Raw genomic sequence first — 57,671 nt, 5'->3', positions numbered from 1 at the left:
TTTCCGATTAACCAGGTGATTCAGTAACGTTGACTTCCCAACGTTGGGCACACCCACCGTCATGGCACGCATTGGTCGTTCTTTGAGGCCCTTTTCTTGTTCGGCCACCAGCTTATCGGACAAGATGCCCATGGCGATCTTGGTGATTTGCTTAGGGGTCACGTTAGCCCGTGAGTCGATGGCAATGGCTGGTTGTCCCTGTGCCCGGTAGTAATTTAACCAAGCCGCCGTCTGTTGGGGGTCGGCCAGGTCCTTTTTCGTTAAAATAATTAAATGCGGCTTGTTCTTCGCAATTCGAGTCACTTCGGGATTACGTGAAGAAGCTGGAATCCGGGCGTCAACAAGCTCAAAGACGATGTCGACTAGGTGGACGTTTTCTTCCATCTGCCGAATCGCTTTCGCCATATGACCTGGAAACCATTGAATGATACTCATAGTGCTCTCTCCTTTGTTATATCAACGTTTGTAGCGTATCGAAATCTCAAAATTTTTATTTTGTGCCCATTTTGTGCCCAAAATTTGCCATATGTTGATTCCATATTGGGCACATTTACGCATTACTTTTACTGACTTCTGTCGAGAACGAGTCCAGTTGGGTGTACAACCAACCGTAGTTTGTGGCTTAACATGAAGGTTGGTTTTTGGCAATTAAGAATTTCTTTGCTCTGCAATAGCTAAACTACCTTGTCCGTTATTTTTCGTTTTGGACTTGCTCGATATACCTAACTTATCCCTCTTCATTTGCAAATAAGTCAAAAGGGACAAGAGAAACTGAGTAACCAGCCTAGTTTACCATTTTTTTGTCATTTCAGATAGTGGTGATATTTTGTCGTAATACTGCCAGTGAGCCCATTTTCTACCGATGGGCCAATAAGCTTCCAGCCAATCCCAGTCTACGAATGATGGCACAAATGACACATTCATCGATTGGATGAATCAAAAAAAGCCCCACAATTATTAGACCTACATGTTTAATAATTGTAGAGCACTTCAAATTAGGTTAAGGTGACTTTGTACACAAGCGTGAAACTGGCTTGTATTAGGGGTTACTTAGTACCGAGAATTGTGGCATTATTGACGATTTGATCATTAGATACGAAATCACCACCAATACCGATAACGTTATATGACGCGTTAAACAAGTTGTCACGGTGCCCCCAGTTGCTGTCAGCATCATCATAGATGTAGCTCAATGCTTCAGCCTTAGCCGCGTTGTATGCAGAGTCAACAACTGTGTTGAGTTTAGTACTGCCGTCAATGCTATCATCAGCGTCATCACCGTGAGAAATCATGTTAATAACCATAGGTCCAATATTTTCAGCATGAGCATAATTGATGCCGGCAGCCTTAGAATCAACAACGAAAGCTAATTTGCCATCATCGGTATAGTGAGAACCATTGGTCCTTAATTCGATGGCACGTTGTTGAGCCACACCATTTAATCCTGAGTCTTCTTTCAAAGCAGAGATCCCACGTTTGGCTCGTTCAGCATTAACAGTGTTCAAGAAGCCTTGACGGTATTCACTGATGTTCATCTTGAAACGCTGACCCTTGGATAAACGGTCGAAGTCTGATTGACTACCCCAGTTGCTGCCCTTATAAGGCTTGTAAGTCATTATGATCTTGTTGGACTGGTTAGACACCTTCTTCAAGTAGCCACTCCAGACCCAGCCGGTATGATTAGAACCAGTCTTGAATTTGTAGTAGACCCGTTTGTGGCCGTTGACGGTAACGTGAGAAGCGTAGTAGCCGGTGACATACTTACCATATTCACCGAGCTTGGCACCAGTCTTGTGTTTGATTTTGCCATTGCTGTAGATGACGGCCCTCTTATTAGTGACTTTGTACGTGCGATTCTTAATGTTCTTGTAGTAGCGGAACTTGGTGCTGGCTGAGGCATTAACTGGGTTACCGGTCGTGGCCATAACCCCAGCAACGCCAGCTGTAGCTGCAACAATCGCGATTAATTTAGTGATTTTTGTCATGATAAATTTCTCCTAACAGTAAAATTAAGCCATCTGTTCCAAATTTAGAATCATATAAATAGCATCTATTCTTCTTCGCTAACGTGTTTTGTGCCTAACTTGTCGAAATCAGAAGACGTCTCTTTATTTGTTGTTTTAGTCATCAAAAAAGTCGTATTCGAATCATTTGTAGGATTTGTATACCCGGTATACATGTCGTTCAAAATCTTGACAGGTTTGTCGTAAATTAACTGGAAACCATTAGTCATTGTGTAGTGATAATAAACAGGTACACCTATATCTTCAGTATCATCAGTTTTTAGCGGTTTTAATTTTGCTGAATCTGTTTCTAAATCCCAACGTCGGTGTGTAATATTTTCAAAATTAACGTTATTACCAGAATTATCGGTTTTTACTTTAGCATTTATCAATTTTGCTGTGGGTTTTGCATACTTGGGGGTACGTCCTAAGACTGTATCTTCATTAGTTTTCAAATAATTCAAATCATCTCGGTACTTCTGCAGAGTTTGTAATGCCACTTTATGTGTATCACCAAAGTAGTCTGGATGTTTTTTATAATATTTATACTCGCTCTCTGTTTTTTTAATAATATTACGTATGTATTCGGTATTGCTTGTGTCAGTTATATATTCTTTGTAATACTCCTTATCCTTTTTTTGCGCGATGGTAATGACCTGCTTATCACTTTTGCCATTAATATCACGCATACTGAAATCATAACTTGGCATGTTATAGACCGTTGCTTTCCCATTCTTGGTCACTAAGATCTGTTCGATGTGTGTGTCCTTACTCAACTCGTAATCACTGTCAGCATCCGATTCGGCCATGTACCAAATCCGCTGATTGGATGACTGTGCGTCCTTGATAAAGGAAACCTTCTTCTCATTAACTTGATTAGCCCCTGATTGCCCACAAGCTGACAATGATAAAATTGCTGTACCTAATAACGCTACGCCCATCAAGCGCTTTATATAAAGTTTCATATCCGAACTCTCCTCAAACATTTTATTTAACTAGATCAAGCGGCAGAAGCGTAAGCTAAGCGACACCGGTCGGTACCGGCAACAATGCAAAGTACCTACCGTTCCGTATTGATCTAAGCCACAAGGTAAAACACCCTAAAATAAGGGATTATAAAATTAATTATACAGCAATAGAGTAATATTTTCCCTGAATATTTAAAAATAAGGTATTTTAATCCGCTATAACGACAAAAAAATATCTTGCCACAGTGTTAATGTTAGAAAAGAGAAGATCAATCGTACAAACTGTCATAAGCCAAATAAAAAAGCCCGTTATACGGACTTTTTCGTTAAATAGACTTCGTAAATCGCTTAATAGTTACGGAGAAATCATCTGTAATTACGCCACTAGATTAAGCCAATGCCGCCAAATACATCTGCCAAGCGTCGTCAAAGATCGTCATTGATGGCAGATAAGGTGCGTTCTCCTCAAGATACTTGGACAAGGAATCAAATTCCGTATCCTGCTTCGGAAACGAGCTGTCGAGAAAGGCATTGTTGGCAAAAGTTGCGACGGGATCGTAGCTTTCGGGATTACGTTGGGTCATTAAATATTGGTAAAACGTCTTAGGCATGAAGTGCCTCCTTAGTTAGTCTGGAATCCGAGCTTGGAAAACAAACTTACCGGCACCAGACATATCGATCTTTTTAGCGGCATACGAGAGCTTCTTCCCGTTACCGATGGCCGTCAAGTGAAGCGTGGCGGTCTGTTTTCTACTGTTCATCGCGACCCATTTAGGTAGCGGATAGTTCTTCGCAATATAGCTCATCACGAAGCTCACAGGTACGGGTAGCGACCCAATGGAGAGCTTCTCGGCCTTCAATTGCACGTCTCCTGAGGATAACACGGTCGGCTTCAGGAGTAAAACAAAATTAACATTGGCGCCTAAGACCTTCGTCGATCCCGTCAGGATGGCGTGGTCAGTCACTTGAAAGGTATACTTCACGTCTTGCCCCTTCAGAGACTTATTCACGTAGTAGTCGGCGAGCGCATTAACCTGTTTCTTGTTCAGAGTGACATCGATGTTCGTGGTTTTGGTCGCTGGTGACGCCGTTGAGGCAACCTTGGTCGTCCCCATGGCCTTGACGCCAACCGTGATCATCGCAATGACCAGCACGGCGACCAAGGCCAGGAACCCCCACTTCCACCAATTTTGTTGGGATTTAACTTTCGGAGCTGAATGACGCTGCATAATAGATAATTCCTCCTTGTTTCAAGCGCGTTAAGACTGCTGTAGGTATCGGTTCACACTACTTTAGCAACCACTGTTCATGAGCCTGCATTTCCTTGAAGACGTAGCGCGTCATCAGACGGTAGCCCTTGGCGTTCGGATGGAAATGGTCCGCTGGTGACAGGTAATTATTCAATTCATCACTCGCGTCACTCGCCAGAATGGTTTCCTGGAAGGTCTTCGTCGAAATCTTGCCGTTATTGACGTCTTGTGATGTCCGCTTCAGCTTGGCCTGCTGGGTGGCAGACTTGAATTGGCCCACTGATAATGCCCGACTGATGTCGACCATATAGAGGTTCTTGTAGGACTTGGCCGTCTTAGTCGTTGTCGCGTTCCAGTCGTCAACGGCATTCGTGACCTGGTCAATATTGGCAAAGTACACGTAGACTGGATTGTAAATGGTATACAGGAAGATTGGCGCAGTCGGATTATACTTGCGGACGGTATTCAGCAGACTCTTGAGCTTCTGCTGATACGTGGCCTGCGCGCCGTCTAGTTGTGTGTTGAGCTTTGATTGTTGATTGATCGTAACGTTCTTGGTCAGCGTCTGCAGAAGGTCGTTACCCCCAACTGTCATGACAATGGCCTGTGATTTTTCAACCTGTCGTTGCATCGTTTTACTATCGACCAAGCGTTTTTCAATCTGATCACTGCGGTCGCCGGACTTGCCGTAGTTGTGCATGATGACCTTAACCTTATCGTGGTGGTGAATCTTGGTCTTGAGACGTTGCGTGTAACCGCCCTTGTCCTGTTGATCACCAACCCCTTGTGTCAGCGAATCACCGAGTGCCACGACCCGGACAACCTTCCGGCGGTTAACGGCATTGGGATGTGTGCCGTTGAGCGTGGTCCGTGCGCCTGGATGCCAGTAAGTTAAGACAGCCAGCGTGACAAGCACAATCAGTAGGGCAATTCCCACAATTTTACTGAGTCCTTTTGCATTTTTCACTAAGAATCCCCCCTCGGGATAAAGAAAAAGCGGTGGCCGTGCCACCCCTTTTCTCGATTAACACTTATTTATTTAGTAGGATCGGTGTAATACATCAATGCGAAGGCGCCAGGGCCCCCATGGGTGGCAATGATGGGTACCGTTTCCCGCACAAGGACGTTCTTATCGGGTAAAATCTCGTGCAGGTGACCCTGAATCTTATCAATTGATTCGAAGGCTTCCACGTGCGAAATGCCGATAGACACGATGTCCGGCGTCTGCTTGATTTGTTCGTAAACTTTGTCAAAGTACCGGTCGATGGTCTTCATACCGCGACCCTTGGCCCGAATCTTCAGCTCACCGCCAGTTACCTGTAAAACAATCTTGATGTTTAACAGTGACGTCAGCATGCCGGCAGCCCGACTGAGGCGACCACCCTTTAAAATGTTTTCCAGGGTAACCACGCCCATGAACAGCTTGGTATGGTCACGAACGGCAACGGCACGGTCTAAAATGGCCTGCTTGTCAGCACCTTCAGCGGCCAACTTAGCTGCTTCAATCACTTGAAAGGCCATTGCTTGGTCGGTATACTGCGTGTCTACGACCGTGACATCGGTCTTAGACAGTTGCGCAGCCTGTTCGGCGGTGTGCACCGTGCCACTGATGGCCGCCAACATATTGAAGCAGATGACGGAGCTACCGTCCTCGCCCAACTTATCGAAGGTCTCCACGAACTTACCTAATGGTGGTTGACTCGTCTTTGGCAACGTCTTGGACGTCTTCATCTTTTCAATAAATTCTTGATTGGTGATTGATTCCCGTTCAACGTAAATGGTGTCATCGATCATGACCGTCAACGGGATAATGGTAATATTGTAATCCTGGATTTGCTGGTCGGTTAGACCGGCAGAAGAATCCGCAACAATTTTAATTTTAGCCATGGGTATCCCACTCTTTCTGACCAGAGATTTTGGTTTATGCTACAATATGCGTAATGGAACATACGGTAATAGTATAGCAGAATTGTTGAATTTTTTCAGTAATTCTACTAACTCGCCGTCTGATTATCAGAATTTTCTGATAACAGTCAACGAAGGAGGAATTTGTTTGGAAAAGGAACGGAGTCGCACGTATCAGATTGTCAATGAAGTTCTTAATGCGGTGACCCACGGAATCGGTGCCGCGTTGAGCATTGCCGGTCTGGTCATTCTGATCCTACGAGCACACAGCGAAGGCGGCAGTCTCCGAATGACCACATTTCTGGTTTACGGCATCATTTTGGTCTTATTCTACCTGGCCTCAACGCTGTTTCATAGTTTGTACTTTACCCGTGCTAGCCACGTCTTTCAAATATTCGATCATTGTGCGATTTACCTGTTGATCGCGGGAACCTATACGCCCTTTAGTTTGTTAGTCGTTGGCGGTAAACTCGGCTGGTGGATGTTCGGCATTATCTGGGCCATGGCCGTCGCCGGCATCGTCTATAAGGCCATCTGGCTGGGAAAGTTTCAAGTCCTTTCCACCGTCATCTACGTGGTGATGGGCTGGATGTGTCTGATGGGCATCGGACCGCTGTACCGTGGTCTGGGACCCGTTGGCTTCATGTTACTGCTCCTCGGTGGGGTTGCCTTCACTGCGGGTGCCGTGCTTTATAGCTTCAAGGGCGTCCCGTTCGGTCACGTTATCTGGCACCTCTTTGTCATGCTGGGCACAGGCCTGATGTATTTCTCAATTTTGTTCTACGCCTAGATCAACATAAAAAACGATTAAAAAAGACGTTGTCCACACCCTCAATCGTAACTGAGGCGCTGGCACAACGTCTTTTTGTTTGTAATTTTTAATTAAAGTCAGGGTCTGAATGTTAGTCACACCTATAGCACAAGCACCTCAATCGCTGTTGCAGTCAGATCTATGGCGTAGCTAATGACACTACCTAAGTACTAACGCCGTTGATACTGTTCAAAGCGGTAGTCGTAAGGATTTTTATCGTTGCGAATACCCGGTTGGGTCGCAATCAACTGGAATTTTTCATAGTTTATGACTGGCATCCAGGTGTCACCGGTGAAGTTGGCATCAATCACGGTGCGATACAGGAAGTCCACGTCGTCTTGCAAGCCCACAAACAGCTGAGCGCCACCGACGACGAATATTTTATCGTCGGGATGGGCCGCTGCATAGGTCCGTACGGCATCCAGCGAATCTAGTACGATGACCGTATCAGGAAAATTACTAGCCGGTTGATGGGTCACCACAATATTTTGTCGGTTCGGTAACGGTCGGCCAAAGGACTTGTACGTCCGTGCCCCCGCCACGATGGTGTTTCCTGTCGTGACCGTTTTGAAAAAGTGCATGTCGGCTGGTAGGTGCCACGGTAATTGCCCGTTTTGGCCAATCACACCGTTGTGTCCTTCCGCCCAGAGAAAGATTAACATCACTGTGCCTCCAATCTAGCTAGACGGCGACCGGCGCCTTGATGGCCGGTGCCGGATCGTAGCCCGTGACCTTAATGTCCGCCATTTCATAATCAAAGATGCTTGATTTTCCCGGATTTAGCCATAACTGTGGCGCTGCCTTCGGTGTCCGAGCCAGCTGCGTTGTGATCTGCTCAATATGGTTACGATAAATGTGCGCGTCACCCAGGGTATGCACGAAGTCGCCCACCTCCAGGCCAACTTCCTTAGCAATCAGGGAGGTCAACAAGGCATAGCTCGCAATGTTAAACGGCACGCCCAGGAAGATATCTCCACTCCGTTGGTAGAGCTGACAGCTCAGCTTGCCATCGTTCACGTAGAATTGGAATAACGTGTGGCACGGTGGCAATGCCATGGATGGCACGTCGGCCGGGTTCCACGCTGAGACGATCATTCGCCGAGAATCAGGGTGCGTCCGTAGCGTTTCGATAACGTTCGCAATTTGATCGATCGTTTCGCCATTCTTACCCTGCCAGGCCCGCCACTGACTGCCGTAAACCAGGCCTAGATCACCGTAGTGGTCACCGAAGGCCTGATCGTTGAGAATCCGGTCGTCAAAGGCCTTCTTCTCCGCCTGATATCGCTGATTAAAGTCCGCATCAACCAACGAACGGCGACCAAAGTCGGTCATGTCTGGACCGTGATAGTCGGCGCTCTCAATGAAGCGCTGGAAGGCCCATTCGTCCCAAATGTGGTTGTGGTGTTGTAGAAGAAACCGAATGTTCGTATCGCCCTTCAGGAACCACAGTAATTCCGACTTAATTAAACCGAAGGGAACCTTCTTTGTGGTTAACAGTGGAAAGCCTTCCTGCAAATTGAAGCGCATCTGGTAACCAAATAGACTTAGCGTCCCGGTTCCTGTACGGTCAGACTTACGATGGCCCTCTTTTAAAACTTTCTTGGCCAAATCTAAATAAGCATCTTCTAGCATTTTGGTCGTCTCCTATTCCGCGTACTCGCTAAGATATTCCCAACGTTCCATCTTTTCATCAAGTTGTTTGTCGAGATCGTCGAGTTGGGCCTGTAAGTCGGCTAGCTTGTCGTAGTTCGCCCCGTTAGCGTTCATCGCCGTTTGAACCTCGGATTTCTGACTTTCAAGACCATCGATCACGGCTTCAATACCTTCCCACTCCTTCTGTTCGGCGTAGGTCAATTTAACCTTCTTCTTTGGTTTAGCGGGTGCGTCATCAGCAGGCTTGTCTGCCTTTTCCTTGGCCGGCTTGCTCTTCGCCTTGCTGGCCTTCTGAGCGTCGTCCAAGTAGGCACTGAACTGCCCAGAGTACCGATCGATTTGACCGTTGCCGTCAAAAATCAACAGCCGATCAGCCACCTTATCCAGGAAGTACCGGTCATGGGAAACCGTAATGACGGTCCCAGCAAACTGGGAAATATAATCTTCCAAGACGGTCAAGGTGCTGATATCCAGATCGTTGGTCGGTTCGTCCAAGAGCAAGACGTTCGGTTGTTCCATCAGGAGCTTCAGCAGGTACAGCCGACGTTTTTCCCCACCAGAGAGCTTACGGATCAACGTTCCATGCATAAACCGTGGAAATAGGAATTGTTCCAAAAGTTCGGTTACACTGACGGAGTTCCCCGCCTTGTCGGTCACGTTTTGACCCACTTCGGAGAGGTAATTGATCATCCGTTTGTCGTCCGGGATAGGTTCAATCTGCTGGGTATAGTAGGCCATCTTGACCGTTTCCCCAATCGTAACGATCCCAGAATCTAACGGCAACCGCTGAGCAATCACGTTGAGCAGACTGGATTTACCAGCGCCATTCTCCCCACTGATCCCGATACGTTCGCCACCCTGAATCAGGTCGCTAAAGTCTTTGAGAATCGTGTGGCCGCCCAAGGATAGGTTAGCCTCCTTGAGTTCAATAACCTTCTTACCCAAGCGTTGTTGGCCTAACGAGATAGACACGTTACTCTGAACCTGCCGTGTGCCCACGTTGCTGGCAATATCGTTGAACCGGTTGATGCGGGCCTGTTGCTTGGTCGAGCGGGCCTTGGCGCCGGCTTTCATCCAAGCTAATTCTTTTTTGTACAGTTGTTGCTGTTTCTGGTCGGCTTCGGCTTCCTGGCTGACACGTTCCGCCTTTTCCTGTACGTAGGCCTGGTAGTTGCCAGGATATTGGTAAAGTTTCCCGAAATCAAGCTCCCAAATCTGATTGGCAATCTGATCCAAGAAGTACCGGTCATGGGTGACGACCAGTAAGGCCCCTTTGTAGCTAGCCAAATACTGTTGTAACCAGGCAATGGAGTCGAAATCCAAGTGGTTGGTCGGTTCGTCTAATAAGAGAAGATCAGGCGACTGAATCAACACTTGGGCCAGGCCGACCCGCTTGATCTGACCACCAGACATGGTCTTAATCGACTGTGACAGGTCGGTGATCTTCAGCTGAGTCAGGATCGTCTTCACGTCGCTCTCGGCGGTCCAGGCTTCCTCTTCGTTCATCTGAGCTTCAGCGTCCAGGTATCGTTGCTGGGCCTTGGCATCTTCAGGATGAGCCCCATAGGTCGCCAGCGCCGCCTCATAACGGCGAATCGTGGCAAAGACGGGTTGATCGCCGGAGAATACGGCATCCATGACCGTCAGATTTTCGTCAAGATCGGGCTTCTGCGTCAGGTAGCCAATGGAATAGTCCTTGGGCGTTGACAGCTCGCCGGATTGTTCGTTGCTGATGCCAGCTAAGGTGTCCAGCAGTGATGTTTTACCGCTCCCATTGACCCCAATGAGGCCGATGCGATCGTGTTCGTTAATAATGAAATTTAAATTATCAAATAAGATTTTTTCACCGTAAGTTCGGTGTAAATTTTCTGCGCGTAAGGTTTGCATAGTCTCTTCACTCTCTTAATTAAGATTCTTAAGCAGTTGCTTGGGCCACCAGTGCATCGTGGGTATTTGCCACGGCACCAGTTACGACCCCGTACTCTAAGTCGCCCAGAATAGCTCCCAACTGCGGTCCCGGTTGAATGCCGGCCTGCATAAGGTCCTTTCCAGTGACGGCTAATTCCTTCTTATGTTGAATGGGTAGCGCCGCCAGTTGCGTTGTCAGCGATGCTAAGCGGTCCGGTGCCCCTAAAATAACGGCGACCTCATTGGCAATTGGCAGCAAGTCGGCACCACATTGATAGAGTTGCCAAGCGTTCAGACCCCCCTGCAGGAGCAATGTCGCCGTTTTGCTAGTCGTCTGTACAGCATTGATGGTTTGATTAGCCGTCTTCCAGTGCTTCATGAAGGGCGTGATTGCCGCGGTCTCTAGGCCAAATTTGGTGACCAGCAGTGTCCAAGCAGCCGTTTCGGATGACGCACCATGAACGAGTTGCGTTGTGAGTTCCTTTAAAGCCGCCTCATGAGGCGCAAAGTCCGGGCAATATTGCCACAAACCGGTCGCCATGAGATCGGTCAGGCCGCGTTGAGGCGTCTTTCCCTGAAGTAGCTTCAGCAGTTCCACTTGCGTCCGCTCCACAGCAATCTTGGTCAAAAGCTGAGCGTGGGCTGTGATAGCATCTAAAGTATCCGGTACGATCGTGAAGTCCAGTTGACTAGCGAAACGGACCGCCCGCATCATCCGCAGTGCGTCTTCATGAAAGCGTTCCTGGGCATCACCCACGGCACGAATCTGCTTATTCCGCAAGTCGGTCAGACCGTCAAATAAGTCGATGACTTCCCCGTTCTCACGCATAGCCAGCGCATTAATTGTGAAGTCACGGCGCTTAAGGTCTTCGGCCAACGAACGGACGAAGGTGACTTGATCGGGCCGGCGAAAGTCGGTATAGGTTGACTCCGAGCGGAACGTCGTCGTTTCATAGCCGGTTCCATGGTCCAGAATCATCACGGTACCGTGTTCGATCCCGGTGTCGACCGTTCGTTTGAAGAGGTGCTTGATCTCATCGGGGTAGGCACTGGTGGCGATGTTGACATCGTGGATGGCCTTTCCCAGGATGGTGTCCCGCACGCTGCCGCCGACAAAGTAAGCCTCATAGCCCGCCTGCTCAATCGTCTGTAAGACTGGCCGCGCGTGTTCAAATTCTTCTGGTAACTGTTCCAACTTCATGTCAAATTCACCTTTCGCCGGCTGAAATCGCCGATTGTTCTACGCGCTTAACCTGACCGAAAGCTCGGCCGTTCGCAACCAGTTATGACCGGTCAGATCAGTGTGCTCTATATGCCAGTCTAACAGATTCCAGGGGAGAATTGAATTCAAAGTCACCGCTTCTCCACGAGTTTGTCGCCTGTTAGCGCTTGCGCTGTGCTATGATGGAAAAGGAAAAATTTTATTTTGGTTAGGAGAGAACGTCATGACACAAGTTAAGGACGAATCTATCCGGCTGATTGACCTACTAATGATTGGGATTGGGTGTGCCACCATGGCCTTCAGCCTGGTGTTCTTCAACATCGCAAATAATTTGGCGGATGGTGGAATCTCCGGGATCACGCTGATTATCCGGGCGCTGTTCCACCTGGACCCAGCCTATTCAACGATTTTGATCAACGCTCCCTTACTGTTGATCGGGTATCGGTTCTTAGGCCGACAGTCCCTGATTTATACCATCTATGGAACGGCCATGTTGGCGTTATTCCTGTGGATTTGGCAACGGGTCCCCTTAGCAATCGACCTGCACCACGACCTTCTACTCGCGTCTCTAGCAGCTGGGTTGACTGGTGGCCTAGGTTCCGGTCTCCTCTACCGGTACGGTGGCACCACGGGGGGAACCGATATCGTTGCCCGAATCATGGAGCGGTTCTATGGGGTCCCCATGGGTCAAACGTTGCTGTGGCTGGATGTCGTGATCCTCTTGATTTCACTGGTCTACATCGACATTCAACACATGGCCTACACGTTGATTTACTCCTACGTCTTTGCCCGACTCGTGAATTTCACGCAGGAAGGTGCCTACGCCGCTCGAGGAATCATCATCGTTTCCGATCAGTACCAGGAAATTACGGACAGTATCATGGATGAACTGCAGCGTGGTGTGAGCTTGGTCAGCGGCGAAGGTGGCTTTTCCCACAAGCCCCGTCAAATGATTTACGTGGTCGTTGCCCCTAGTGAGCTCCATCGGCTGCGTCAAATCATTGCTCGGCACGATTCGAAGGCGTTTGTCTCGGTCATCAATGTAAACGAGGCTCTGGGCGAAGGATTTTCATTTGCTCGGCCGAAAAAGAACTTTCTCAGTAAGTTTAAGCCTTAGTTCTGGGTTGGCAACCGCGGGTTTTGCGGTTGCTTTTTTTGGTAGGTACAAGTTAAAGTAATTATTGTGTGTTCACTCCAGTAAAAAAGAATGATCCATCGGAACCATTCTTTTTCGTCTTTTCGCTTAAATATCTTGATAGCCTTCCAACATCAACGCCATTTCGCCATCATCCGGCACGACCTTCAGATAAGCCTGTAACAGCTTGATCACCTGGTCGGTAGCCCCTTCTTCGCGGTAGAAGTAGATGGCTGGCTTCAAGAAGTCTGGCTGATCCATGAAGAATGGCGCTGCCGCATCGTAGTACTTGCGAGCACCGGCAAAGTCTTCTTGGTGGTTGGCCGTAATCGCCAAATTCCAGTATAACTGGGGATCAGCATCTTCGGCCTTCACGTATGGCTTAGCTAAAGCTTCGTTTTCGTCCCAACGCTCCTGCTTAACGTAGAGGTTACTCAATTGAATTACCGCAGTAATGTCATCGCTGTCAAGCTCGTGGCCCTTCTTTAGATACTTCTCAGCCAAGGCCTCATCATCCAATTTGGTAGCCACATGCGCCGCCTGGAGCCAGAGCTTCTCGTTATACTGATCAACACCCAGGCCCTCTTGCAAGGCAGTCAGCGCCTCTGGTAAGCGGTTCTCCTGCTCTAGCGCCTGTCCCAAGTAAGGGTAAAGTGAGGTGTAGTGCTCATCACTGTCCTTCAGCTCGTTGAAAAGGTTGATGGCCTCGGTCCGTTCCTTGAGTTGCAGGTAAGTAAAGGCCGTCTCAAACTTCACGTCCGGCGTCATATCCCCGGTATGAATCTGCTTAAGGTAGCCGATTGCCTGCTCGAAGCGCCCAGCGTTGGCGTAGGCTACCCCGAGTCGTTCGACCAGGTTAACCTTAGAGAACTCGGTCGTACCGGCCGTAATTAGGTCCAAATATAGCGGTATAGCCTTTCTGAACTCACGCATGGTATTGTAGAGCTCGGCCAACGCAAACGTGATGACGGGCTCGTCAGGGGCCAATTTCTTGGCCGTCAACAATTTCTGCTCGCTGACTTCGAAGAGTTCCTGCGTCTGATAAAGGTCGGCTGCCACCATCAGCGCCTCCACGTAGGCTGGAGAGTCTGGTCTGACCTGATTCAGGTAGTCTAAAGCTTCGTCGTTCTTGTCTTCATCAATGGCAATATCGGCCAGGTTCGTGCGCAATTCATCTTCATCGGGGTACTTCTTCAAAAGCTTCTCGTAGATCCGTCGCGACTGATTCAGAAATCCCAGAGAGTAGAGCTCCTCGCCCAGACTGAACAGGGTATCATCGTCATCGTGGCGCAGTGACAAGGCATACTGCTTCTTGAAGTCTTCGAGTTGTCCCTTTTCCAATTGATCAAGTGCCGTTTGTGCGTAACTCATAACCCGCCTCCATTTAATTCACTGTCAGGTACTACCCCATTACACTTGCGCTCCATGGGTGTAGCACAGTTTTATTTCGTTAAAGTCACTAAAATTGACAACGCATTTAATTATACGCAATCCGATCAAACATGGAAACTATAAACACTCAAGCTGCCACAAATTTTGGGTAATAAAAAACCAGTCCGACAATTGCCGACCTGGCCCTTTACCTATTAAATAATTAATTGTAATTACTTAACAGCATCCTTTAAAGCTTTACCTGGCTTGAATGCAGGTACTTTGCTTGCTGGGATTTGGATTTCTTGTCCAGTTTGTGGGTTACGGCCCTTACGAGCTGCACGTTCACGTACTTCAAAGTTACCAAAGCCGATCAATTGAACCTTTTCGCCTTTTGCTAACGTTGCTTGGACAGAATCGAATACTGCATCAACTGCAGCAGTTGCGTCCTTTTTAGTTAAACCAGTTGCAGTTGCAACGTCGCTAACCAATTGTGCTTTGTTTGCCATGTTTGAATTCACCTCCTGCAATGAAGATTAGATGAATGCCATCTAGTAGTCATTTTTGAGTGGTCCAAAAATGATGAAACAAATACGGTCAACCGCATCATTTCTTAATCAAAGATAGCACAGGAAGCCTTATATGACAAGGGATAACACCATTTTTTAGCAATTATCCCGTAAGATTTACGATTTTTATCGAAAAATGGGTCAAAATCGGCCTTAGAGTAAGACTAAAGCGCTTTTTTTCCTACTTCCGTGCCCGTTCGATCAGATGGATTGGTGTCCCATCAAAATCGAAATGTTCCCGGATTTGGTTTTCCAAGAAACGCTCATAAGAGAAATGCATCATCTTGGGATCGTTAACGAAGACCACAAAAGTCGGCGGTGCAACGGCCACTTGAGTTGCATAGTAAACCCGTAGCCGCTTCCCATTATCGGATGGCGTTGGATTCAGGGCAATTGCGTCCATGATCACGTCATTCAGGGTAGCGGATTGTACCCGCTTGTTGTGGTTCTCGGAGACCCGCTTGATCATTTCCGGCAGCTGTTCGAGCCGTTGTCCAGTCTTCGCCGAAACGAAGATGATTGGGGCATAGCTCAGGTATTGGAACTCGATGCGGATCAGGTTCTGGAAGTCTGTCAGCGTATGGTTATCCTTCTTCAGGGTATCCCACTTGTTGACCAAGATAATGATTCCTCGACCAGCCTCATGGGCGTAACCGGCGACCCGTTTATCTTGCTCACGAATACCTTCCTCGGCGTTCATGACCATCAACACGACATCGGAATTGTCAATGGCGCGCATGGCCCGCATAACACTGTATTTTTCAGTGTTTTCGTAGACCTTACCACGCTTACGAATCCCGGCCGTATCGACCATGGTGAACTCGGTACCATCAGCGGTAAACTTGGTATCGATGGCGTCACGGGTAGTCCCAGCCACGTCAGAGACGATGACCCGGTCTTCTCCCAAGATAGCGTTGACCAGAGAGGACTTCCCGACGTTGGGCCGTCCAATCAGGCTAAAGCGAATGGTATCGTCCTTAGGCGCACCGGTATCTTCAGGGAATTCCTTAACGACGGCATCCAGCAGGTCACCCAAGCCCAACCCATGGGCCCCAGAAACGGGGTATGGATCGCCCAACCCTAATGAGTAGAAGTCATAGATTGACTCCCGTACTTCAGGGTTATCGGCCTTGTTGACCGCTAACAGAACCGGCTTGTTGGCCCGGTACAAAATTTTGGCAACGTTTTCGTCAGCATCGGTGACCCCTTCAGGTGCACTCGTGATAAAGACGATGACGTCGGCTTCTTCGATGGCGATTTCCGCCTGCTGCGTAATTTGGGTGATGAATGGTTCGTCACTGAGGTCAATCCCCCCAGTGTCGATCATCCGAAATTCAGTTCCCAGCCATTCGGCACGCGTATAGATTCGGTCACGCGTAACCCCTGGGGTATCTTCAACGATTGAGATTCGTTCACCGGCGATCCGGTTGAACAGGGTCGATTTACCAACATTAGGACGACCCACGATTGCGACTACGGGATAAGCCACGACAAATCCCTCCTTCTTCAAATCAATTTAATTTTTAATACGGGTTATATAGATGTTACCATCTACCTTACCGGGTGGCAAAAACAAGCTGGAACGCTAGGGCGGACGCTGAAAGCCACAAACCGGTCTTTCAGCTTGTGGCGGAACCTCCAAAACCGAGTTTCCACCACACCAATTCACTAAGCGGTACAAACCACCGCAAAGTGAATTCCCACAGCTGAGCTTATTTTTGCCACCCTCACGGCTCACATGGATGACTCACATCCACGCATGAACCATGTAAACCACACTTCGAGCAACGACATCTGCTCACAAGAGTCATAGTCTACACGATAATCGGTTAACTGTCAAAACTGGCGGTTACCGTGTCGCCGTTGCGGGCTTATTTTCGGGCTCGTTGGCGATACGGTTAAAATACCCCTGATGACATGAAAAGGGTTCGGAGCGAAACCAACAAAGTTCCGCGCCAAACCCTTCTTCAACCAAACGTATTAGTTGTTTTCGTTATCTTCCATGTCCTTCTTCAGGCTGTCCCCAATGAGGTCACCTAAAGAGAAACCAGTGCTTTCTTCTGGGGCGTTAGCCGTTGAAGTTTCAGCAGAGTTCCGGTTGTTACGACGACGGTTGTTACCACCGTTGTTGTTCCGGCTCCGGTTGTTATTGTTGCTACTGTGGCTTTCGGAAGCTTCGTCACCAGATTGTGGCTTTTCTTCCAAGGCCTTGATAGACAATGCCAAACGGTGGTCATCTGGACGTACATCCAAGACCTTAACCTTGATTTCTTGACCAACCTTCAGAACGTCAGCAGGCGTTGCGATGTGTTGGTGGGAAATTTGGGAAATGTGAACTAAACCTTCAACGCCAGGGAACACTTCAACGAAGGCCCCAAAGCTAGTCAAACGCTTAACAGTACCATCTAAGACGCTACCTTGAGGGGCTTTGTCTTCGATACCATCCCAAGGTTCTGGCAAGGTTTGCTTGATGGAAAGGGAAATCCGGTCACGGTCAGTATCAACAGATAAGACCTTAACCTTAACTTCTTGGCCCACCTTCAAGACATCGCTAGGCTTTTCAACCCGTTCAAAGGCGATTTCTGAAACGTGAACTAACCCATCAACGCCACCAAGATCAACGAAGGCACCAAAGTTGGTCAAACGTGCAACTTTACCTTCAACGATGTCACCGGCAGTCAACTTAGCCATGATTTCAGCCTTTTGTGCTGCACGTTCCTTTTCAACCAATGCACGGTGAGAAAGGATCAGACGGTTTTCGCTAGGTTCGATTTCGACAATCTTGAACTCCAGGGTTTGGCCCTTGAATTGAGATAAGTCTTCAACGAAGTGGTCAGATACCATAGATGCAGGAACGAATCCACGCACACCAGCATCAACGACTAACCCACCCTTAACCACTTGGGTAACGGGTGCAGTCAACGTATGACCTGCTTCGAATTCCTTTTGGATGTCGTCCCAAACCTTACGGGCTTCCAAACGACGTTGTGACAGTAAGTAACTGCCGCCTTCCTTGTCAGTACCAATACGAGAAATTACGACGAGGTCCATAACGTCCCCGACTTTAATTACAGAATTAATATCATCAACTGGCTTCGTGGAAAGTTCCTTCTTTGGAACAACCCCTTCAATACCAGTATCAGCAATACCGACGATTGCTTGTTGGTCGTCATCGATCGTTAAGACTTCACCCTTAACGACGTCACCGACTTTAACGTTATCGATGCTGTTTAAAGCATCTAATAATTCGTTATTTTCATTGTTTTGACTCGTGCCATTTTCACTCATGCGAATTTTTCCTCCTTGCGACAACTCTAAATACCATTTTAGCTGATTGTGCTGTTAAAAGCTAGTAAAAAGCCCATTTTATAGGGATTCTTTTTCTTGGATGATTTCAGCGATGCGATCGGCCACTTCCTGGATGGACATGGACGTCGTATCGAGCCGAATTGCATCCGCTGCTTGGGTCAATGGTGAGATCTTTCGGGTCGAGTCTTTGCGGTCCCGTTCCTCAATCTCATACTTCAACGTTTCCAGTGGCGTATTGATCCCCTTAGCCGCGTTATCCTTTAACCGGCGCTGTGCCCGTTCTTCAACGCTCGCAACTAAGAAGATCTTAACCTCGGCCTTGGGCAACACGGTTGACCCAATATCGCGGCCATCCATGACGATTCCGCCAGCATCGGCAATTTGTCGTTGGCGTTCCGTCAATTCAGCCCGAACAGCTGACTGGGCTGAAATCTGTGAGACAGCATTTGTCACGTCCGGTTGGCGAATCGCTAAGGTTACCTCGGTATCGTCAACGAAGACCTTTTGAACGGGAGTCCCGGGCTCAAAACGAATCGTAATCTGATCCAAGAGGTCCTTCACGGCAGCCTCATCGTCTAACGCCACGCCAGCTTGCAAGACTTTCCAAGTAATGGCGCGGTACATGGCACCCGTATCACAGTATATGTAGTGAAAACGCTGTGCAACAATTTTTGCCACCGTACTCTTCCCAGCCGAGGCTGGGCCATCAATGGCAACCTGTAATCCTTGTTTATCCATCAAACCAAACTCCCTATAAATTGAAATTAAATCCTACTTTACACGTAACTTTTGACCAGGATGCAATGCAGCACCCGAAGACAGGCCATTTAATTCAAGCAACTTATCAACCGAAATTCCGGCATTCGTTGCGACCCGGTAGACCCCTTGGCCGGATTCAACGGTCGCATACTTTTGACCAGCGGTGCTGCTTGAACTTGTACTGCTGCTCGTTGTGCTACTACTTGTAGCAGCTGAACTGCTGTGGCTGGTGGTAGCCGAAGAACTGCTAGTCGTCTTAGCCGAACTAGCAGTCGTGGTAGATGTCGTTGATTTTTTGTGGCTCGTTGAAGCAGCTTGCTTCTTCGATGATGCCTGACTTGATGATTTATGGGAGCTCTTGGCCTTCTTGGAGGACGAGCTAGACGAACTAGCCGCGACCTTCTCGGTATTTTGAGGCCGGTTGACCGCACTTTGACGGGCTAGGCCGTAGACCAACGAGGCTGCCGCAATCACGATAATGATTGCCACCAGAATGATGGTAACCATGGTATTGCTATGATTTTGTCGCCGCATTTTCGTTCGTGACAGGTTCCCCTGATCGTCGCGATCATCGGCAAACGAGGAATCCCATGGATGGGACTCTTGTTCCTTCGACGTTTGATCGTCACGCTTTTGACTCATCATCTAACCTCCCTGAAAAACTTTCAACCGTAATTGTACCACGCTGACGTTTTTTTAGGTAGCTATAATTGTTCGAAGTATCGATATGACGGCATTCTTCAAAATCTCTTAATTATATTTACCTGTAGTTAATTATGAATTGTGGAACTTTTTGCACTTGGTTTGACAATTCGTCATTAAAATAACCGCCGCAGTCGCGCAACCCAGTCTCCATCTTGAGTTACCGGGTCAGATTTGTGTGACGACAGCAACCCTAACTGTTCAAAATCCGGGGTCATCCCCGCTGGTGAGCAACACCGCTCGTGATGGGCCGGACTCTGTTCGTCAAACGCCGCAAGCCAATTTTGCCGCAAGCAACGCGGTTCACGCACGTATTTCAGCATCTGTGCCAGCGCCCTGTTCCGTTCTCGCTCTCGACGGCTAAATAGGTTAACCACCGCCGCCTCACTAATGCCATGCCGTTTGTAGAACGCCAGCAGTGCAATGGCTGCGTCATCCTCGCTAAACGCCTGTGGTCGGGCATAGTAGCGGTGAATGGTCTCCGGTTCGGGCCGGTTGGCTTGCCCCAACATTAAGGGAAGCTGTTCATCCCCACTGGCGTACAACAGAATGGCCACACTTGGCAGACCATCCCGCCCGGCTCGGCCAATCTCCTGCGCATAGCTCTCAAAGTCTGCCGGCAAGTGGTAGTGGATAACATAGCGGACATCATTCTTATCGATGCCCATCCCAAACGCACTGGTCGCACAGATCACGTCGAGTTGACCCGCCATGAACTGTTGCTGAATCTTGAAACGATCCTCACTACTTAGTCCCGCATGGTAGGCCGCTGCCTGCACGCCCGTCTGCTGCTGGAGTGCTAACGCCGTATCGCTGGCCTGCTGCTTACTGGAAAAATACACCACACCCGGTCCCTGTAGCTGACCGACCAGCGCCGTCAAGCGTTCCTGCTTCTCCAGCTCGTCAGCGACTTGCTCCACGTCGAGAAAGATATTGGGGCGATCGACGGACTCTGCCACTATTTCTGGCTGACTCCGTAACTGCTTGGCAATCTCTTGCCGCGTCGTCTGTCCCGCCGTTGCCGTCAGCATCAGTGTTAGTGGCTGTTGTAACTGCGTACGAATGGCACCCAATAACAGATACTCCGGTCGAAAATCCGGCCCCCACTGCACGATACAGTGAGCTTCATCAATCACCAATAAACTCAGCTGGAGCTGTTTGATTTGCGCCAACATCTGCGACTGGGCTAACATTTCCGGTGACATAAAGAGAAATTGATACTCCCCGAGGTGGCGCATGATTACCTGCCGTTCCCGATAGCTCGTCAGCGAATTAATCGCGGCCACCCGCTTAAACCCCGCCATGCGCATCCGATCAACCTGATCGTTCATCAGCGACAACAGGGGGGAGATAATCAGCACACATCCCGGATGACGGTACCCGTACAACTGATAGATCAACGTCTTACCGGCACCGGTCGGCAAAACGGCCAGCGTGTCTTGACCCGCCTCTAATGACGTGAGAGCTGCCTGCTGCCCCTCTCTGAATTTCGTAAAGCCAAATACTTTTTCCAAACTTGTCGCTAAGGGCTCAAGCATCCCCCACACCTCGCTTATCACACCAAATGGCGTAGAGTCGAAAATCAAAAAACGTGTAGCGGTCCTGAAGCTCCTGCGGTAACGCCGTGTACTGCCAGGTATCAATTGGCCCGGTCAGACTAGTCGCAAACGCTGTACGCATGGGCGACGTCAATAACCAGTCATAGGGAAACTGGGCTAACGGTAATAGAATCGCCGCCTCCAGCAAATGTTCCCGTGCCGTTCCCGGCTTGATCTGACGCACCGTAGCAATCTGTTCCACACGTCGCCCCTGTGACACCGCCGCTAGGGTCTGCTGCGCACTGCGCGTAACCGGTGACTGCCACAGTGGCCGAAATAGAGCGCTCAACGGATGGTCAGACTCGCGGGCATCCTGAGCAATCTGCATGACCCCATCAAACTGCATCAGCGTCACCGACCACGCGGTCCGCTCCTGACTTAACGCTAACTGATCCGCCGTCAGCCCCGGCTGGCCGTGCCCTGTAAACAGGTCCGTGACGACCCCCGCCGTGACCGGTGGTAGCTTTTCAAGGCTACTTTTCAGTGAATCGAACATTCGTTCTGGTAGCTGAGCACTCTTACTCTGATGGAACCAATTTCGTACCGCCTGACGTGTCTCCAGGTCCGTCGCCAACGGGTAATAGCGCTTGGCCGAATGGGCATACTGACTCACAACCTGCACCGCCAGTAAGAGCCGTTGCCGGGCCGCCAAGAGATCCAGCATCCCCCAACTGGCCCAAGTCTGTGGGTGCTCAGCATGAGCCGCCTGTTCAGTGGCCCCCGCTGCAGTCAAACGAACCTGATCGGGCGTCTCACCCGTCTCGGCCCATCCCCGCTTAATCAGCACCTGTGCTGGGGCGTCTAAGGCTCCCCGCGCCATTTTCTTATCCAGGGCAATCAGATAGAGTAACCGGTAGCGTAGACCCCAATACAGCGTCGACACCGTCTTCTTCTCCCGCAGGAGGTTCTCAATCACCCGCAAACGGCGAAACTGTTGCTGATCCAGTAAGGCTAGTAAGTCCGCCGCTTCCATGGCTACGCATCCCTTCCGTAATAAGTCTGCACCTAGTTTACCATACGAAAAGGGCTGACAGTATGCCAGCCCTCCATTTCAAGACAATTCATGATTGATTCATTTATGATAGCGTGTGCTTCTGTAGCCAGGGCGCCATCCGTCGATTTAGCAGAATGAACAGAATCCCGAGGACGATCCCCTTGATCAGGTTAAACGGAATAACACCGAATAAGATGAGCTTGTTCACGGGTAAGCCCAACGACATTCCCCACACCTTAAGATACAGGGGCGTAATTACCCACCAGTTGGCAAGTGATAACACGATGGTGAGACTCAACGTCCCGACAATCACCGCGACCACTTGCCGCTTGACCGTCCACTCGTGACGCCGTAACACGGCACTGATCGGCAGCGCCAGTGCGAGATCGGCAATGAACGCCGTCAAAACGCCAATAAAATTGACGATATCTAGCCCCGTCGTAACGAAGTACAATAACTCCTTAATTGCGGCAATGGTAATCGCCCCCGCGGGACCAAAGACCCCCAACCCAATCAGCACGACTAGGTCGCTTAAATCGAGTTTCATGTACGGCACGATGGGAATGATCGGAATCGACACGAACATCAAGATATAGGAGACCCCGGCGAATAACGCCATCTCGACCATCGCGCGAACGCTTAAACCCTTGTGACTACTTTCCATGAGACTAATTCCTCCTTGCGGTCATCTCAGTGACGCGACCCACGAAAAAAGGCCTCGCCACAGAAGAGCAAGACCTTGGAGTTTACGTCAAAATTAAGCAACGCAAAAAGCAACGTCTCATCTTCTGCATACCAGACTATACTGTCGGTTTCGGAGTTGCACCGAATCAACCGCTCGCGCGGGTCGCGGACTTTACCGCCGGTCGGGAATTACACCCTGCCCTGAAGATGAACCATAAATTTTTTTGTACACCTTTAATGTACTAAACGAACCAACGCCTGTCAACAATTTGTCTCAGGCTAAACCGGTTAAACGGCGAAGTTCTTTGACTTCCTCCGGCTTCAGATTACGTGCATCGCCGGGTTGAAGGCCCTTGAGCGTTAAGAAGCCATATTCTTCACGCTTCAACTTTTCAACGGGACAGCCAATGGCGTTCAACATCTTTTTAACCTGATGATTCTTGCCTTCGTGAATCGTTAACGAGACAATTGCAATTTTTTTCTTTTCGTCGGTACTGATGATCTTAGCCTTGGCTGGGGCGTACTTGATCTCATCGACCGTAATCCCCTGACGCAATTCACGCAACGCATCGTTCGTTGGAATCCCCGTGACCCGCGCCACGTAAGTCTTCTCAACTTCATATTTGGGATGCGTCAACCGATTGGCGAGTTCCCCGTCGTTGGTCAACAGGATCAGTCCCGAGGTATCGTAGTCCAACCGGCCGACTGGATAGACCCGTTGGCTGACGTTTTCGACCAAGTTGACCACCGTCTTACGCCCTTTTTCGTCGTTAGACGTTGAAATCACGCCCCGTGGCTTATACAGCATCACGTAGGCGGGGGCTTCGGTGGTAATCGGGACGCCATCCACGAGGATCTTATCGTGGACGCCGACCTTGGTTCCCAACTCCGTCACAACGCTGCCATTGACCCTGACGCGGCCGCTCATGATTAACTTTTCTGATTGACGTCGTGAAGCCACGCCGTCGTGTGCTAAAACTTTTTGTAGTCGTTCCATTTACGTTTCATCTCCTGATTCTCCTGGTTGATTCAGTTGCTGGTTAAAGGCTTGCAAGAACAAGTCACCGCCATCCCCATCGTCCTGTTCGCTGGGATTAGCCGCAGCGGGTAACGGTGGTAAGTCGGTGAGTTGTTTTAAGCCAAAGTAGTCGAGAAAGTAGGCACTGGTCCGGTAGAGCTTCGGCCGGCCCGGTTCGTCCAGACGTCCCGCGTCTTCGACCAACCGACGTAAGACCAGTTTTTGGACAGTGGAGGCGCTCTGAACCCCACGAATCTCATCGACTTCGATTCGCGTGATCGGTTGGCGGTACGCAATGATCGCCAAGACTTCCAATGACGCCGGTGAGAGGCTCGTACTCAAAGGATTCTCGAAGTACCGCTTGATCAAGTCGCCCGCAGCTTCCTTCGTGACCAGCCGATAGGTGGTATCGTTGACCATCAATTCTAGTGCCGAGTCCTGATCAGCCGCATATTTCTGGGCCAACCGTTCCAACGAGGCTAGAATCGCCGGGCGCAACAATCCCGTGGCCGCTGCTAAATCAGCGACCGTGATGCCTTCGTCACCGCTGACGAACAATAAACTTTCAATCTGTGCTAGGGGTGACATCCGTGGGATACCTACCTTTCAACCGTAAAAAATTAATCTGCAGCGGTACTAAACGACTGACCTGTTGCAAGGCAACCTGACGTTGTCGGGCGAGCTCTAAGACGGCCAGAAAGGTCGTGACGATCTCGTCGAGCACCGGGGTCTGACCCAGCAACTTTTCAAAGTTAACCGGGCCCTTACTGTGCGCCAAGCGCGTTAGTACCGTCTGCATCTGTTCTTTAATCGTATAGTGTTCCTGCTGAATGCTCTGAGTGACCGGCTTGGCCACCATGGCGCGATGAATCAGCTTGGCCAGTGCCGCCTGGAGATCCGCCGGCTCAATGCCCGGAGCTACCGATAAAGCCACTGAGTCTGGGACTGCCATGGCGGGACGGGTAAAGTGTTGCTGGCGTTCCTGTGCCCGCTCCTTGAGCACCTGTGCCGCTTGCTTATAGCGCTGATACTCGAGCAGCTGATTGACCAAGTCTTCTCGCGGATCACCCATGTCGTCCTCATCACTGGGCTCCAGTGTCTGCGGCTTTGGCAATAATAGTTTGGCCTTAATAGCCATCAGGTTTGCCGCCATCACAAAATACTCCCCGGCAATGTCGAGCCGCAGCGTCTGCATCTGATGCAGGTAATCCAGATACTGACTGGTAATCGTTGCAATCCGGATATCGTAAATATCCATTTCGTTCGTTTTAATTAAATGTAACAGTAAATCCAGTGGGCCCTCAAAATCACTGACCTGAATCAGCGGTTGCCCGGTTGCTGTGGCTTTGTCCATGGTGATACTCCCATTTTGCAATAGTCTTGGCTGTGGAGAGGGTCCCCATCAGCCGCTTATCTGGTAACGTTGTGGCCAGTTGATCCAGCAACTGCCACGTATTTTCAATAACATCCTTATCTGGCATCAATGTGATCAACCGCACAATCAGGTAATTTCCCTGAACCTGGGTCCCCACAGCACCGGCGAAGTCATCGTAAGTGTCCTTCCACAAGTAGAGTGTCCGATCATCCCCAGATTGGTACCAAGCCAGCTCGTGCTGCAGCCGGTCCCAGTCCTTAAAGGTGGGCATCAAGCTCAGCAAGCCCATGGCGATCTTTTGATAATCACTCCGATATTTCAGTAACATGCTTTTCCTCCGTTCAATCGTCTCTGACCCTAGTCACTCTCATCCGGTGCCGCGCTAGGCTCGGGGATGATACTGATCATAGACCGAGACCAATCGCTTCTTGGAAATATGGGTATAAATCTGCGTTGTCGTAATATCCGCGTGTCCCAGAAGCTCCTGAACCACCCGCAGATCTGCGCCGTTCTCCAAAATATGTGTAGCAAATGAATGCCGCAACGTGTGGGGCGTCACGTCCTTGTGGATGTCAGCCAGTGCCACGTAATGCTTGATTTTCTGCCAAATGGCCTGTCGTGACAGCCCGCCACCGTGGGCATTGAGAAAGAGATAGGGACTTGTTCGCTGTTTCAGCAAGACCGGTTGACTGTGCGCCAGATACCGGTTGATCCAGTCGGTCGCCACATCCCCAATGGGAATGATCCGTTCCTTATCACCCTTACCCAACGTCTGAATCAACCCCATCTCCAAGTGCAGGTCGGCCAGCTTCAAATGAACCAACTCACTGACCCGTATCCCAGTCGCGTACATCACTTCGAGAATGGCGCGATCACGCAGCCCATATTTATTAGCGGTATCTGGCGCAGCCAGCAGTCGATCGACCTCAGCCACCGTGAGCACCGCCGGCAAATGTTCCGCGTGCTTGGGTGCGGCGATGTTCGCCATCGGGTTGTCAGTGATCTGATGGGTCTGCACCAGATAACGGTAAAACTTACGTAGCGCTGACACGGCGTGAATCACGGAATTTCGCGATTTTCCACTGGCCGTCAGCGCACTCAGGTAGTTCATGACCGTCAGCCGGTCGACCTTTAAGAAGCTTGCGAGGTGCTGCTCGGTCAGATACGCCGCAAAGTTATGAAGTTCTTGAGTGTAACTCGTCACCGAATTCTTGGCTAGGCCCTGCTCCACGGTAAGGTAGTGTGCAAAGTCCAGCGTCTGATCTTCTAATTCGGTCATGAGCGTGCCTCCTAGTCCTGGGTCTCCTCAGTCGCGTCAGTGGCTTCGGTCGCCACTAACCAGAGTTGACCATCGTGTTGCGTAATCTTCCGTGCCTTCAAGAGGTGGCCAATGGCCCGTTTGAATTGGCCTTTGCTAATCCCGAAGTAAGCTTTGATAGCGGCTGGGTCACTCTTATCGCTAAAGTCCAAACGACCGTCCTCACTGTGTTCCAGTGCGGCTAACAGCATAGCGGAGTCGTCATCAATGGCCTCGTACGTCCGTGGACGTAAGGACAGGTTCAACGTTCCATCGTCGTGGACCCCGATAACCCGTGCGTGGAGTTCTTCACCTAAACGGGGTTCGCGTTCCCGTTCGGATGGATGAATGAACCCTAACTCGTAGTGGTCGGTCATTACCCGCGTGCCAACCAGCTTCAATTGATAGGAACGAACAATCACGTTGGAGTTTTGCAGAATCTTCTTGGCGGGTTGGGCAATGGCGGCGTAAATGTCACCGTCAGCCAGCACACCCCAGAGCCGTTGCTTAGCATCCTCACGCAAAGCAATCAGCAGGCGATCACCCTGTTGAGGCCACAATTCCATCATGTCTGGCAGGTCATCCAAGGAAACGACAATATCCTTGTTAGGCAAACCAACATCAACAAAGACACCTAACGTCCGTTGCGTCCGGACCACCGTCCCGAAGCCGTAGTGATCGACTTGAACTTGCGGTGCATTCCGCGTAATTTGCATTTCGTGGTTTTCATTTTCGTAGGTAAACCCTTTGAAGTTTGAGCCTAGTTTTAAAGGTTTCTTGATTTCTGACTTGTCCAGCCGAAAAGTCGTTCCGGAAATCTGAACGTAGTAATCATTTTCATTTTCATCGGTAACTTTTCCCGCGATGACGCGGCCTAATAGTTCTTCCATAATCTCCTCAATTCTACTGGTTTTCCCAGTCAACCGTTCAAAAGTGTCTAACCTTTATTTTACACGGAAACCGTCCAACTAGCGAGCGTTATTCTTTACAAATTTACTTATGACACCTACTATCCCCTTATCGCCTGCAATGCTTCCTGAATTGGCAACTCGTATCCCAGACTTATGAGACTTCACAGCGGCTAATTCCCCCCACAAATCACAAAAAACGGACCCCCGACAGAGGGTCCGTTTTTAATAACAGGTTTATCTCGTATTAAAGCGCGTTGGAAGCACCGTGGTAAACGATACCGCGACGTGAGTCAACGGTGATCAATTCGCCATCGGAGATCTTTTCGCTGGCACCAGTAGCGCCAACGATAACAGGAATCCCCATGGAAATCCCAACAACAGCTGCGTGAGAAGTCAACCCACCGTTTTCAACGATAACGGCGCTAGACTTTTCGATAGCTGGCAAGTAGTCCTTGTCGGTGTTCTTGGCAATCAAGATACCACCTTCAACAACCTTTGCGTTTGCGTCAGCAGCGGAGTTTGCGATAACGGCCTTGCCAATTACCGTGTCATCACCGACACCTTGGCCTTGAACTAACTTTGAGCCGATCAATTGGATCTTCATCAAGTTAGTCGTGCCGCGTTCGCCAACGGGAACACCGGCAGTGATTAAGATCAAGTCGCCTTCCTTGGCCAAACCAGTTTCAACGGCCTTGGCAGCAGCTAAATCAAACATTGCGTCAGTGTTAGCAGGCTTTTCGGTAACGATTGGGTAAACACCCCAGTTAACCATCAAGCCACGACGAGTACGGTCGTCAAAGGTAACAGCTAAGATATCAGCATTTGGCCGGTACTTAGAAATCATCTTTGCAGTGTAGCCGGATTCCGTAGCAGCAACGATGGTCTTAACACCTAATTCGTTAGCAACACGGGCAACGGAAGCACCGATGGATTCGGTAACGTCACCGTTATCGAAGTCCAAGTTGTCACGGCCAAATTCTGCCAAAGCATTTTCAGCCTTGATGTCGATCCGGTTCATAGTTGCAACGGATTCTACAGGGTATTCACCGTTAGCACTTTCACCAGAAAGCATAGTTGCATCAGTACCATCAAAGACGGCGTTGGCAACGTCAGAAGCTTCGGCACGCGTAGGACGTGGGTTTTCTTGCATGGAGTCTAACATTTGGGTAGCAGTAATAACTGGCTTGCCTAAGATGTTACACTTCTTGATCAAAGCTTTTTGTACCAAAGGCACGTTTTCCGTAGGAATTTCGACACCCATGTCACCACGAGCGACCATCAAACCATCGGAAACCTTGATGATGTCATCAAAGTTGTTGATACCTTCTTGGGATTCGATCTTAGGGAAGATTTGAACGTGTTCCATGTGCTTTTCTTCGAGGAGTTCACGGATGTCCATGACATCTTGTGGCTTACGAACGAATGAAGCAGCGATGAAGTTGATTTCGTGGTCCAAACCAAAACGAATATCGTCGGAGTCCTTTTCAGTGATCCCTGGTAAGTTGATGGAAACGCCAGGAGCGTTAACACCCTTACGGGAACCTAAGACACCATCGTTTTGAACTTTAACAACTAATTCCTTAGTTGCGTCATCCTTCTTTTCAACGACAGTATCTAATAAACCATCATCGAATAAGACGTGGCCGCCTTCGTGGACATCGTCGAACAAGCCAGGGTAAGTAACAGCAATCTTTTCCTTGGTACCTTCGAGTGAGTCATCCATGGAGATCCGGAATTCGTCGTCGGTATGGAAGTCAAGCTTGCCACCCTTTTCAACAGTCGTCCGAATTTCGGCACCCTTAGTATCTAACATGATACCAACGGTCTTACCAGTAATCTTTTCAGCCTTGTGGACCTTTTCCAAACGGTCTAAATGTTCTTCATGGTCACCGTGTGAAAAGTTGAACCGGAAGATGTTGGCGCCAGATTCGATTAATTTAACAATCGTATCAACGTCAGTACTTGCAGGACCAAGGGTACTTACGATCTTGGTTTTCTTCATTAGAAAAATCTCTCCTTTAGAATTGGCCGAACTGGTTCACCAATCTCGTTAAAAATTGGCATGCCAAAAGTTTCGGCTCAAATTTGATTCCAAAATTATTCTATCACTTTTGAAAATTAATGTCTGCTATGTTTATCGATTTTTCGACACTTTGTACACAATTTCTCAAAGTAAGCGTTTTCCCCTACCCGTCGGCGCTGAAAACCCACAGAAATTGCGTCGTTTTATAACCAATTTGTTATCAAAGAAATAATTTTCGATTTATTGGGGAACGTTCAAAAACGGGAGACATGTTGACCAGTTTTGCGGTAAAAACACTCTGTTCAACCAAAAAAAGTTGGCAGTGTGCTCACATCAAAGCACAGTGCCAACTCCTCCTAATAAATTTTCCAAACTACTCAGCCACTTTAATCATCTAAAAGCGACTGACGAAAGCCGGTGCCTACCCGACTTCTACCGGAATCGTGAAGCCTAATTCGGCGATGTCTTGGTCAAAGGTCTTGACCGTATCAACGGAGACCTGGAAGGCGTCCTTTCCGAACTTGTCTAACTTATTCAAAATCTTGGGTGGCACGGTGATGATGTCACAGCCGGTTTCGTCGGCTTGAACCACGTTGATTGATTCACGCGTACTGGCCCACAGAAGCTCCACATTAGCCTTCGCGTGGCAGAGCTCCGCTGACTGCTTCATCATTGGCATTGGGTCGACACCAGTGTCGGCAATCCGGCCCGCAAATACAGACACAATGCCGCCAGTCTTAGGGTTCAATGCATCGACCGCTAATTTGACCTCTTGTAACGTGGTGATGGCGGTCACGTTGACCTGTACCCCAGCGTCGGAGAGCGCCGTAATCACGGCCGTGTTGTCATCCCCGCTGGCCCGGATAATGGGCACCTTAACAGCCACGTGCTTACCCAACGCTGCCAGCACCTTGGCTTCTGCTAGCATCCGTTCCGGCGTGTTACCGAAAACTTCGAAACTGATTGATTGGTCGGGGAAAGTCGCAACAGCTTCCTTGGCGAAGGCCAGGTAATCCGTGATTCCAGCAGCCTTCATCAGGCTGGGGTTCGTGGTGAACCCCTCAACGAGTCCCTTCGCAGCGACAGCCTTCATGTCGGCCAATTTGGCCCCATCGGAATAAACTTTAACGTTTAATTTCATTAAAAAATACCTCCAGATTAGAATATCTCGTTCATTGGTATATATAATACAGAACTTGATATAAATAGTCTAGAGGTATTTTTTATTAAATTGGTCTATCCATTTTCATAGACGACATTGCCAGCTCCCATCAGGCGCTCCAATGCCGCCTTTAGGGCGCTATCTGCCCGTAACCACTGCGTCTTCGGCAACAAGCGTTTTTGGTCGGTTTGAGGCTGATAGACGATCACCGGTACCGGTCCCACATTCGCCGTTAAGAATCGGGCGAGTTGCTGAGCAACGGGCCGCTGATCATGATCCGCATCGACTCGAATGAACCAACGGGCCCCCTGCTTAACCTGCTGGGCATCGGCCGGCTGTAAGTTTTCGGCCAGGTCCAGTCGATCAGCCACGATTTGTAAGCCCCGCTGCTGTTCGACCTTCCCCCGAACGACAATGACTTGGTCCGTTTTCAACCACTCACTCGCCATACGATACTGGTTGGGGAAAATGGTAATACTGACGTCAGCGGTCTCATCGCTCCCGGTAACAAAGGCCATCGGCTCACCGCGCTTCGTCCGAATCGTTCGAATCCGCGTAACGTAAACAACGACGGTGACCCGGTTATTCTCCGCCAAATCACTGATGGTCACGGCATGCAGTCGTTGGGCTAGTGGCCGGTACTGTTCCACCGGATGACCCGACAGGTAGGCCCCGAGTACGGCTTCCTCCTGGGTCAACTTGGTCATCAGATCCAAATCAGGCCGGTGGTCGACCTTAGGTGCTAACGCTGCAAAGAGTTCAACGTTACCACCAGACAGTTCGACACTGCTGAGAAATTCCGGTAACGCCGCAATCAGTTCCGCGCGATTATAGCCGAAGTTGTCAAAGGCCCCAGCATAGACCAAAGCATTGAGGAGGTCAGCTTTCCGGTACTTATCCGCAATTCGCTGAAGGAACTGGTGCAGGTCGTGATACGGTCCATTCTCACGACGGTCGGCCAGCAATTCTCGCAGAAAGTCTCGGCGCACGCCCTTGATTGAACTCAGCCCAAAGATAATGGCCGAACCACGCAGATTAAAGTACGCTGACGACTGATTAATATCCGGCGGCAAAATTGTGACCCCGTGGCGCTTGGCCTCGGTCAGGTAGAGCTTGGTCTTCTCCGGTACATTAATCACCGAATTCAGCAAGGCCGCGTAGAATGGTCCCGGATAATGGGCCTTCAGGTAAGCCAACTGAAAGGCCAACTTACTGTAAGCGACCGCATGGGAGCGGTTGAACCCATAGTTGGCGAACCGGTCCATGTAAGCAAAGACCTGTTGGGCCGTCTCGACAGCGTACCCCAGTTGTTGGGCCCCGCTAACGAATTTCTTCTGCATGGCGTCCATAGTCTGCTTCTTCTTTTTACTCATGGCCCGCCGCAACAGATCGGCTTCACCCAGCGTAAAGCCCCCCATGGTGCTGGCCACTTGCATGACCTGTTCTTGGTAGACCAGAACCCCATAGGTCGGCCCCAGAATGGGCTTGAGGGCATCGGCCGCATAGGTCACCTGCTCCTGCCCATCCTTACGCTTGATAAAGGTATCGATGTTTTCCATGGGCCCCGGCCGGTACAGGGCGTTGACCGCCGCAACCAGTTCAAAACTATCGGGTTTTAATTGCCGCAGAACTCGCTTGATCCCGGAGGATTCGAACTGGAAGACCCCGTTGGTTTCCCCCTGCGCAAAGAGCTTGAGGGTCGCCGCGTCGTTGAGGTCAATCGCGTTGATATCCAGGACTTGGCCCGTCTGCTTTCTGACCAACGCCAAAGCATTGGCGAGAATGCTCAGGTTACGGAGGCCCAGAAAGTCCATCTTCAACAGTCCGACCGCCTCAACCGTATCCTTGGGGTACTGCGTCATAAGTAGGCTACCCGCCCCCGGCTGCAGGGGGACGAGATCCGTCAACGGCCCCTGGCTCAACACGATTCCGGCCGCGTGGGTCGAATAGTTACGAGGTAACCCTTCCAACTTGCAGGCGGTCTCATAAAGCAATTTATTCTTCGGACTATCAGCGACCAGATTGCGGAGCTTTTGGGACTGCTTGTAGGACGCCGCCAACGTAATATGCAACTGGTTAGGAATTGCCGCACTCCAATCGCTCATCTGATACGGCGCCATCCCCAAGGCCCGACCGACATCCCGGAGAGCGGCCTTAGTGGCCAACGTCCCAAAGGTGATGATCTGACCGACTCGAGAATGCCCGTACTTGTCATGCACATACTGCAGAACCTGTTCTCGCTTATCATCCGGAATATCCAGGTCAATATCGGGCATCTGGGCCCGCTCTTCATTCAAGAAGCGTTCAAACAACAGGTTATAGGCCAACGGATCGACCTCAGTAATCGCCAAGACGTAGGCGACCAATGAACCGGCCGCTGACCCCCGCCCCGGTCCCGTTTGGATGTGGGCGCGGTGGGCGAAGTTCATGACATCCCAGACAATCAGAAAGTAGTCGTCAAAGCCCATCCGATGAATAGTCCCTAGTTCACGCTCTAAGCGCTGCTGGTAGGGCTGGCCATCCACGATACCATTGGCCGTTAAGCGACGCTGAAACCCCTCCTGGCACAGCTGACGCAGGTAACTTTGGGAATCCTGTTGGTCAGGTGTGGGAAATTGCGGGAGTTGCGGCTGCTGAAATTTCAGCGTCACCTCACACGCTGCGGCCACCTTTTCTGTCGCCGCGATGACATCCGTCAACCCAGCGTGGGCAAATCGTTCCGTCTCCTCGGCGGCTGGCCGTAACCAGTGGGTCCCCATGGTCTCCTGGGCAGCCGGCAAGTCTTCAATGACTTCACCCGCCCCGATTGCACGCAGAACCGTCACGGCAAAGTGGTCCTCGCGATTCAGGTACTCTACCGGTGCAAGACCAACGAGTGGCACCTGCGTAGCCGTCTGTACCTCTCGTAGCTGTTGCTGGGTGGTCGCATCCAGGTCCGGACTGATCCCCACGGCAACGTTAGCTGGGGCCCACGTCTGTAGCTGCTGAACCGTCTCGGTTGCCGCCGCGACATCCCCAATTTCCAGCAGCTGGCCCACCTCGCTATGCAATGGCACGATCACACTGAGATGGGTCAGATTAGCCGTCTGCTGGCTAAGATCGACCGGTGCTCCGGCTACCTGATAAGCCGTGGATAGCTGCATAAGCTGCTGGTAGCCGGTAAAGTCCTTGGCCAAGAAGACCAGCTCACTCGGCTGAGTCGGCTCCCCAATCGCTTGGGTGGTTAACGTCAGTCCCAAGATTGGCTTGATCTCCGCCGCACGACAGGCGTTGTAGAAGGCCACGACCCCATACATGACATTCTTATCGGTCAGAGCTAACGCGGTATAACCGCGGTCCTTGGCCGCCTGCACCAGGTCGGGGATGCGGTTGGTGCTCTGTAACAAGCTGTAGGTACTCATGACCTGTAACGGGACAAACATCCTATCCACTCCTCTCAACATTATCTTTATCGCTATTATACCAGAAAAAGTGCCAAATATTCGTAGGACGAACAAATGTTCTCTGGCCATTTTAGTCGCTTACCGGCATACTCGAGAACACCTAGTAATCAAACGTAACTGGTCGTTAGGATGCTGCTGTCAAATCACTAAAAAACTGCACTGCTACGACGCTCAAAGCACCGTGACAGTACAGTCATCGACTCATTTTTTATTCAATTCACTATTAACCCGCAATTAATCCGTTGCTGGAATCGTCTTTGCTTGCAGCTCGTGCGTAAAGGCTAATTGGTCATCCACCACATCAATGGTAATCAGGCTGTTGACCGGGATGTCACCGGCAATCAACTGCCGTGCCAACGGCGTTTCCACGTGGGTCGTGATGAAGCGTTGCAGTGGCCGAGCACCGTATGCCGGCAAGTAACCCTTCTGGGCGATCCAGGCCTGCGCAGCGGGCGTAATCGTGAGATCCAGCTGTTGTTCGTGCAAGCGATCGGCGAGATGTCCCACCAATTTAACCACGATCTGTTGAACGTCAGCCAACGTCAGCGGCGTAAACATGATGGTGTCGTCGATCCGGTTCAGGAATTCTGGGCGGAAGTGGGCTTGAAGCAACTTAGCCACCTGCTCCTGGGCCGTGGTCGTGATGTGTCCCTGATCATCGGTTCCCTGCAATAACAGGTCGGAGCCCAGGTTAGACGTCATGATCAAGATCGTATTCTTGAAATCAACGGTCCGGCCTTGGCTATCGGTCAACCGGCCATCGTCTAAGACCTGCAGTAACAGGTTAAAGACATCGGGATGGGCCTTCTCCACTTCATCGAAGAGCACGATGGTATATGGATTACGCCGCACGGCTTCGGTCAGCTGACCGCCTTCCTCGTAACCGACGTACCCCGGGGCCGCCCCGACCAACCGGGACACGGATTCTTTCTCCATGTACTCACTCATGTCGATGCGGACCATGTGATCTTCACTATCAAATAAGTTCTCGGCAAGGGCCTTGGCCAATTCGGTCTTCCCAACCCCAGTTGGCCCTAGAAACAGGAAGGACCCGAGTGGCTTGGTTGGATCTTGCAGGCCGGCTCGTGACCGCAGAACGGCATCGGCGACGGCCGAAACCGCCTGGTCTTGACCCACGACTCGGTCGTGCAGGCGATCGGCGAGCTTCAGTAATTTCTCCCGTTCGCCCTGGACCAGCTTCGTCACGGGAATCCCCGTCATGCGACTGACCACGCTAGCAATCTCGTTTTCCGTAACGGATTCGGAGACTAACCAGTCCTGTTGCTGATTCTGTTTTTCCAAGTCGGCCAATTCCTGTTCCAGCTTGGGAATCGTGCCGTGTTGGAGTTCGGCGGCCTTGTTCAGATCGTACTGTGCCTCGGCGTTTTCCAAATCACGTTTAGCCTTGTCCAACTCTGTCTTCTTGGTACCGACACTCTTAATGGCCGTCTTCTCTTGATTCCAGCGGGCACTCAACTTGTTGACCTTTTCCTTGATATCGGCCAGTTCCTTCGTCAGTTCCTTGAGCCGTGCCTGAGAGGCCGCATCCGTTTCCTGCTTCAGCGCCGTCTGTTCGACCTGCATCCGCATCATTTGCCGGCGTTCCTGATCCAATTCGGTTGGTGCGGAGTTCATTTCCACGCGGATGGAAGCCGACGCATCGTCGACTAGGTCAATCGCCTTATCGGGTAAGAACCGGTCGGTCAGATAGCGGTCGGAAAGTTTGGCGGCCGCAATCAAAGCGTTGTCGTGAATCTTAACCCCGTGGTGAATCTCGAAGCGCTCGCGCAAGCCTCGTAAGATGGTGATGGTATCGTCAATGCTTGGTTCGTTGACCACGACCCGTTGGAACCGCCGAGCCAGCGCCTTGTCCTGTTCCAAATACTTGCGGTACTCATCGAGCGTGGTCGCGCCAATCAAGTGAAGCTCACCGCGGGCCAGCATGGGTTTCAGCAGGTTACCAGCGTCCATACTACCTTCAGCCTTGCCAGCACCCACAATGTTGTGAATTTCATCGATAAACATGATGATCTGACCGTCACTCTTGGTGACCTCTTTCAAGACCGCCTTGAGTCGTTCTTCAAATTCGCCCCGGTACTTGGCTCCGGCAATCAGAGACCCCATGTCTAGGGAGAAGATCGTCTTGTCCTTCAAATTATCGGGCACGTCCCCACGAACAATCCGTTGGGCCAAGCCTTCAACGATAGCGGTCTTCCCGACACCGGCTTCCCCGATCAACACGGGATTATTCTTAGTCTTGCGTGACAGAATCCGAATAACCGACAAGATTTCATCGTCCCGGCCAATGATTGGATCGATCTTGCCACTGCGCATGGCCTTAACCAGGTCGATTCCGTATTTTTCGAGGGCCTTGTACTGGTCCTCCTGATTCTTAGAGGTCACGCGTTCGCCACTGCGCAGCTTATCAACAGCGTTGCGAACCATCTGTTCCGTGATGCCCTGACTCTTGAGATAATCCGTCAGGTTCTCGCCACCCAGTTGCATCAGGGCAATCAACACCGTATCGATGGCCAAGAAGTCATCGCCGTACTTGTTCTTGATAGCGTCGGCCTTCTGTAGCAGGTCGGTCAGGTTACGTGAAAATTCCTGCCCGTACTGAATCCCACTGCCGGAGACCGTACTGATGCCATCCAGCTCCCGGTCAAGTTCACTGTCCATGGCAGCAATGTCCACGCCGGCATTGGCAAAGATCTCGCGACCCAGTTCACCGGGTTGAATCAAATATTTAAAGAGGTGCGCCACCGTGACCGCTTGGTGCTTGCGGGTCATGGCAATGCGTTGTGCCTCACTTAACGCACTGGTCAGTGCTTCAGTCATTTTTTCTGGATTCATAGATTGCATCCTCCTCGGTTAAAATTAATTTTGAATTTTTATAATATGAATTTGCGGGTAATGACGCCTTACCGGGCGGGGCAAATAGGCCGGTCCGCGGTGGGCGGACGCCCGGAGCCAAGATGCGGTCTCCGAGCTTGCTTTGAACCTCTGAGAAACGAGTTTCAAAGTCACCAATTATCTAAGCGGTAAACCGCTAAGATAATTCCCACGGCTAAGCCTATTTGCCCCACCCTCACGGCTAACATAGATTTAAAGCAGTTGTCAGAAATAAATTTTCACGATGCCGCTTTCTCCTACGCAACTTGGCTCAGGCAGAAACGACAAACACCTCGCAGAAGGTTGAAGACAATCTCAGCCAGAGGAAGCCAAGGGTGGCGCCCAGCTATGACGGCGCTGCTAGCCCCTAGTTTTCTCCGATCAAAATCAACGTTGAACCGCAAACTTTTGCTAATCATACATCAAGTAACCAATACCCATTCTAAAATGATATATGTCATGGTCTTCTCGACAAGACGCCAGGTCGCTCAACTGCCACCATTTGAAATTAGCTTAGCCGTAGGATGTCAGGGATGGAGCCAGCCGTGTCAATGGCGTTGGCTACCGTCTTTGGGTAGCCTAGGCCATCGGACGTTTTGGAGACGCACGAACTTTGCGGCTTCAAGACGAGGTGAAAGACCGCTTTGTGGTCTACGCATTATAGTACAGATTACATAGCCAGAGACGACAAGTAACTCGCAGAAGGTTGAAGACAATCTCAGCCGGAGGAGGCCAAGGGTGGCGCCAGCTATGACGGCGCTGTTAGACCGGGCGTTCGTTTCACCCCGGCCTTATAGCGCGGGATGTGTTTGGAAACTCGCAAGCTTCTCGCGAGGTTTCAAACCAAGCCGGAAGCCCGCCCTTCGGCTGCAGGCGGTCCCCATAGCAGGCAGAATCCTTGGCAGCCGCAGGCGACTGTATTCAACCTTCTGCTGTTCAAAAAAGAGGCAACCCTTAGGTTAACCTCCATTTTTCATTCATATTCTAACTGATTTTGACCAAAATTCAAAATAATTTGACCAATTTTGACTAATTAATTTAAGCCTGTTGTTCGGCGAGTTCGGCAATCTTGATAACGACGTCGGTTGCCTGTTCCATGGTTTGTTCGGAGACGTATTCGAACCGACCGTGCATGTTTTCCCCACCGGCGAATAAGTTAGGCGTTGGTAAGCCCAAGTAAGAGATCTTGGAACCATCAGTCCCCCCACGTACTGGGAAGATCAGTGGCTTGATGTTTAACTCTTCCAAGGCTTCCTTGGCCAAGTCAACGACCGTCATGTCCTTCTCGATGACCTCACGCATGTTGTAGTACTGGTCCTTGATGGTAACTTGGACACGGTCACTACCGTATGCCTTGTTCAATTGATCGGCGACCCCTTGGAAGAGCTTCTTGCGGTCTTCGAAAATCTGCCGGTCATGGTCCCGGATGATGTAGCTCAAGTGAGCACTGTCAACGGTCCCGTTCATGCTGTAAAGGTGGAAGAAACCTTCCCGCCCTTCAGTATGTTCTGGACGGTCGTGTTCTGGTAGAGCTGCGTGGAAGTCCATTGCCACTTGCGAAGCATTGACCATGACACCCTTGGCTTCGGCCGGATGCACGTTGGTCCCGGTAATTTCAACCTGAGCATCAGCAGCGTTAAAGGTCTCGTATTCCAATTGGCCTAATGGACCACCATCGACCGTGTAGGCAATATCGGCACCAAAATCTTCAACGTCAAAGTGGTCGGCACCGGAACCAATTTCTTCATCGGGTCCCAAACCAATTTCGATTTCACCGTGCTTGATTTCAGGGTGGGCCAACAGGTATTCTGCGGCAGCCATGATTTCAGCAACCCCGGACTTATCATCGGCACCCAGTAAGGTACTGCCGTCCGTGGTGATCAAGGTGTGTCCCTGATAGTTCTTCAAGTTCGGAAATACAGTTGGATCCAGCGTGTACTTGCCAGCATCGTCCAACTTGATGACGGACTTGCCATCATAGTTTTCCACGAATTGGGGGTTAATGTTTTCACTGTTAAAGTCGGCAGTGTCAAAGTGAGAAATAAAGCCGATCTTCTTCACTTGCTTGTCCGTATTGGCTGGTAAGGTGGCATATACATAAGCACATTGCTTGTTGATATGCACATTGTCCAGACCGATCTCCTTCAGGTCCTTCACCAAGCCTTCAGCGAATTCAGTCAGCTGCGGCGTTGATGGGATCGTGCCAGAGTTGGGATTGGAACGCGTGTTGATCTTGACGTACTTCAGGAACCGGGGAATCAGGTTTTCATACTTTGCCAAAATAAATCACTCCTCAAATGAATTAACTACGTTTTTAGTGTACCCGTTTTCACGCTTAAATAAAAGTGAAGGGGTCGGTATTTAATTGCGATGCCACCACGGTGATTGGCCACTGATTTTCGGCCGCCCACTGCGTAAACAACGCCTGTAAGTGGGGCTTGCAAATACTCTCGATATGGTGGCCGGGATCAACGACGTTCAGCCCCGCCGCAATCATGTCGTGGCCGGGATGATACGAGATGTCACCAGTCACATAGACATCGGCCCCCTTGGCCAGCGCCGCATGGTAGAACGGACCGCCACTGCCACCGAGAACGGCGACCCGCTTGACGGGTGCATCCGGGGTGTGACTGACCAACCGCAAGCCCTTCACGTTGAAGATGTGCTTGCAGTCTTCTGCAAACTGGCGAACGGTCGTGGGCGTCGGTAAATTACCAATGCGACCCATGGTAATGGCGGGCGTCGCGGTTACCCCATTGCTGGGAACCAGGCCCTCGACGTCCTGAAGATTTAAGGCGGCCGCCAACCAGTCGTTCATCCCACCAGGGGCACTGTCGAGATTGGTGTGAGCGCCATAGACTGTGATGTGATGCTGCAGTAACGTTGCATACATCTGGTTCTGGGGCACCGCCAGATCTAAGTTCTTGGCTGGGTGAAACATCATGGGGTGATGGGCAAAAATAAAGTCGGCACCGACCGCAATCGCCTCGTCGACGACCTCGGGCCGCACGTCTAAGGTCACCATGACCTTGTGCACCTCAGCATCCAAACTCCCCAGTTGCAATCCAACCGGGTCACCGGGTTCCGCCCACGTCTTCGGGGCGAACTGCTCGAACCGTTCAACTAACTCACGCACCAACACGTTGCAAGACCTCCTCAATCTCCTTGATCTCAGCTGTCAGCTCCGCTACCTTCGCCGCGGGAACTTCCTTGGCCGACTGTACCTGCGCCAAGACCTGCTTGGTCCGAGCCAACTCACGCCGCCATTTGGCCATGAAGATGGCGTTGTGTTCTGCCAGCAGATACGGTCCAAAGCGTAATTCTTCCGCATTGTACTGCTGAGGGTCATCCGCTCTGTCGGCCACCAGAATCTCATAATCATGGCCGTCTTCGGTCACAATTTTTTCCGTAACCAGTTGGAACCCGTGGGTCATTAAAAATTGGCGGACGTTCTTTTCACCCACATTGGGCTGTAAGACCAGGCGGTTAACGCCTGCAAGGCGATCGAAGTCCTGCGTGAGAATCTGGGCGATGAGCGTGCCCCCCATCCCCGCAATCGCCACGGTATCAATGTGGTCATCAGCTTCAATCGCCTGAAGACCGTTGGCTAGTCGTGCCGTAATCCGGTCGGACAGGCCCTCTTTGTTAATTTCATGTTGGGCATTTTCAAACGGGCCCTTAACGACCTCACCAGCCACACCGCCGGCAATCTTGCCACGCTTAGCTAAATTGACTGGCAGGTACGCGTGGTCGGTCCCAATATCAGCCAACCGGCTCCCCATGGGAACGTAGTCGGCAACGGTGGCAAGGCGCACCGATAAATGGTCTGCATCCATTCGTCAAATCTTCCTTTCTAACTTCCTGATTACTCTAAGTATAAGCTAGTCCGTCCGTCTTGGATAGCGTGAAAATGCGTGCGGTGCAAATGCTTGGAAGTAGCGTTGACAAATCCCCGTTGCTAGATTAGTTTCGACTGCCAAAACGCTACTTGTTACTAGTCAGAACAAATTCAGTATTAAAACGAATTTTTGTCTTATTTCCCAAAGAGATGAGACAAATTTCTCAGGTTTTACATTAGTACTAGTATAGGGCTAATTTTAAATATGCCATATGCTACACAAAAAGGCGCCGGACCAGCCGACGCCCAAAATCACTTATGATTTAGAGTTTAATGCTTCCCGATTCAGTTTCGCGTTATGGGTCAAGTGCGCGACCTGTCCGGATACATGCTTGAAGGGCTTGCCAACGTGCCGCCGACCATATTCCTGTAACGTCATCTTCTGGCCGCTTCGTGTGATCTTGGTATAGTCCCAGACTTTCTCGCTGCTGTCATAATCTCGCAGACGATAGATACCATGACTCAAGCGATACCCAACACGCTTTCCTCCGTAGGCCTGACTACCGAATTCGGTCTCGATCAGCACCGTTTTCTTCGTCGCCACCAGCTCGTTCCAGTAGACAATCGTATCGTGGCCCTTGTGTTGGACACGATACTGCGTCCAAGTTCCCCTGAGTGACTGGGGCGTCCCCGCCGTCCACTTTGTCTGCGCGTGCGCCGTGGTTCCCCAACCAAAGCCGCCCGCGATTCCTAAAGCGATTGCCGTACTGATAACAAATTTATTCATAAAATCCCCTCCGATGTTTCTCAGTATATCCTTACATGTAATCGATAACCAGCTTGCCCGTATATCATTCGTGCTGGTAATCATTCTAAATGCCAACGCACAGCAAAAAAGCACGGCCCACCACATTGGCGAGCCGTGCTCTGGATCATTTTAAAACAACTTATTTTCTTTGACGCCGGAAGGGACGCTTCTTCTCTCGCGCCTCATCTTCCTCGTTTTGTACCTGTGCCATCTTAGAATATGGGTACGGGTAGGTAATCTTCATAACGGCTGGCATCACGATTGGGAGCAAGATGACCAACAAGATAATCCCGATAATCACGGCTAACGCAATCTGAATCAGCGTCATGACACCGGATGGAATCAAGGCGGCGAACGTCCCACTCAGGATGACCCCTGCGGAGAGAACGACTGTCCCAATAACCGTAGCGGCCCGGAGCATCTTGGTACTGGTAGCCCCCGGTTCGTGCAGGAACTCCCGGTACTTCCGCATCAGGAAGATCGAGTAATCGACCCCTAAGGAGATCAGCATGACAAACGTGAAGAACGGTGTGTTCCACGTCAACATATCGGTTCCCAGTAGTGGGTCCACCAACCAGTGAACAATGGTCAAGGCGCCGGAGTATGCGACGACCAGGATTCCTTCGATCACGATCGGTTGTACCAGTGAACGGGTAACGATCATCAAGGCGATGAAGAGCCCGGCTAACATGATAATGACCGTTCGCGTAAAATCACTGGAAGCCATGTTATTGATGTCATTGGTCTGCGACGTATTCCCACCAAATGCCACTTCGGCATTCTTCAGACTCGTCCCAGCCAAGGCCCCGTTAACGACCTTTTCCAGCTTCGGCAGCCGCGCCATGGCAGCCGCGGAACTTGGATCATCATTCAGAACGACCGTGATCTTGGTGATCTTCCGGTCGGGCGACATGTAAGTCTTCAGTGCTGGCTTAAACGAACTACCGTGTAACTGCTTAGTTGGAATGTAGAAGGTCGATGAAGCGGCGGACTTCTGCAGGCCCTTCAGGTAGGTGTTGGCCGAACCAACCCCGGTGGAGACTTGTGTCAACCCAGTGGAGGCTGAGGTCAGGCCCTTCCGCAAGGCCGTCAATTGTTTGCTCATCGCGGCTAATTTCTCAGCCATCGTCTGGTTCCCGGCAGCGACTTGGTTCGCCCCGGAGACCAGTGCTGGCATCTTACCATTAATGGTAAACATTGCACCAGACAGCTGACTCGTTGCGTTGGCTAACTGGCTGGACTGTGCGCTGGCCGATTGCAAGGCGGTTGCTGCCCCAGGCAAAACGACGTTAGATTTCTGGGCTAACTCGGCAACGGCACCCTGTAATTGACTCGTGGAGCTCTGCAACGATTGCAGTTGACTAGCAACGGTCTGATCGGCAGCCCCAATTGACTTGGCATCGCCCCCGATTTGCGTCAAGGACGTGCTCAATGTGCTCTTTAATTCACTCTGCGCGGCGCTTTGCTTCTGCAAGATGCCGGCCAAGACCGTCTTCTGAGCGGCAGACAACGGAACACCCTGCGCACTGAAAGCCGCAGCGACCGTGCTAGCACTCATGCTTGGCAAATTAGAGGTGGCACTCTGCAATTTAGCCAATTGTGAGGCAATGTCTTGCGTGCTAGTCTTGATTGTCGTCAGTGATGTTGTGACACCGCTGGTACTGGTTGAACTAGCGGAAACTTGTGAGTTCAACTGCTGAATGGCGGCGTTCAACTGCGGTAACGCTGCTTCTAACTGCGCCAACTGGGCCGCCTGTTTACCCCCAGAAGCGGAGGAAACTTGACTATTCAGAGAGTTGACCCCGGTAGAGACTTGGGAAATGGCGCTCTGCAACTGCGTCGTCCCGGTGCTGACTTGTTTAGCTCCAGTGGCCAATTTGTCAGCATCCTTCACTGCACCATTCACGTTTTGCTTACTCAGTGAGCTGTTGGCGGACTTCAATCCCTTGTTGACCGTATTGACACCCTTTTGGGCCTTGGCCAACCCGGTCGTGACTGAGCTCATTTGATTACGGACGTATAACTTCTTGATGGCCTTCCCACCCGGTTGGGTGACAGAAGCGACCGTCTTAACGCCGTCGGTCTGTTGCAACTGCTTGGTCAAGCGGTCAACGATCAGTAACGTCTTTTCATTATCCATCTTGTTCTTGCTCTGAATATAAATCGTGGTTGGTTCCGCGGTTCCCTCGGAGAAGTGCTTTTGCACGACCTTGAATCCTTGCTTGGCCGGCACGTTATCACCAATTTCCACCAAGTTATCGTAGTTCAACGCCCCATGTGAGGTCAGGGCGAGTGGGATAAACACGATCCCCGTCACGATCAGTGTAATCACTGGACGGATCATGGCGTGCTTAGCCATCCCGTGCCAGAGGCGACTGTCACCTTCACCCTGAAACTTCTTGATTGGCCAGAACATATGAGGTCCACAGATGGCCATAAAGAATGGGTTCAGTGTCAGAAGCACGGCCAGTAAGACCACGACCCCAACGGCGATGCCGACCGCTGAACGGTACAGTGAGAAGTTGGCAAAGCCCAACACACTCATCCCGATTAAGACAGACAGACCGGAATACAGAACCGTTCGGCCACCGACCCGAGTAGCTTCCTTCGTAGCGGTGTACCTATCCTTACCGCTGGCCAGCCGTTCTCGAAACTCGTTATACAGGAGGATGTTGTAGTCGGTCCCAATCCCGAATAACACGATGACGATGAAGACTTCCGTAAAGTTGGAAAATGGGAAGTTGAAACGGTCAACCAGGTTAGCCACCACAGAAATGGAGGTAATCACGGAGACGGCCACCGTTAGAAGTGAGAACAACGGCGTGATTGGTGACCGGAAAACCAGCCACAGGACTAAGAAGATAAAGATGGCGGCAATGATTTCCGTCTTCTGCACCCCAGCCTGCGTGGCATCGGAGAAGTCTTGATTCAGGACATCTGCCCCGGTCACATAAGTCTTCACGCCACTCGTCTTCGACAGCTTGGTGATCTGATCACGAATATGCGTGACCGAATGGCTGGAAGATTTATGCACATTTAGTTGTAAGAGTTGCGTACTCTTATCCTTTGAGATTAGTTGGGAAGCGGCGGTCGAACTGTCGCTAGCCGCGGTGATCGACCGAATCTCGTACTTGTTTTGATTGTTTTTGATTCGGTTGATGGTCTTGTCGATCTGGTCATTCTGCGAGCTGGTCAGCTTCGCATTGCCATTGTTAAAAACGACGACGACCGCCGTGGTACCGCGTTGTGAGCGGCCCCATTGATCTTGCATTTTAGTTGCTCGCGTACTTTGGTAACTGTTAGGAACGGTGATCTGTCCCTTATCCGCCACCAATTTACTCATGTTTGGAATCGTCACGATGGCTAAGATCACGATGACCAGCCACCCGATGACGTTCCAGATGTAGTGCTTATTCATCCAGCGCACGGTGAAACCTCCTTGACGATTGAAATATTTTTAAGTGTTGCGGCAAAAAAACGGCCCAACACGATTACTCAAATTTTATGAATCTTCTATTCTACTGCTTAACGCGTGAGCCACTTGGTCCAATCCAGTTGGAGGGGTTGGTCCGCAGTGGTCGGTAAGACATCACCGATGGATAGTGTCGCGAGTTGTTGCCGGAATTTCTCCTCAGCTTGGGCGAACACGGCCAGGACGTTGGCGACCGGCCGGGTATCTTTGAAATCTTCAAGTTGATACGTTTCCATGAAAGCTGCCTTCTGATCCAAACCGAATACTTTGGAAACCAACCCCGTTCCTTGAACGAGCGGCTCAGTTCCCTCAATCGCATTGAAAACATCCAACAGGGTAATTTTCACGGGATCTTTCATCAAAACAATGCCACCGTCACGACCCGAAACCGTTTTAACAATCTTCGCAACCGCCAATTTTTGCACGATTTTTTTCAAATAGCTGGTCGAAATTTCTAACCTTTCCGCCACCAGACGACTATGTAAAGGTATCTTTCGGTCCTGAATTCCCAGTAAAGCAACGATGCACAAGGCCTGCTCTAAACTTGGCTTTGCCTTCACAAATGTGCCCCCTTTCCCTTATCTCTCTTAACTTTTAAACGAGATACATTATATCCCCTTTAAAAGTTTTTTCAAGGCTTTTGACCCAATAAATTAACCTCATAATAATAAGTCTCTACTGTAAACGGTTTCAATCATCTGATGACACTATACTATAAATGAGTGCCGATGGAAACTACTTTTATTCGCTAATTTATGAGTAGTGGTGGGCCACTCGAACGGTGAGGATTAACTTATCTAAATGATTATTAATTCGTTCAATTTTTCATGGCTTCCAGCTATATTTCAAGACGCTTTCAAAATATCGTTTTAAAATGTAAATTCTCACTTTGAACGTCAATTCACCGTTTTTTCGACAAAATTATGAATTTTGCTGATGGAACTTTCAATCGTGCCTCTTGTGACAAATTTCTATCAGTCTGCTTTGCAAGCACGTTTCCCACCAATCAAAAAAGGGTTCTATGATATTTGGTGTTGGTAGAGAAATCCATCAACACCAAATATCATAGAACCTTTATTTAGAACATAGAGCTTATTCCTAATAATTAGCTACAATCTTTCCGAGAATACAATATCATCAGCCATGTTTTCCGGTGATATGTGAGTTCCGGTTACGAAGTAGTCCTGTTGCCACTCAAGAATGCTAGCATGATAAGTCACTAACAATTCCGCAATTTCTGAGTCGCTATAATTATAGGTACGTAACCGAGCCTCTATTTGCTGCTGTAGGTCTTGTCTTATCGTTAGTACGTTTTTCATACTGGAACCACCTTACTTTTAAGAAAAGCTACCCGTTCATTCGCAAACCTTTGACTGCGAATACAGAGCTGTACTGTATCCGAACTATACCTTATTTGGCGTTCAGCTTCAATAAAACTGATTTGCTCACGCGAATAATCTCGCAAATTCGCGCTTAAGTTAGTACCATCCGCGATGAGACCATAAACAACATCAGGTGAACAAACACTGCGCAATCCTAAACGATTACTGACAACAAAATCTAAATAAGATCTATTAAACTCGTGCCCAAAATTCAAAATTTTGAATCCTGTGGGCCGTCGAAAATCTATATAAAACGACGCTACAAGGGCACCGACGTACTTCTGATTACCTTTTCGATTAACAATGCTTGCCTTCCGTTTAGCCCATTTTAATGCCTGATTGTAATTTGGCGTCAAATAAAAGCCACGACCAAAATCCTTATTACTAAAGGATTTTTGAATATCAATTGTCTGAATTCCTTCGTAAAAAGTACTCACAGTCCCGTGATACCACGTAACAACATCTAAATAATTTTCCAAAAGTCACCCCCATACTGTACATATATTTCCCAAGTATGCGGGAAGTTAATCGCCAGTACAATCGAACACTAGTTTAATCTTGCATCATATCCATATTACCTTTTGTCACCACATCTAAGATAGCCTCAAAATCACATTACCCAAAAGAGGCCCAATTCGAAAATGAATTGACTCTCTCAAAGCTCCTCCATCAACACTAGTTGACAAAAAACAAAAAAAGCCCCCAAGAGCTTCAGACAATCTGTCCGAAGCCCTGAGGGACCCTCGTTGTAGTAACGTTAAATTATTCCAAGAAATCCTTCAGTTGCTTGCTCCGTGATGGGTGGCGCAACTTCCGTAAGGCCTTGGCTTCGATCTGACGAATCCGTTCACGGGTAACCCCGAAGACCTTGCCGACTTCTTCCAAAGTCCGCGTCCGGCCATCGTCTAACCCGAACCGTAACCGCAGCACGTTTTCTTCCCGGTCAGTCAGCGTGTCCAAGACACTTTCCAACTGTTCCTTCAGAAGTTCGTAAGCGGCGTGATCGGCAGGACTCGTGGCATCTTGGTCTTCGATGAAGTCACCTAAGTGAGAGTCATCTTCTTCACCAATAGGCGTTTCCAAGGAAACGGGTTCTTGCGCGATCTTTAAGATCTCACGAACCTTTTCCGTTGGCATGTCCATTTCAGCCCCAATTTCTTCTGGCGTTGGTTCCCGCCCTAAGTCTTGGAGGAGTTGCCGTTGAATTCGGATCAACTTGTTGATCGTTTCAACCATGTGCACAGGAATCCGAATGGTCCGTGCTTGGTCAGCGATTGCCCGTGTGATGGCCTGACGAATCCACCAAGTGGCGTACGTGGAGAACTTGAACCCTTTACGGTAGTCGAACTTTTCGACGGCCTTCATCAGACCCATGTTCCCTTCTTGAATCAAGTCCAGGAATTGCATCCCCCGACCCACGTAACGCTTAGCGATGGAAACCACCAACCGCAAGTTGGCTTCAGCCAGCTCTTGCTTGGCTTCTTCTTCGCCCTTTTCGATCCGTAAGGCTAAGGCAACTTCTTGGTCAGCCGTTAACAGGTTGACCCGACCGATTTCCTTCAGGTACATCCGAACAGGGTCGTTGATCTTAACCCCGGTCGTTGTGCCGGCATCCTTTAATTCCTTCTTAGAAACGGCCTTTTGGGCTTTGACGGCCCGTGGGTCTGGCTCACCCTTAGCATCAACCACACTGATCCCAGAATCGGAGATCGTTTCAAGTAACTTGTCCATCTGCTTAGCATCCAACGTGTAAGGTGTTGCGACCTTGTCAGCCAGGTCATCGTACGTGATGTGCCCAACCTTCTTGTTGTTTTTAATCAAAGCGCGCACCGTTTTGTTGTATGCTTTTTGATCAAACATTGGTTGATCCGTGGTCTTTTTTGCCATTAAAATACCCCCTAGATTAAACTTGTTTGTTCGCCTGACGCTGTCGTTCCAACTGCACAATCTCAACGACGAGTTGACGTTGTTGGTCGGCATCGCCTAGTCGCGAAGCTTCCGCCAATTGATTTTTCTTTTGCCGGAGCTTCGCCTCGACCGGCGCCTCATCCATAATCACCGCTAAATAATCATCGATCTCCCGCGGGGTTACCGCCGCGGCCATATTAGGTGTTGTCTCGAGATCGATCACAAGCTGTTGCAGGCGGTCTTCTTGAATGAAGTCCGTGAACTGCGCGGTTTGATACACTTGATGCGTTTGAAAATAACCCTGGGCCAAGGTATAAATAATTTGATAGTCGTCATGCACGAAACTGAAATCGGCAACGCTGGTCACTTTCGCCCAAACGTTCCGGTCGTGTAAACAACGATAGAGCAGATTGCGTTCCGCCCGTTCCAAGCGATTCAGCGGTCGCTGCTGCTGATGCACAGTGACCGGTGGCGCAGTGGTTGGCGCGGGAGCCGGTGTGCTTGGCCGCTGACGCTCTTGCTGAGCCGCAGTATCCCGCTGCACCTGCTTGAGCTGCGCGGCCAATGCCGCCTTATCGATGTGAAACTCACTGGCCAGCTGACTCAGGTACATGTCCAGCTCGACCGGCTCGTTGACCTGCGCCAAGAGAGGCATGACCTGATTCACATATTCCAGCCGTTCACTGTCCGTCTCCAACGCCCGGTTGCGCCGCAGAAAGCGCATTTGAAAGCGCAGCGGCGGTTCCTTAGCGGAGACTAACATTTGGCGAAATGCCTCGTCGCCGTGAGCCTTACGGTATTCATCGGGATCTTGGCCCTCGGGAAGTTGAATCACGCTGAGTTGCAGGTGACTGTGCTCGCCCAATAGCCGCAATGCCCGGTCGATGGCCCGTTGCCCGGGTTCATCTCCATCGTAACACACGTTGAGCTTGTCCGTGGTCCGCTCAATGGCGTAGATCTGCTCGGTCGTTAGACTCGTTCCCATGGAAGCAATCCCATTGTTGACGCCCGCTTGGGTCGCCGAGATGACATCCATGTAACCTTCAAATAAAGTGACTTCTCCGGCTTGCCGAATCGCTGGTCGGGCCAAATCGAAGTTAAACAACAGCTTACTTTTATTAAATAATGTGGTTTCAGGGCTGTTTAAATACTTCGGTTGGTCGTCAGCCTTCTTGAGGAGCCGGCCGGAAAAGGCTGCCACGTGCCCACTCGCATTTCGCAGAGGGAACATGACCCGCTCGGTGAAGCGGTCACGCAACTCACCTTGCGCATTTTCAATGAACAGCCCGGACTGCCGAAGTAACTGGTAGTCGCTCTGTCGCTGGTCAAAGAATGGCTTGAGTAGGCGTTGACTCGGCGCGAAACCTAACTGGTAAGTCTCAATCGTCTCATCAGTTAGCCCGCGGTCGTGCAAATAATCCAATGCCGGTTGTCCCATCTCGGTGTTGACCAAGATGTGGTGATACAACTTGGCGGCCTGTTCATGCAAGGCGAGCAGTTGGCCCGTCTTGGAATCTACAGCGGGACCCGCGGCATCTTGCCGATACTCACTGTCGAGGTCAACGTGACTGAAATCGGCCACCTTGACCACGGCTTCGGGAAAAGTCACGTGCTCCAGCTCCATCAGAAACTTGAAGACGTTACCCCCCCGACCACAGCTAAAGCAGTGAAAAATCTGCTTATCTTCCGAAACGGAAAACGAGGGTGTCCGTTCCTCGTGGAAGGGACATAAACCAAATAAATTCTTACCGGATTTTTTCAGTTGCACGTACTGGCCGACAACGTCCGCAATATTTGTGGCCGTCCGAACCGTCTCAATCACGTCTTCGGGTATCTTCGCCAACCAATCACTCCCTTACGCGTTTCCGTTTGCTCACCATAGCCTTGAAAAGTCGCACCCCGGAAACCCGAAAAGTGCGACTCTTTAATTAGAATTCGTGCGCAAAAATACACTATATATGATACCACCTATGGGGGCATTGTCAACTTTTATAGCTCACTCGGACTTTTGAAAAACCCTATTTCCAATCTACACCTTCCCCGCGCAGGATAAAAGTTAAACGACTCACTAACCTCATTGGAAGGCTAAAGAAAGTCTTTCGGCGAATCACCCTGTTCTGGCACCCAGTAGCTGACCGACAATGCCTAAGCCTACCAGAATCCGTCCCTGGTTAATCAATAACCGTTGAACGAGCGGAGAGTTGCCCCTAGGCCAACTCGTGTGAAAAACATGAACTTCTTGCGGTGGCACATACGCCAACATTAGGCCCGCCACGGTGCAAATCAGACCGGCTCGCCCCGACGGACTGGCCAATGCAGCGGCATCTAGCGCTTGCGGCAATAGGAGTAAAATGCCCGCGTAGATGGTAAAAACGAAGTTCAGATCTAGTAACAAGCTATCCCGTCTGTCCCAAGCCGTCTGCTTGAGAACTAAGGCCAGCAATACCAGACTTAATGCCAGCAGCGTAAAAACAATCAACACCTGTAGCGACCGATTCGGTTGGATCGACCGCCAGCTAACATTTAACACTTGCAGAATCCAGGCGAGGCAGACCAACAGCCGGCCAAAATTAGCATAAAAAGCTAGTTTGCGTGGCGTGTGATTAGGTAGCATTGACCCTTCCCATTTTCTCAACGACTGTACTCCCCTGTATAATGGTGAATTTCTCAAGTTCTAGCGACCAGAATACCCCCGTTCGTTCACAAATGATCGGACAAGAAAAAACCAGCTCCAAATAATCGGAGCTGGCTTCAAAATTACTTCATTTAAAAACAGTTATTTAACGATCAACTGGTCCAAGTCACCCAGACCCATGGCTAAGTTCGCCAACTTGCTGAGTTCTGTCAGACGGTTGTTCTTAACGGCTTCATTCTTGTCCATCACCATCGTGGCTTCGAAGTAAGCGGCAATCGTTGGTTGGATGTCGGCCAAAGCAGCGTACAGGTCATTCAGGCCCTTGTCAGCTGCGGCAGCAACTTCAGCAACGCCTTGGTCCAAGGCACCTTCGCTGTCATTTTCAAACAACTTGGTGTCGACCGTGGCATCGGCCAATTCGGCTGGGGCCTTTTGCGCTAAACGGATAACCCGTGTCAAGGATTCGATAACGTCCTTAAAGTTGTCATCGTTGGCGTGGCTAGCCAAGATATCTGCGGCCGTGAAGAGCCGTAAGACATCACTACTGTTTCCGTTCGTCACGGCGTCAATGATATCGTGACGTTGCTTAGCGGAACGCAAGATCTTCCGAATCCGGTCCTTGATGAAATCAACGACGGCTTGGATTTGGCTAGCTTGGTCCAGGTCTGGAGCAACCTTAGCATCCGTTTCAGCAGCGATGAACTCACTAGCCAATTCGGCAACAGGTAAGGCCCAGTTCTGGTCCTTAGCGATCCGCACGATCCCAGTAGCCTGACGCCGCAAAGCGTAAGGGTCATTGGAACCGCTAGGAATCATCCCGGCAGCGAAGAACGTCAGAATGCTATCGAACTTGTCGGCCAGAGCCAAAACGGCACCGGGGACAGATTCTGGCAGCGCGCCATCGGCTGAGATTGGTTCGTAGTGTTCGCGAATAGCTTGGGCAACGGCAGGATCTTCGCCACCAAGCAAGGCGTACTTTTCACCCATGACCCCTTGCAGTTCGGCGAATTCACCGACCATGCCAGTAACCAGGTCAAACTTGTAGATTTCGCTGGCACGCAGAGCAGCCTTGGTCTGCGCATCGTTTAAGTTCAGGTGCTTAGCCAAGACGGCAACGATGGCCTTTACCCGGTCCATCTTCTCTGCCATGGTACTGATCTTATCGTGGAAGCTAACGGTCTTCAGGCGGTCAACGAAGTCGGCAATTGTCTTCTTCTGGTCTTCCGTGTAGAAGAACATAGCATCTTCCAAACGGGCGGTCAGAACTTTTTCGTTTCCGGCAACCACGTTTTGCAGGTCATGGTCCGTACCGTTTCGAACGGAGATAAAGACTGGTAAGAGCTTGCCGTTGGCATCACGGGCGTAGAAGAACCGTTGATGGTCGCGCATGGACGTGATCAAGACTTCATCAGGAATCGTCAGGTACTTGTCGTCGAAGCTCCCGGCAAAGGCAGTTGGCCATTCAACCAGGTTGTTAACTTCTTCCAGCAAGCCGGCGTCAACGTTGACCGTCCAGTTGTTGTCAGCGGCCAGCTTGTCGATCTGTTGTTTGATCAATTGCTTACGCTTGTCGGCATCGGCGATCACGAATTGACTAGTTAAGTTCTCTTCGTAATCGGCGGCCGTTGCCAAGTCAATCTCCTTACCCAAGAAACGGTGACCGCGCGTCGTACGCCCAGTCGTCACGTCCAGGATGCTAAATGGAATCACTTGGTCATCGAGTAAGGCAACCATCCAGCGAATTGGCCGGATGTATTGGAAATGGTGGGTGCTCCACTTCATCATGGTTGGGAAGGTCATGGCCATGATGATGTCGCGCAGGCCAGCCAATACAGAAGCAACGGGTTCACCGGCAATAAACTTGTCGACGTAGACATATTCTGTCCCCTTGATTTCTTTAAAGGTAATGTCGTCTGGTGTCAGGCCTTGACCACGGGTAAACCCAATAGCGGCCTTGCTCCAGTTACCATCGGCGTCTTGCGCGATCTTCTTAGCGGGACCCTTGACGGATTCGCTAATGTCTTCTTGCTTGTCAGCCAAACCGCTGATCAGGACGGCTAACCGGCGTGGCGTGGAGAATGGCTTGATGTCATCGTAATCCACGCGTTGTTCTTTTAGGTAGTCTGCCGTGCGCTTAACCAGTTGCTTGATAGCTGGTGTGACCACGTGGGCGGGCATTTCTTCCAAACCAATTTCAAGTAAAAATGTGTGTGCCATTATTTGGCCTCCTCATCAGCTAATAGTTTTTCCCGTAACTTGTCATCCTTGACCAACGGGAATCCACGCTTCTTCCGTTCAGCAACGAAGGCCCGCGCCACAGCACGTGCCATGTTCCGAATCCGAGAAAGGTAGCCGGCCCGTTCCGTAACGGAAACGGCGCCACGTGCGTCTAACAGGTTGAAGGTGTGGCTACACTTTAAGATGTAGTCGTAAGCTGGATGGACCAGGCCATTAGCAATCTGCTTCTTGGCTTCGTCTTCAAATTCATCGAAGTGCCGGAGCAACATGTCTTGGTCACTTTCTTCAAAGCTATACTTGGAGTGTTCGTATTCAGGTTCCTTAAAGATATCGCCGTACTTAACGCCATCGGCCCATTCCAGGTCGAAGACGGAGTTGACGTCTTGGACGTAGGAAGCCAAACGTTCCAGACCGTAAGTAACTTCAGAAGTCACGGGATCAACTTCCATTCCCCCAACAACTTGGAAGTAGGTGAACTGGGTGATTTCCATCCCGTCCAACCAGACTTCCCAACCAACACCGGCACAACCCATGGATGGGTTTTCCCAGTTATCTTCAACGAACCGAATATCATGTTCCAAAGGATCGATACCCAATTCACGCAAACTATTCAAGTAAAGTTCTTGGATGTTGTCAGGTGAAGGCTTCATGACCACTTGGAATTGATGATGTTGGTATAAACGGTTGGGGTTTTCTCCGTAACGACCATCGGCTGGTTGACGGGAAGGTTCAACGTAAGCGGCGTTCCAAGGTTCTGGACCGATTGCGCGTAAGAACGTGTAGGGACTCATGGTACCGGCCCCTTTTTCAGTATCGTAAGCTTGCATCAGCATGCAACCTTGTGCAGACCAATACTGTTGTAACTTTAAAATGATTGCTTGCATGGACAGTTTTTCTGTCATGGGTGCAGTTCCTCCTTGTGTGGTTGCCAGCTAGATTTAGCCCAGTGACGCCTGAGCCAGCGACTAACTGATCAACCGATTAAACAAATAAGCGCGCAAAAAAATCCCTACGAGAATTCACTAAGGCAAATTCACGTAGGGACGAATTTTAATTTCGCGGTTCCACCCTACTTCTAGTCAATGACTAGCAGCTTACTTGGAAACGACTCCGAATGTGCCAACTCACGCTGGATTGGATTCGGCTTCCACTGCCCCGAACTCGCTAAACCAATGATACCGTGACTCTCATTCATCATAATCGACTTATTTAACTGTGTTTCATGATAGCCGTCTGGGGCGGGGATGTCAATGCGTTTCGTACATTTACTGCTGGGTTTTATGCTGATTTAAAGTGGCCTTTTCCTTCTCCCGATGTGCCTCCAGATCTAGATATTCACGAATATACTTGAATGGAAATGGAATCACTGTATATCGATTGAAGCGAACAAAGTCGACCTGTAATAGGGATTCAAACGCCTGAAAGATCGCCTGAATATCTGTTTTGGGCTGAGGACTGTTCAAAACTTCAATTTGTTTAAGGGGAATCGCCCGTGCCTGTTTCCCCTTAATCAGCTGATGATTGCCCACAAAGTAATAGTGTCGCCCCTGCAATTCTAGTAGACCCATCCCATACGTGCCAACCCAATAGGCATCGAAGCGTTTTTGGCGTACTGGAATGTGCAACCAAATACCCGTATCTTCAAAAAATTGGTTATTAAAATCTTGCATGAGTTTTGTTTTCCAATTGCGTTTAAGCACAGCATTGACCTGTCGAACGGTCAGCGTGGACTGATCAAGTGCCTCTAATTTTTGAATTAGTTGCTCTCGCCCAGTTTTATCAACGGTCACCGTTGCCTGTGCAGCAGTGATGAGCTCACTGCGGGCAAGTCTATTTTCACCATCAGCCGCGACCAAATGTGCCTTTAACTTGGCACCATCGGGTACGGTAATCAAGTCCGTGCCATAAATTATAAAAAGATTTGTATCACTCTGAATGGCGCCCACCAAGTAGCTGTGCCGACGCTTCGATGACTCCCAAATTTGGTGAGCTGTCTTCAAAAGTTCAGTATCTGCCACGTCTGACTCCCTAAAAAGTCCCTTTTCAAAGGATAACTTTCCAGTAGCAGAGATTGTTAATCGGGTGACGCGGAGACGCGGTTCTGATTTCCTGTCGGCTAGATTATCGAGCATCAAGTATCGAAATTGTGACGCAGCGGATATCTCAACTCCTGAGGGAATCTGTAGCTGTGCGGTCATCACTTCTCGTTTAATCTGCAACTGATACAACATCATTTGAAATGCCTTATCGTCCAACAAATCCCACTTCTCATCTTTCAGCATCAGTTGTGAAAAATTGGTCAGGGTAAGATGCTGAATGACTCGCTTACCAGAGCCACAAATATAGTGACTGTCATCCAAGTCCGCGACAACTTGAATATTCAGGCCATCTACTGGCTTCGAGCCTGCAATACTCCTTATCTCGAGTCCCTTTAGCCGCGAACTTTGGTCAGACTTTTCTTGCAAAAACTGTGTCAATTTAAGGACTTCCGGTTGTTCAGAATTAGCAACAAAGTGAAACCGACTTCCACGCAGCACTTGCCATACTTGACTGGCGGAAGACAATTTGGGTTGTTGATAATAGGCCAACGGCACCTCACACGGTGTTGGAAACATCTTGAAATACTCGGAAAATTGCTGACTTAGTCCCGTAATCAAATCGTTTATAATTCCTAATTTTGTTTTCTCAAACTGGTCCAGTTCTTCCACCGATAAGAAGGGCGTCAAATTTCGATGGTTTTTGATACCACCTGCTTTAAATAATGGTTGTCCATTGCTCTTAGGCAACCATTTAAAACAACCATCCGCCAATCCAAAGCCTCGTTTATCAAGCGTCTTTTTGAACGTCTCAGTACGTAACCGCAAAACGTGATTCTTGATTTCAACTTTAACGGCCGCCTGGAAATTACCTCTTTCCGACCATTTTGGCACCAAATACAAGTCACTTGTCGCGTAAACATTTCTATAACTGTTGTCCGCGTCTAGCTGACCCTGTTTCATCTGTTTGATGAGTAACATCAGCAACATATCTGTAGAGATGCCAGTTGCAATGGCCTGATCAAAGGTTAGAATCGTTTGCTTGAGCTCTTTGTCTTCGGTCAGCGGTGTCGTTCTTTTACGTAATGAAACCAAATAGCGAAAACTGCTTTTACCATCCGATAAAATTTTCTTTCCTAAGCTTTTAATAGCCAAAACCGCATTCTGTTCCGACCAGTGTGCTATTTTCTCTGGATGCATGGTCTCCACAACAACTAATCGTATGTGTTGGTCAAGCCCTACTTTGTCGAATTCATACTCCAAATAATTTGTCTTTACGAGCCCGTGATCATCGACCATTTAAGAATTCCCCCACCTTTCGTTGCTCCGCCATCGTTAACGCAAATTTGCCATCCCGGTCTAGCAAAAATGGAGCCTCCATAACGCGACCGTTCACTAATTCCTGTTGAATGAAGTTCTGTGACCCTGCCGGCGCAATTAGGTTAACCATTAACACGCGCCAATCTGACTGTCCCGTTCGTCGACTGATTTCATCTAGCTTATCCATAACATGTTGTCGTTCTGCTATTACCTCGCGTTGATGTGGTTGCCGCCAATTTTTGATATCAATCAAAACATGATTAGCTGTTTGAAAATCAAAAAGCTCATAATTCGAGTGTGTCAGGCCAGCTAACTGGGTTGACCAATATTTTTCTATCAAAAATTTCCCACATTCTTCACCCAAAATTCCTCGATAGCTGTCGAATTGAACTGGATTAAGAATGTAATCCAACACCGTCCAAAATAATGGCCACTGATTGGCCTCAAAAATCTTCCGCAAATCAGGATTTTTGGCAATAATTGTCAATCCAGCTGCTTCTGCCGAGATTTCAACATTCCCTTGACCATCCGACGGAAAGGTAAACTCATCCCCCTCTCGTTGGGCCCGATAGCTCACCGATTGCATATCTAAATAAGAAAACTCCGCCCTGTTTTGACGACTATCATATTGGTGCGCCGTCATCGTTGGATACTTTAGCAGCGTCTCGCGAAACGTTTGAAAATGTCCGGCGGCGTCCGCCGAGATCTGCAATTGTCCAACCATCTGTAAAACCGCGTCCTGTGTTTCTTGTGTCTGATTCCGAAACCTAATCCGTCGAATATGCGCTGACGTTAGCACGACATGTTTTTTCTGTAATTGATGATTGCGAATCGCTTGGGCAACTGGCCCCAACTGATAATCCTGCATCATCGTGACATTAAAATAATCAATAACCTTGCTCCCCAACAGAACCATGGTCTCTGGTACCTTATTAAACGCCCGGTCCAAACGCCCAACTGCCTGTAGAACAACTCGTGTATGCGCACCCACATAACTGATAGTCTCTCGAAATTGACGAACCGGTTGCCCATTACTTTGCTTACGAGCATACTTTGCGACCTGCGCTAAATT

At 49.8% G+C, this 57,671-nt stretch carries 47 protein-coding genes and 1 riboswitch (2 of these 48 running past the window's edge); of the genes, 2 read left to right on the top strand and 45 right to left on the bottom strand.

All coding sequences use genetic code 11. From position 1 onward, the window contains the following. From ylqF to ACEPSU_RS06770, 7 genes are all read right to left on the bottom strand, one after another. A protein-coding gene (gene ylqF, locus ACEPSU_RS06800; protein WP_395350949.1) for a ribosome biogenesis GTPase YlqF crosses the window boundary here: on the bottom strand, positions 1-435 show its 5' portion. Its footprint begins 429 nt before the window's first position; the window shows 435 of its 864 coding nt (coding positions 1-435); the start codon lies at positions 433-435; the stop codon falls past the left edge of the window. A gap of 611 nt (positions 436-1,046) precedes the next feature. Beyond that, positions 1,047-1,985, bottom strand: coding sequence for a CAP domain-containing protein (locus tag ACEPSU_RS06795; RefSeq protein WP_395320775.1), 939 nt, complete (start codon positions 1,983-1,985; stop codon positions 1,047-1,049). A gap of 65 nt (positions 1,986-2,050) precedes the next feature. After that, positions 2,051-2,968, bottom strand: a complete 918-nt coding sequence (locus ACEPSU_RS06790; RefSeq protein WP_395320774.1) for a hypothetical protein — start codon at positions 2,966-2,968, stop codon at positions 2,051-2,053. A 392-nt stretch (positions 2,969-3,360) separates the two neighbouring features. Next, positions 3,361-3,582, bottom strand: a complete 222-nt coding sequence (locus tag ACEPSU_RS06785) for a YozE family protein (protein ID WP_125700778.1) — start codon at positions 3,580-3,582, stop codon at positions 3,361-3,363. 15 nt (positions 3,583-3,597) lie between these two features. Next, entirely contained in the window at positions 3,598-4,200 is a 603-nt protein-coding gene (locus ACEPSU_RS06780; RefSeq protein WP_395320773.1) for a YpmS family protein, read from the bottom strand. A gap of 58 nt (positions 4,201-4,258) precedes the next feature. Further along, positions 4,259-5,188, bottom strand: a complete 930-nt coding sequence (locus tag ACEPSU_RS06775) for a GDSL-type esterase/lipase family protein (RefSeq protein ID WP_020088649.1) — start codon at positions 5,186-5,188, stop codon at positions 4,259-4,261. A 68-nt stretch (positions 5,189-5,256) separates the two neighbouring features. Then, positions 5,257-6,108, bottom strand: coding sequence for a DegV family protein (locus tag ACEPSU_RS06770; RefSeq protein WP_395323301.1), 852 nt, complete (start codon positions 6,106-6,108; stop codon positions 5,257-5,259). Between the two features lie 166 nt (positions 6,109-6,274). Here ACEPSU_RS06770 and trhA point away from each other — a divergent pair, with 166 nt between their 5' ends. Continuing rightward, entirely contained in the window at positions 6,275-6,916 is a 642-nt protein-coding gene (gene trhA, locus ACEPSU_RS06765; protein ID WP_020088651.1) for a PAQR family membrane homeostasis protein TrhA, read from the top strand. A gap of 191 nt (positions 6,917-7,107) precedes the next feature. Here trhA and ACEPSU_RS06760 read toward each other — a convergent pair whose 3' ends face one another. Genes ACEPSU_RS06760 through ACEPSU_RS06745 form a run of 4 tightly spaced genes read right to left on the bottom strand, consistent with a single transcriptional unit; the run spans position 7,108 to position 11,699 of the window. Next, a complete protein-coding gene (locus tag ACEPSU_RS06760; RefSeq protein WP_395320771.1) occupies positions 7,108-7,599 on the bottom strand; it encodes a dihydrofolate reductase in 492 nt (163 codons plus the stop codon). Between the two features lie 19 nt (positions 7,600-7,618). Next, a complete protein-coding gene (locus ACEPSU_RS06755; RefSeq protein ID WP_395320770.1) occupies positions 7,619-8,569 on the bottom strand; it encodes a thymidylate synthase in 951 nt (316 codons plus the stop codon). 12 nt (positions 8,570-8,581) lie between these two features. After that, on the bottom strand, positions 8,582-10,477 hold the full coding sequence (locus tag ACEPSU_RS06750) for an ABC-F family ATP-binding cassette domain-containing protein (RefSeq protein WP_395320769.1): 1,896 nt from the start codon (positions 10,475-10,477) through the stop codon (positions 8,582-8,584). 28 nt (positions 10,478-10,505) lie between these two features. Continuing rightward, positions 10,506-11,699, bottom strand: a complete 1,194-nt coding sequence (locus ACEPSU_RS06745) for a CCA tRNA nucleotidyltransferase (protein ID WP_395323300.1) — start codon at positions 11,697-11,699, stop codon at positions 10,506-10,508. Between the two features lie 244 nt (positions 11,700-11,943). On the opposite strand from ACEPSU_RS06745, the gene ACEPSU_RS06740 reads away from it, so the two are divergent. Next, complete coding sequence (locus ACEPSU_RS06740; RefSeq protein WP_125700787.1) at positions 11,944-12,837, top strand: YitT family protein; 894 nt, start codon at positions 11,944-11,946, stop codon at positions 12,835-12,837. Between the two features lie 126 nt (positions 12,838-12,963). Here ACEPSU_RS06740 and ACEPSU_RS06735 read toward each other — a convergent pair whose 3' ends face one another. The 34 genes from ACEPSU_RS06735 to ACEPSU_RS06570 form a co-directional block, all read right to left on the bottom strand. Continuing rightward, the gene (locus ACEPSU_RS06735) at positions 12,964-14,226 is read right to left on the bottom strand and encodes a tetratricopeptide repeat protein (RefSeq protein ID WP_395320766.1); all 1,263 of its coding nucleotides are present in this window, start codon (positions 14,224-14,226) and stop codon (positions 12,964-12,966) included. A gap of 233 nt (positions 14,227-14,459) precedes the next feature. Then, a complete protein-coding gene (locus ACEPSU_RS06730; RefSeq protein ID WP_011667553.1) occupies positions 14,460-14,735 on the bottom strand; it encodes an HU family DNA-binding protein in 276 nt (91 codons plus the stop codon). A 241-nt stretch (positions 14,736-14,976) separates the two neighbouring features. Further along, entirely contained in the window at positions 14,977-16,284 is a 1,308-nt protein-coding gene (gene der / locus ACEPSU_RS06725) for a ribosome biogenesis GTPase Der (RefSeq protein WP_020088658.1), read from the bottom strand. Positions 16,285-16,775: 491 nt separating this feature from the next. Further along, positions 16,776-18,083 (bottom strand): 30S ribosomal protein S1, encoded by a 1,308-nt coding sequence (gene rpsA / locus ACEPSU_RS06720; protein WP_395320762.1) that lies wholly within the window; start codon positions 18,081-18,083, stop codon positions 16,776-16,778. A 78-nt stretch (positions 18,084-18,161) separates the two neighbouring features. Continuing rightward, entirely contained in the window at positions 18,162-18,842 is a 681-nt protein-coding gene (gene cmk, locus ACEPSU_RS06715; protein ID WP_395320761.1) for a (d)CMP kinase, read from the bottom strand. Between the two features lie 33 nt (positions 18,843-18,875). Continuing rightward, complete coding sequence (locus tag ACEPSU_RS06710; protein WP_260338385.1) at positions 18,876-19,505, bottom strand: LysM domain-containing protein; 630 nt, start codon at positions 19,503-19,505, stop codon at positions 18,876-18,878. Positions 19,506-19,681: 176 nt separating this feature from the next. Then, complete coding sequence (locus ACEPSU_RS06705) at positions 19,682-21,103, bottom strand: RecQ family ATP-dependent DNA helicase (RefSeq protein WP_395320760.1); 1,422 nt, start codon at positions 21,101-21,103, stop codon at positions 19,682-19,684. Further along, positions 21,096-22,136, bottom strand: coding sequence for a helix-turn-helix domain-containing protein (locus tag ACEPSU_RS06700; protein WP_395320758.1), 1,041 nt, complete (start codon positions 22,134-22,136; stop codon positions 21,096-21,098). The genes ACEPSU_RS06705 and ACEPSU_RS06700 overlap by 8 nt, the downstream gene beginning before the upstream one ends. A 103-nt stretch (positions 22,137-22,239) precedes the next feature. Next, the gene (locus tag ACEPSU_RS06695) at positions 22,240-22,821 is read right to left on the bottom strand and encodes an ECF transporter S component (protein ID WP_395320756.1); all 582 of its coding nucleotides are present in this window, start codon (positions 22,819-22,821) and stop codon (positions 22,240-22,242) included. A gap of 115 nt (positions 22,822-22,936) precedes the next feature. Then, positions 22,937-23,054: riboswitch (FMN riboswitch) on the bottom strand. Positions 23,055-23,115: 61 nt separating this feature from the next. Beyond that, positions 23,116-23,838, bottom strand: a complete 723-nt coding sequence (locus ACEPSU_RS06690) for a pseudouridine synthase (protein WP_395361486.1) — start codon at positions 23,836-23,838, stop codon at positions 23,116-23,118. Further along, positions 23,839-24,447, bottom strand: coding sequence for an SMC-Scp complex subunit ScpB (scpB, locus tag ACEPSU_RS06685; protein WP_020088666.1), 609 nt, complete (start codon positions 24,445-24,447; stop codon positions 23,839-23,841). Further along, on the bottom strand, positions 24,425-25,213 hold the full coding sequence (locus ACEPSU_RS06680) for a segregation and condensation protein A (RefSeq protein ID WP_395320754.1): 789 nt from the start codon (positions 25,211-25,213) through the stop codon (positions 24,425-24,427). The genes scpB and ACEPSU_RS06680 overlap by 23 nt, the downstream gene beginning before the upstream one ends. Further along, positions 25,167-25,562 (bottom strand): N-acetyltransferase, encoded by a 396-nt coding sequence (locus ACEPSU_RS06675; protein ID WP_395320753.1) that lies wholly within the window; start codon positions 25,560-25,562, stop codon positions 25,167-25,169. The genes ACEPSU_RS06680 and ACEPSU_RS06675 overlap by 47 nt, the downstream gene beginning before the upstream one ends. Before the next feature lie 54 nt (positions 25,563-25,616). After that, positions 25,617-26,513 carry a site-specific tyrosine recombinase XerD gene (xerD, locus tag ACEPSU_RS06670; protein ID WP_395320752.1) on the bottom strand — a complete coding sequence of 299 codons (897 nt, stop codon included), beginning with the start codon at positions 26,511-26,513 and terminating at the stop codon, positions 25,617-25,619. Between the two features lie 11 nt (positions 26,514-26,524). Then, positions 26,525-27,421, bottom strand: coding sequence for a S1 RNA-binding domain-containing protein (locus ACEPSU_RS06665; protein WP_395320750.1), 897 nt, complete (start codon positions 27,419-27,421; stop codon positions 26,525-26,527). Between the two features lie 265 nt (positions 27,422-27,686). After that, a complete protein-coding gene (pyk, locus tag ACEPSU_RS06660) occupies positions 27,687-29,444 on the bottom strand; it encodes a pyruvate kinase (protein WP_020088671.1) in 1,758 nt (585 codons plus the stop codon). 442 nt (positions 29,445-29,886) lie between these two features. Beyond that, complete coding sequence (locus ACEPSU_RS06655; protein WP_020088672.1) at positions 29,887-30,606, bottom strand: transaldolase; 720 nt, start codon at positions 30,604-30,606, stop codon at positions 29,887-29,889. 95 nt (positions 30,607-30,701) lie between these two features. Next, entirely contained in the window at positions 30,702-34,049 is a 3,348-nt protein-coding gene (gene dnaE, locus ACEPSU_RS06650) for a DNA polymerase III subunit alpha (protein WP_395320748.1), read from the bottom strand. A gap of 255 nt (positions 34,050-34,304) precedes the next feature. Next, positions 34,305-36,923 carry an ATP-dependent chaperone ClpB gene (clpB, locus tag ACEPSU_RS06645; protein ID WP_395361484.1) on the bottom strand — a complete coding sequence of 873 codons (2,619 nt, stop codon included), beginning with the start codon at positions 36,921-36,923 and terminating at the stop codon, positions 34,305-34,307. A 1,077-nt stretch (positions 36,924-38,000) separates the two neighbouring features. Beyond that, a complete protein-coding gene (pepT, locus tag ACEPSU_RS06640) occupies positions 38,001-39,242 on the bottom strand; it encodes a peptidase T (RefSeq protein ID WP_395320745.1) in 1,242 nt (413 codons plus the stop codon). A 55-nt stretch (positions 39,243-39,297) separates the two neighbouring features. Continuing rightward, the gene (locus ACEPSU_RS06635; protein ID WP_395323299.1) at positions 39,298-40,104 is read right to left on the bottom strand and encodes a Nif3-like dinuclear metal center hexameric protein; all 807 of its coding nucleotides are present in this window, start codon (positions 40,102-40,104) and stop codon (positions 39,298-39,300) included. Beyond that, positions 40,091-40,798 (bottom strand): tRNA (adenine(22)-N(1))-methyltransferase, encoded by a 708-nt coding sequence (locus tag ACEPSU_RS06630; RefSeq protein ID WP_395320741.1) that lies wholly within the window; start codon positions 40,796-40,798, stop codon positions 40,091-40,093. The genes ACEPSU_RS06635 and ACEPSU_RS06630 overlap by 14 nt, the downstream gene beginning before the upstream one ends. A 318-nt stretch (positions 40,799-41,116) precedes the next feature. Next, complete coding sequence (locus ACEPSU_RS06625; protein WP_395323297.1) at positions 41,117-41,587, bottom strand: hypothetical protein; 471 nt, start codon at positions 41,585-41,587, stop codon at positions 41,117-41,119. Between the two features lie 160 nt (positions 41,588-41,747). Further along, positions 41,748-45,026, bottom strand: a complete 3,279-nt coding sequence (locus ACEPSU_RS06620; protein ID WP_395323150.1) for an MMPL family transporter — start codon at positions 45,024-45,026, stop codon at positions 41,748-41,750. Between the two features lie 107 nt (positions 45,027-45,133). After that, entirely contained in the window at positions 45,134-45,640 is a 507-nt protein-coding gene (locus tag ACEPSU_RS06615) for an RrF2 family transcriptional regulator (protein ID WP_395320738.1), read from the bottom strand. Positions 45,641-46,189: 549 nt separating this feature from the next. Further along, positions 46,190-46,399, bottom strand: a complete 210-nt coding sequence (locus tag ACEPSU_RS06610; RefSeq protein WP_395320736.1) for a hypothetical protein — start codon at positions 46,397-46,399, stop codon at positions 46,190-46,192. Then, a complete protein-coding gene (locus ACEPSU_RS06605; protein WP_395323296.1) occupies positions 46,396-46,941 on the bottom strand; it encodes a DUF3990 domain-containing protein in 546 nt (181 codons plus the stop codon). The genes ACEPSU_RS06610 and ACEPSU_RS06605 overlap by 4 nt, the downstream gene beginning before the upstream one ends. Before the next feature lie 283 nt (positions 46,942-47,224). After that, complete coding sequence (gene rpoD, locus ACEPSU_RS06600; RefSeq protein ID WP_373879000.1) at positions 47,225-48,355, bottom strand: RNA polymerase sigma factor RpoD; 1,131 nt, start codon at positions 48,353-48,355, stop codon at positions 47,225-47,227. A gap of 10 nt (positions 48,356-48,365) precedes the next feature. Beyond that, complete coding sequence (gene dnaG / locus ACEPSU_RS06595; RefSeq protein WP_395320733.1) at positions 48,366-50,213, bottom strand: DNA primase; 1,848 nt, start codon at positions 50,211-50,213, stop codon at positions 48,366-48,368. A gap of 264 nt (positions 50,214-50,477) precedes the next feature. Next, positions 50,478-51,005: a hypothetical protein gene (locus ACEPSU_RS06590; RefSeq protein ID WP_395320732.1), complete on the bottom strand. Its 528-nt coding sequence runs from the start codon at positions 51,003-51,005 to the stop codon at positions 50,478-50,480. Between the two features lie 141 nt (positions 51,006-51,146). Further along, positions 51,147-53,222, bottom strand: a complete 2,076-nt coding sequence (glyS, locus tag ACEPSU_RS06585; RefSeq protein WP_395361482.1) for a glycine--tRNA ligase subunit beta — start codon at positions 53,220-53,222, stop codon at positions 51,147-51,149. Further along, a complete protein-coding gene (glyQ, locus tag ACEPSU_RS06580; RefSeq protein ID WP_395323294.1) occupies positions 53,222-54,145 on the bottom strand; it encodes a glycine--tRNA ligase subunit alpha in 924 nt (307 codons plus the stop codon). Before glyQ ends, glyS begins: the two co-directional genes overlap by 1 nt. A 363-nt stretch (positions 54,146-54,508) precedes the next feature. Continuing rightward, on the bottom strand, positions 54,509-56,578 hold the full coding sequence (locus ACEPSU_RS06575; RefSeq protein ID WP_395320729.1) for a hypothetical protein: 2,070 nt from the start codon (positions 56,576-56,578) through the stop codon (positions 54,509-54,511). Next, positions 56,568-57,671: the 3' end of a hypothetical protein gene (locus tag ACEPSU_RS06570; protein WP_395320728.1), read on the bottom strand. It continues 2,511 nt past the right edge of the window; the window shows 1,104 of its 3,615 coding nt (coding positions 2,512-3,615); its start codon lies off the right edge, out of view; the stop codon is at positions 56,568-56,570. Before ACEPSU_RS06570 ends, ACEPSU_RS06575 begins: the two co-directional genes overlap by 11 nt.

Origin of the sequence: Levilactobacillus parabrevis (assembly GCF_044051715.1) — a bacterium.
Lineage (GTDB): Bacteria > Bacillota > Bacilli > Lactobacillales > Lactobacillaceae > Levilactobacillus > Levilactobacillus parabrevis.
The sequence above is the reverse complement of the archived record's forward strand: the minus strand, read 5'-3'. Positions and strand labels throughout refer to the sequence as shown.

Coding starts and splice junctions, on each gene's coding strand:
- pyk (WP_020088671.1), bottom strand. CDS start 29,444: ATGAAGAAAACCAAGATCGTAAGTACCCTTGGTCCTGCAAGTACTGAC.
- ACEPSU_RS06755 (WP_395320770.1), bottom strand. CDS start 8,569: ATGCTAGAAGATGCTTATTTAGATTTGGCCAAGAAAGTTTTAAAAGAG.
- scpB (WP_020088666.1), bottom strand. CDS start 24,447: ATGTCACCCCTAGCACAGATTGAAAGTTTATTGTTCGTCAGCGGTGAC.
- ACEPSU_RS06770 (WP_395323301.1), bottom strand. CDS start 6,108: ATGGCTAAAATTAAAATTGTTGCGGATTCTTCTGCCGGTCTAACCGAC.
- glyS (WP_395361482.1), bottom strand. CDS start 53,222: ATGGCACACACATTTTTACTTGAAATTGGTTTGGAAGAAATGCCCGCC.
- ACEPSU_RS06705 (WP_395320760.1), bottom strand. CDS start 21,103: ATGCTTGAGCCCTTAGCGACAAGTTTGGAAAAAGTATTTGGCTTTACG.
- cmk (WP_395320761.1), bottom strand. CDS start 18,842: ATGGATAAACAAGGATTACAGGTTGCCATTGATGGCCCAGCCTCGGCT.
- clpB (WP_395361484.1), bottom strand. CDS start 36,923: ATGAATCCAGAAAAAATGACTGAAGCACTGACCAGTGCGTTAAGTGAG.
- ACEPSU_RS06625 (WP_395323297.1), bottom strand. CDS start 41,587: ATGAATAAATTTGTTATCAGTACGGCAATCGCTTTAGGAATCGCGGGC.
- ACEPSU_RS06730 (WP_011667553.1), bottom strand. CDS start 14,735: ATGGCAAACAAAGCACAATTGGTTAGCGACGTTGCAACTGCAACTGGT.
- ACEPSU_RS06690 (WP_395361486.1), bottom strand. CDS start 23,838: ATGGAACGACTACAAAAAGTTTTAGCACACGACGGCGTGGCTTCACGA.
- glyQ (WP_395323294.1), bottom strand. CDS start 54,145: ATGACAGAAAAACTGTCCATGCAAGCAATCATTTTAAAGTTACAACAG.
- ACEPSU_RS06750 (WP_395320769.1), bottom strand. CDS start 10,477: ATGCAAACCTTACGCGCAGAAAATTTACACCGAACTTACGGTGAAAAA.
- ACEPSU_RS06655 (WP_020088672.1), bottom strand. CDS start 30,606: ATGAAATTAAACGTTAAAGTTTATTCCGATGGGGCCAAATTGGCCGAC.
- ACEPSU_RS06665 (WP_395320750.1), bottom strand. CDS start 27,421: ATGGAAGAACTATTAGGCCGCGTCATCGCGGGAAAAGTTACCGATGAA.
- rpsA (WP_395320762.1), bottom strand. CDS start 18,083: ATGAGTGAAAATGGCACGAGTCAAAACAATGAAAATAACGAATTATTA.
- ACEPSU_RS06620 (WP_395323150.1), bottom strand. CDS start 45,026: ATGAATAAGCACTACATCTGGAACGTCATCGGGTGGCTGGTCATCGTG.
- ACEPSU_RS06780 (WP_395320773.1), bottom strand. CDS start 4,200: ATGCAGCGTCATTCAGCTCCGAAAGTTAAATCCCAACAAAATTGGTGG.
- ACEPSU_RS06680 (WP_395320754.1), bottom strand. CDS start 25,213: ATGGACAAAGCCACAGCAACCGGGCAACCGCTGATTCAGGTCAGTGAT.
- ACEPSU_RS06795 (WP_395320775.1), bottom strand. CDS start 1,985: ATGACAAAAATCACTAAATTAATCGCGATTGTTGCAGCTACAGCTGGC.
- ACEPSU_RS06575 (WP_395320729.1), bottom strand. CDS start 56,578: ATGGTCGATGATCACGGGCTCGTAAAGACAAATTATTTGGAGTATGAA.
- ACEPSU_RS06630 (WP_395320741.1), bottom strand. CDS start 40,798: ATGGATGCAGACCATTTATCGGTGCGCCTTGCCACCGTTGCCGACTAC.
- ACEPSU_RS06695 (WP_395320756.1), bottom strand. CDS start 22,821: ATGGAAAGTAGTCACAAGGGTTTAAGCGTTCGCGCGATGGTCGAGATG.
- dnaE (WP_395320748.1), bottom strand. CDS start 34,049: ATGTTTGTCCCGTTACAGGTCATGAGTACCTACAGCTTGTTACAGAGC.
- ACEPSU_RS06760 (WP_395320771.1), bottom strand. CDS start 7,599: ATGTTAATCTTTCTCTGGGCGGAAGGACACAACGGTGTGATTGGCCAA.
- ACEPSU_RS06735 (WP_395320766.1), bottom strand. CDS start 14,226: ATGAGTTACGCACAAACGGCACTTGATCAATTGGAAAAGGGACAACTC.
- ACEPSU_RS06740 (WP_125700787.1), top strand. CDS start 11,944: ATGACACAAGTTAAGGACGAATCTATCCGGCTGATTGACCTACTAATG.
- ACEPSU_RS06710 (WP_260338385.1), bottom strand. CDS start 19,505: ATGAGTCAAAAGCGTGACGATCAAACGTCGAAGGAACAAGAGTCCCAT.
- ACEPSU_RS06790 (WP_395320774.1), bottom strand. CDS start 2,968: ATGAAACTTTATATAAAGCGCTTGATGGGCGTAGCGTTATTAGGTACA.
- ACEPSU_RS06675 (WP_395320753.1), bottom strand. CDS start 25,562: ATGTTACTGAAATATCGGAGTGATTATCAAAAGATCGCCATGGGCTTG.
- ACEPSU_RS06700 (WP_395320758.1), bottom strand. CDS start 22,136: ATGGAAGCGGCGGACTTACTAGCCTTACTGGATCAGCAACAGTTTCGC.
- xerD (WP_395320752.1), bottom strand. CDS start 26,513: ATGACCGAATTAGAAGATCAGACGCTGGACTTTGCACACTACCTTACC.
- ACEPSU_RS06785 (WP_125700778.1), bottom strand. CDS start 3,582: ATGCCTAAGACGTTTTACCAATATTTAATGACCCAACGTAATCCCGAA.
- ACEPSU_RS06745 (WP_395323300.1), bottom strand. CDS start 11,699: ATGAAGTTGGAACAGTTACCAGAAGAATTTGAACACGCGCGGCCAGTC.
- ACEPSU_RS06610 (WP_395320736.1), bottom strand. CDS start 46,399: ATGAAAAACGTACTAACGATAAGACAAGACCTACAGCAGCAAATAGAG.